The 55,395-nt window shown below is 54.1% G+C and carries 59 protein-coding genes and 1 other RNA gene (1 of these 60 only partly in view); 27 read left to right on the top strand and 33 right to left on the bottom strand.

The window, feature by feature from the left end:
- Positions 1-479, top strand: the end of a protein-coding gene (gene puuE / locus CYR52_RS17840) for an allantoinase PuuE (protein ID WP_072930101.1). The gene continues 499 nt to the left of window position 1, outside the view; only the last 479 of its 978 coding nucleotides appear in the window; its start codon lies beyond the left edge, outside the window; its stop codon occupies positions 477-479.
- Between the two features lie 44 nt (positions 480-523).
- On the opposite strand, the gene nrdF is transcribed toward puuE, so the two are convergent.
- The 5 genes from nrdF to CYR52_RS17815 form a co-directional block, all read right to left on the bottom strand.
- Positions 524-1,486, bottom strand: a complete 963-nt coding sequence (gene nrdF / locus CYR52_RS17835; protein ID WP_394854004.1) for a class 1b ribonucleoside-diphosphate reductase subunit beta — start codon at positions 1,484-1,486, stop codon at positions 524-526.
- Positions 1,487-1,522: 36 nt separating this feature from the next.
- On the bottom strand, positions 1,523-3,673 hold the full coding sequence (gene nrdE, locus CYR52_RS17830) for a class 1b ribonucleoside-diphosphate reductase subunit alpha (protein WP_101829085.1): 2,151 nt from the start codon (positions 3,671-3,673) through the stop codon (positions 1,523-1,525).
- The gene (nrdI, locus tag CYR52_RS17825) at positions 3,649-4,053 is read right to left on the bottom strand and encodes a class Ib ribonucleoside-diphosphate reductase assembly flavoprotein NrdI (protein WP_101829088.1); all 405 of its coding nucleotides are present in this window, start codon (positions 4,051-4,053) and stop codon (positions 3,649-3,651) included. Before nrdI ends, nrdE begins: the two co-directional genes overlap by 25 nt.
- A 10-nt stretch (positions 4,054-4,063) precedes the next feature.
- Positions 4,064-4,294 (bottom strand): glutaredoxin-like protein NrdH, encoded by a 231-nt coding sequence (gene nrdH, locus CYR52_RS17820; RefSeq protein WP_072930107.1) that lies wholly within the window; start codon positions 4,292-4,294, stop codon positions 4,064-4,066.
- Positions 4,295-4,704: 410 nt separating this feature from the next.
- On the bottom strand, positions 4,705-5,001 hold the full coding sequence (locus tag CYR52_RS17815) for an ElaB/YgaM/YqjD family protein (RefSeq protein WP_072930110.1): 297 nt from the start codon (positions 4,999-5,001) through the stop codon (positions 4,705-4,707).
- A 463-nt stretch (positions 5,002-5,464) separates the two neighbouring features.
- Between CYR52_RS17815 and asr the strand changes: the two genes are divergently transcribed.
- The 4 genes from asr to CYR52_RS17800 all read left to right on the top strand — a co-directional run bounded on the left by asr (position 5,465) and on the right by CYR52_RS17800 (position 7,910).
- A complete protein-coding gene (gene asr, locus CYR52_RS17810; RefSeq protein ID WP_101829084.1) occupies positions 5,465-5,899 on the top strand; it encodes an acid resistance repetitive basic protein Asr in 435 nt (144 codons plus the stop codon).
- A gap of 98 nt (positions 5,900-5,997) precedes the next feature.
- Positions 5,998-6,096, top strand: coding sequence for a small membrane protein YdgU (gene ydgU, locus CYR52_RS23165; RefSeq protein ID WP_455423857.1), 99 nt, complete (start codon positions 5,998-6,000; stop codon positions 6,094-6,096).
- Positions 6,097-6,220: 124 nt separating this feature from the next.
- The gene (locus CYR52_RS17805; RefSeq protein ID WP_072930131.1) at positions 6,221-7,423 is read left to right on the top strand and encodes an MFS transporter; all 1,203 of its coding nucleotides are present in this window, start codon (positions 6,221-6,223) and stop codon (positions 7,421-7,423) included.
- Positions 7,424-7,574: 151 nt separating this feature from the next.
- Entirely contained in the window at positions 7,575-7,910 is a 336-nt protein-coding gene (locus tag CYR52_RS17800) for a DUF2002 family protein (RefSeq protein ID WP_072930133.1), read from the top strand.
- On the opposite strand, the gene CYR52_RS17795 is transcribed toward CYR52_RS17800, so the two are convergent.
- Complete coding sequence (locus tag CYR52_RS17795) at positions 7,911-8,351, bottom strand: DUF1198 family protein (protein ID WP_072930135.1); 441 nt, start codon at positions 8,349-8,351, stop codon at positions 7,911-7,913. It lies immediately after the preceding gene.
- 290 nt (positions 8,352-8,641) lie between these two features.
- Here CYR52_RS17795 and CYR52_RS17790 point away from each other — a divergent pair, with 290 nt between their 5' ends.
- Positions 8,642-9,439 carry an AraC family transcriptional regulator gene (locus tag CYR52_RS17790; RefSeq protein WP_072930137.1) on the top strand — a complete coding sequence of 266 codons (798 nt, stop codon included), beginning with the start codon at positions 8,642-8,644 and terminating at the stop codon, positions 9,437-9,439.
- A gap of 4 nt (positions 9,440-9,443) precedes the next feature.
- On the opposite strand, the gene CYR52_RS22715 is transcribed toward CYR52_RS17790, so the two are convergent.
- Complete coding sequence (locus tag CYR52_RS22715) at positions 9,444-9,617, bottom strand: hypothetical protein (protein WP_165698459.1); 174 nt, start codon at positions 9,615-9,617, stop codon at positions 9,444-9,446.
- 488 nt (positions 9,618-10,105) lie between these two features.
- Here CYR52_RS22715 and amyA point away from each other — a divergent pair, with 488 nt between their 5' ends.
- Positions 10,106-11,599, top strand: coding sequence for an alpha-amylase (gene amyA, locus CYR52_RS17785; protein WP_072930140.1), 1,494 nt, complete (start codon positions 10,106-10,108; stop codon positions 11,597-11,599).
- A 40-nt stretch (positions 11,600-11,639) separates the two neighbouring features.
- Here the strand turns inward: amyA and CYR52_RS17780 are convergent, their stop codons facing one another.
- Positions 11,640-12,281, bottom strand: a complete 642-nt coding sequence (locus CYR52_RS17780; protein ID WP_101829083.1) for a glutathione S-transferase family protein — start codon at positions 12,279-12,281, stop codon at positions 11,640-11,642.
- Positions 12,282-12,422: 141 nt separating this feature from the next.
- Positions 12,423-12,716 (bottom strand): hypothetical protein, encoded by a 294-nt coding sequence (locus CYR52_RS17775; RefSeq protein WP_072930144.1) that lies wholly within the window; start codon positions 12,714-12,716, stop codon positions 12,423-12,425.
- 398 nt (positions 12,717-13,114) lie between these two features.
- Between CYR52_RS17775 and CYR52_RS17770 the strand changes: the two genes are divergently transcribed.
- Complete coding sequence (locus CYR52_RS17770; RefSeq protein WP_101829082.1) at positions 13,115-15,529, top strand: DUF3772 domain-containing protein; 2,415 nt, start codon at positions 13,115-13,117, stop codon at positions 15,527-15,529.
- Between the two features lie 89 nt (positions 15,530-15,618).
- Here the strand turns inward: CYR52_RS17770 and phnV are convergent, their stop codons facing one another.
- The 5 genes from phnV to phnR form a co-directional block, all read right to left on the bottom strand.
- Positions 15,619-16,404 (bottom strand): 2-aminoethylphosphonate ABC transport system, membrane component PhnV, encoded by a 786-nt coding sequence (phnV, locus tag CYR52_RS17765; RefSeq protein ID WP_072930147.1) that lies wholly within the window; start codon positions 16,402-16,404, stop codon positions 15,619-15,621.
- Positions 16,405-16,406: 2 nt separating this feature from the next.
- Positions 16,407-17,276, bottom strand: a complete 870-nt coding sequence (phnU, locus tag CYR52_RS17760) for a 2-aminoethylphosphonate ABC transporter permease subunit (protein ID WP_101829081.1) — start codon at positions 17,274-17,276, stop codon at positions 16,407-16,409.
- Positions 17,269-18,387 (bottom strand): 2-aminoethylphosphonate ABC transport system ATP-binding subunit PhnT, encoded by a 1,119-nt coding sequence (phnT, locus tag CYR52_RS17755; RefSeq protein ID WP_072930149.1) that lies wholly within the window; start codon positions 18,385-18,387, stop codon positions 17,269-17,271. The genes phnU and phnT overlap by 8 nt, the downstream gene beginning before the upstream one ends.
- Positions 18,388-18,392: 5 nt before the next feature.
- Positions 18,393-19,406, bottom strand: a complete 1,014-nt coding sequence (gene phnS / locus CYR52_RS17750; protein WP_072930150.1) for a 2-aminoethylphosphonate ABC transporter substrate-binding protein — start codon at positions 19,404-19,406, stop codon at positions 18,393-18,395.
- A gap of 139 nt (positions 19,407-19,545) precedes the next feature.
- Entirely contained in the window at positions 19,546-20,265 is a 720-nt protein-coding gene (phnR, locus tag CYR52_RS17745) for a phosphonate utilization transcriptional regulator PhnR (protein ID WP_072930151.1), read from the bottom strand.
- A gap of 134 nt (positions 20,266-20,399) precedes the next feature.
- Between phnR and phnW the strand changes: the two genes are divergently transcribed.
- Together phnW and phnX are read left to right on the top strand one after the other, a co-directional pair.
- Entirely contained in the window at positions 20,400-21,503 is a 1,104-nt protein-coding gene (phnW, locus tag CYR52_RS17740) for a 2-aminoethylphosphonate--pyruvate transaminase (RefSeq protein ID WP_101829080.1), read from the top strand.
- A 9-nt stretch (positions 21,504-21,512) separates the two neighbouring features.
- On the top strand, positions 21,513-22,322 hold the full coding sequence (gene phnX / locus CYR52_RS17735; protein ID WP_101829079.1) for a phosphonoacetaldehyde hydrolase: 810 nt from the start codon (positions 21,513-21,515) through the stop codon (positions 22,320-22,322).
- Positions 22,323-22,956: 634 nt separating this feature from the next.
- On the opposite strand, the gene CYR52_RS17730 is transcribed toward phnX, so the two are convergent.
- From CYR52_RS17730 to CYR52_RS17705, 6 genes are all read right to left on the bottom strand, one after another.
- Positions 22,957-24,096: an SEC-C domain-containing protein gene (locus tag CYR52_RS17730; protein ID WP_420912796.1), complete on the bottom strand. Its 1,140-nt coding sequence runs from the start codon at positions 24,094-24,096 to the stop codon at positions 22,957-22,959.
- Positions 24,097-24,710: 614 nt separating this feature from the next.
- The gene (locus tag CYR52_RS17725; RefSeq protein WP_101829077.1) at positions 24,711-27,032 is read right to left on the bottom strand and encodes a primase-helicase zinc-binding domain-containing protein; all 2,322 of its coding nucleotides are present in this window, start codon (positions 27,030-27,032) and stop codon (positions 24,711-24,713) included.
- 11 nt (positions 27,033-27,043) lie between these two features.
- Positions 27,044-27,385, bottom strand: coding sequence for a DUF5375 family protein (locus CYR52_RS17720; RefSeq protein WP_101829076.1), 342 nt, complete (start codon positions 27,383-27,385; stop codon positions 27,044-27,046).
- Positions 27,372-27,641: a hypothetical protein gene (locus CYR52_RS17715; RefSeq protein WP_101829075.1), complete on the bottom strand. Its 270-nt coding sequence runs from the start codon at positions 27,639-27,641 to the stop codon at positions 27,372-27,374. Before CYR52_RS17715 ends, CYR52_RS17720 begins: the two co-directional genes overlap by 14 nt.
- Positions 27,638-28,165, bottom strand: a complete 528-nt coding sequence (locus tag CYR52_RS17710; RefSeq protein WP_101829074.1) for a host cell division inhibitor Icd-like protein — start codon at positions 28,163-28,165, stop codon at positions 27,638-27,640. Before CYR52_RS17710 ends, CYR52_RS17715 begins: the two co-directional genes overlap by 4 nt.
- Positions 28,166-28,255: 90 nt before the next feature.
- On the bottom strand, positions 28,256-28,516 hold the full coding sequence (locus tag CYR52_RS17705; protein ID WP_101829073.1) for a helix-turn-helix transcriptional regulator: 261 nt from the start codon (positions 28,514-28,516) through the stop codon (positions 28,256-28,258).
- 535 nt (positions 28,517-29,051) lie between these two features.
- Between CYR52_RS17705 and CYR52_RS17700 the strand changes: the two genes are divergently transcribed.
- The 3 genes from CYR52_RS17700 to CYR52_RS17690 all read left to right on the top strand — a co-directional run bounded on the left by CYR52_RS17700 (position 29,052) and on the right by CYR52_RS17690 (position 30,566).
- Positions 29,052-29,768, top strand: coding sequence for a hypothetical protein (locus tag CYR52_RS17700; protein ID WP_101829072.1), 717 nt, complete (start codon positions 29,052-29,054; stop codon positions 29,766-29,768).
- Complete coding sequence (locus tag CYR52_RS17695) at positions 29,765-29,935, top strand: ogr/Delta-like zinc finger family protein (protein ID WP_101829071.1); 171 nt, start codon at positions 29,765-29,767, stop codon at positions 29,933-29,935. Before CYR52_RS17700 ends, CYR52_RS17695 begins: the two co-directional genes overlap by 4 nt.
- Before the next feature lie 406 nt (positions 29,936-30,341).
- Positions 30,342-30,566, top strand: a complete 225-nt coding sequence (locus CYR52_RS17690) for a DUF2188 domain-containing protein (protein WP_101829070.1) — start codon at positions 30,342-30,344, stop codon at positions 30,564-30,566.
- A gap of 96 nt (positions 30,567-30,662) precedes the next feature.
- Here CYR52_RS17690 and CYR52_RS22470 read toward each other — a convergent pair whose 3' ends face one another.
- From CYR52_RS22470 to smpB, 6 genes are all read right to left on the bottom strand, one after another.
- Complete coding sequence (locus CYR52_RS22470) at positions 30,663-31,943, bottom strand: DUF6575 domain-containing protein (protein ID WP_146001349.1); 1,281 nt, start codon at positions 31,941-31,943, stop codon at positions 30,663-30,665.
- Positions 31,944-31,947: 4 nt separating this feature from the next.
- Positions 31,948-32,334 carry a hypothetical protein gene (locus CYR52_RS22465; RefSeq protein ID WP_146001348.1) on the bottom strand — a complete coding sequence of 129 codons (387 nt, stop codon included), beginning with the start codon at positions 32,332-32,334 and terminating at the stop codon, positions 31,948-31,950.
- Positions 32,335-32,345: 11 nt separating this feature from the next.
- On the bottom strand, positions 32,346-33,035 hold the full coding sequence (locus CYR52_RS17685; RefSeq protein ID WP_101829069.1) for a DNA-methyltransferase: 690 nt from the start codon (positions 33,033-33,035) through the stop codon (positions 32,346-32,348).
- A gap of 134 nt (positions 33,036-33,169) precedes the next feature.
- Entirely contained in the window at positions 33,170-34,357 is a 1,188-nt protein-coding gene (locus CYR52_RS17680) for an integrase domain-containing protein (protein WP_101829068.1), read from the bottom strand.
- 185 nt (positions 34,358-34,542) lie between these two features.
- Positions 34,543-34,907, bottom strand: a transfer-messenger RNA (tmRNA) gene (gene ssrA, locus CYR52_RS17675).
- 49 nt (positions 34,908-34,956) lie between these two features.
- Positions 34,957-35,439, bottom strand: a complete 483-nt coding sequence (gene smpB / locus CYR52_RS17670) for an SsrA-binding protein SmpB (RefSeq protein WP_072930154.1) — start codon at positions 35,437-35,439, stop codon at positions 34,957-34,959.
- A gap of 159 nt (positions 35,440-35,598) precedes the next feature.
- On the opposite strand from smpB, the gene CYR52_RS17665 reads away from it, so the two are divergent.
- Complete coding sequence (locus CYR52_RS17665) at positions 35,599-36,033, top strand: type II toxin-antitoxin system RatA family toxin (protein ID WP_072930155.1); 435 nt, start codon at positions 35,599-35,601, stop codon at positions 36,031-36,033.
- Positions 36,026-36,310 carry an RnfH family protein gene (locus CYR52_RS17660; protein WP_101829066.1) on the top strand — a complete coding sequence of 95 codons (285 nt, stop codon included), beginning with the start codon at positions 36,026-36,028 and terminating at the stop codon, positions 36,308-36,310. Before CYR52_RS17665 ends, CYR52_RS17660 begins: the two co-directional genes overlap by 8 nt.
- Positions 36,311-36,377: 67 nt before the next feature.
- Here the strand turns inward: CYR52_RS17660 and bamE are convergent, their stop codons facing one another.
- The 3 genes from bamE to nadK all read right to left on the bottom strand — a co-directional run bounded on the left by bamE (position 36,378) and on the right by nadK (position 39,464).
- Complete coding sequence (gene bamE, locus CYR52_RS17655; protein WP_072930158.1) at positions 36,378-36,725, bottom strand: outer membrane protein assembly factor BamE; 348 nt, start codon at positions 36,723-36,725, stop codon at positions 36,378-36,380.
- A gap of 112 nt (positions 36,726-36,837) precedes the next feature.
- Positions 36,838-38,499: a DNA repair protein RecN gene (recN, locus tag CYR52_RS17650; protein ID WP_072930160.1), complete on the bottom strand. Its 1,662-nt coding sequence runs from the start codon at positions 38,497-38,499 to the stop codon at positions 36,838-36,840.
- A gap of 86 nt (positions 38,500-38,585) precedes the next feature.
- On the bottom strand, positions 38,586-39,464 hold the full coding sequence (gene nadK, locus CYR52_RS17645; RefSeq protein ID WP_072930162.1) for an NAD(+) kinase: 879 nt from the start codon (positions 39,462-39,464) through the stop codon (positions 38,586-38,588).
- Positions 39,465-39,587: 123 nt separating this feature from the next.
- Between nadK and grpE the strand changes: the two genes are divergently transcribed.
- The gene (gene grpE, locus CYR52_RS17640; protein ID WP_072930164.1) at positions 39,588-40,175 is read left to right on the top strand and encodes a nucleotide exchange factor GrpE; all 588 of its coding nucleotides are present in this window, start codon (positions 39,588-39,590) and stop codon (positions 40,173-40,175) included.
- A 52-nt stretch (positions 40,176-40,227) separates the two neighbouring features.
- Here the strand turns inward: grpE and ung are convergent, their stop codons facing one another.
- Positions 40,228-40,917, bottom strand: a complete 690-nt coding sequence (gene ung, locus CYR52_RS17635) for a uracil-DNA glycosylase (RefSeq protein ID WP_101829064.1) — start codon at positions 40,915-40,917, stop codon at positions 40,228-40,230.
- Between the two features lie 340 nt (positions 40,918-41,257).
- On the opposite strand from ung, the gene grcA reads away from it, so the two are divergent.
- Positions 41,258-41,641, top strand: coding sequence for an autonomous glycyl radical cofactor GrcA (gene grcA, locus CYR52_RS17630; protein WP_072930169.1), 384 nt, complete (start codon positions 41,258-41,260; stop codon positions 41,639-41,641).
- Between the two features lie 63 nt (positions 41,642-41,704).
- Here grcA and srmB read toward each other — a convergent pair whose 3' ends face one another.
- Complete coding sequence (gene srmB, locus CYR52_RS17625; RefSeq protein ID WP_072930170.1) at positions 41,705-43,027, bottom strand: ATP-dependent RNA helicase SrmB; 1,323 nt, start codon at positions 43,025-43,027, stop codon at positions 41,705-41,707.
- A gap of 165 nt (positions 43,028-43,192) precedes the next feature.
- On the opposite strand from srmB, the gene trmN reads away from it, so the two are divergent.
- Positions 43,193-43,939: a tRNA(1)(Val) (adenine(37)-N(6))-methyltransferase TrmN gene (trmN, locus tag CYR52_RS17620; protein ID WP_241522428.1), complete on the top strand. Its 747-nt coding sequence runs from the start codon at positions 43,193-43,195 to the stop codon at positions 43,937-43,939.
- Here the strand turns inward: trmN and nadB are convergent.
- Positions 43,914-45,569, bottom strand: coding sequence for an L-aspartate oxidase (gene nadB / locus CYR52_RS17615; RefSeq protein WP_101829063.1), 1,656 nt, complete (start codon positions 45,567-45,569; stop codon positions 43,914-43,916). The two genes, trmN and nadB, sit on opposite strands and share 26 nt — an antisense overlap.
- 214 nt (positions 45,570-45,783) lie before the next feature.
- Here nadB and rpoE point away from each other — a divergent pair, with 214 nt between their 5' ends.
- The 4 genes from rpoE to rseC are packed head-to-tail and all read left to right on the top strand — an operon-like array spanning position 45,784 to position 48,471.
- The gene (gene rpoE / locus CYR52_RS17610; protein ID WP_072930403.1) at positions 45,784-46,359 is read left to right on the top strand and encodes an RNA polymerase sigma factor RpoE; all 576 of its coding nucleotides are present in this window, start codon (positions 45,784-45,786) and stop codon (positions 46,357-46,359) included.
- A gap of 29 nt (positions 46,360-46,388) precedes the next feature.
- Entirely contained in the window at positions 46,389-47,039 is a 651-nt protein-coding gene (gene rseA / locus CYR52_RS17605; RefSeq protein WP_072930176.1) for an anti-sigma-E factor RseA, read from the top strand.
- Positions 47,039-47,992, top strand: coding sequence for a sigma-E factor regulatory protein RseB (gene rseB, locus CYR52_RS17600; protein ID WP_072930177.1), 954 nt, complete (start codon positions 47,039-47,041; stop codon positions 47,990-47,992). Before rseA ends, rseB begins: the two co-directional genes overlap by 1 nt.
- A gap of 11 nt (positions 47,993-48,003) precedes the next feature.
- Complete coding sequence (rseC, locus tag CYR52_RS17595) at positions 48,004-48,471, top strand: SoxR-reducing system protein RseC (RefSeq protein WP_072930178.1); 468 nt, start codon at positions 48,004-48,006, stop codon at positions 48,469-48,471.
- Between the two features lie 122 nt (positions 48,472-48,593).
- Here the strand turns inward: rseC and CYR52_RS17590 are convergent, their stop codons facing one another.
- Positions 48,594-49,412 carry a hypothetical protein gene (locus CYR52_RS17590; RefSeq protein WP_072930179.1) on the bottom strand — a complete coding sequence of 273 codons (819 nt, stop codon included), beginning with the start codon at positions 49,410-49,412 and terminating at the stop codon, positions 48,594-48,596.
- 566 nt (positions 49,413-49,978) lie between these two features.
- Here CYR52_RS17590 and lepA point away from each other — a divergent pair.
- The 5 genes from lepA (at position 49,979) to recO (ending at position 55,285) form a co-directional block, all read left to right on the top strand.
- Positions 49,979-51,778 carry a translation elongation factor 4 gene (lepA, locus tag CYR52_RS17585; RefSeq protein ID WP_072930180.1) on the top strand — a complete coding sequence of 600 codons (1,800 nt, stop codon included), beginning with the start codon at positions 49,979-49,981 and terminating at the stop codon, positions 51,776-51,778.
- Positions 51,779-51,792: 14 nt separating this feature from the next.
- Positions 51,793-52,770 carry a signal peptidase I gene (lepB, locus tag CYR52_RS17580; protein ID WP_072930181.1) on the top strand — a complete coding sequence of 326 codons (978 nt, stop codon included), beginning with the start codon at positions 51,793-51,795 and terminating at the stop codon, positions 52,768-52,770.
- Between the two features lie 182 nt (positions 52,771-52,952).
- Positions 52,953-53,633, top strand: coding sequence for a ribonuclease III (rnc, locus tag CYR52_RS17575; RefSeq protein WP_072930182.1), 681 nt, complete (start codon positions 52,953-52,955; stop codon positions 53,631-53,633).
- On the top strand, positions 53,630-54,535 hold the full coding sequence (gene era, locus CYR52_RS17570; RefSeq protein ID WP_101829062.1) for a GTPase Era: 906 nt from the start codon (positions 53,630-53,632) through the stop codon (positions 54,533-54,535). The genes rnc and era overlap by 4 nt, the downstream gene beginning before the upstream one ends.
- Before the next feature lie 12 nt (positions 54,536-54,547).
- On the top strand, positions 54,548-55,285 hold the full coding sequence (recO, locus tag CYR52_RS17565; protein WP_072930195.1) for a DNA repair protein RecO: 738 nt from the start codon (positions 54,548-54,550) through the stop codon (positions 55,283-55,285).
- The last annotated feature ends 110 nt before the right edge of the window (positions 55,286-55,395 follow it).

The raw sequence follows: 55,395 nt of genomic DNA, 5'->3' as shown, positions 1-55,395 counted from the left end.
TTCTGCGCGATCTGTTCGGGCAGGCACCGCTGGGCTGGTACACCGGGCGCGACAGCCCGAACACCCGGCGGCTGGTGGCAGAGCACGGGGGCTTCCAGTATGACAGCGACTATTACGGTGATGATCTGCCGTTCTGGACGGAGGTCACGCTGGGCAACGGCACGCGCAAGCCGCACCTGATCATTCCCTATACGCTGGAAGCCAACGACATGCGCTTCGCCTCCCCGCAGGGTTATAACACCGCAGAGCAGTTCTTTACGTATCTCAAAGACAGCTTTGATGTGCTGTATGCGGAAGGGGAAACGGCACCGAAAATGTTGTCGGTTGGTATGCACTGCCGCCTGCTGGGGCGGCCGGGGAAATTCCGTGCGCTGCAACGCTTCCTGGATTACATCCAGCAGCATGAGCGGGTCTGGATCTGCCGCCGGCAGGAGATTGCCGATCACTGGCAGGCAATGCATCCTTATCCCTCCGCCTGAAAACCGTCAGCCTGAAAATAAGCGGCCGTGATGGCCGCTCTCTGTCAGAAATCCCAGTCTTCATCTTCAGTATTGACGGCTTTGCCAATCACATACGAGGAGCCGGAGCCGGAGAAGAAATCGTGGTTCTCATCGGCATTCGGTGAGAGCGCGGACAAAATCGCCGGGTTCACCTCGGCCATGGAGGCCGGGAACAGCGCCTCATAACCGAGGTTCATCAGCGCTTTGTTGGCGTTGTAGTGCAGGAATTTTTTCACATCTTCCGTCCAGCCCACGCCGTCATACAGGTCTTCGGTGTAACGCAGTTCATTCTCATAGAGATCCTGTAACAGATCGTAGGCCTGCGCCTTCACCTGGCGGCGGCGGGCTTCATCCACCTGCTGCAAATTCTTCTGGAACTTATAGCCGATGTAATAGCCGTGTACCGCCTCATCACGGATGATCAGCCGGATCAAGTCTGCGGTATTGGTCAGCCTGGCACGGCTTGACCAGTACATCGGCAGGTAAAAGCCGGAGTAGAACAAAAACGACTCCAGGAACACGCTGGCGACTTTCTTCATCAGCGGGTCATCGCCCCGGTAATGCGAAAGCACGATCTCCGCCTTGTTCTGCAACAACGGGTTCTGCTCACTCCAGCGGAAGGCGTCGTCCACGTCTACCGTGGCGCAGAGCGTGGAGAAAATCGAGCTGTAGGAGCGCGCATGGACGGCCTCCATAAAGCCGATATTGGCGTACACCGCCTCCTCATGGGGGGTGATGGCGTCCGCCATCAACGCAGGCGCGCCGACCACATTCTGCACCGTGTCCAGCAGCGTCAGGCCGGTAAATACCCGGATGGTCAGCTGTTGCTCCTGGGGCGTCAGCGTGGCCCAGGAAGGAATATCGTTGGACAGCGGCACTTTCTCCGGCAGCCAGAAGTTGGCCGTCAGCCGGTTCCAGACTTCCAGATCCTTATCATCTTCGATCTGGTTCCAGTTGATCGCCTTCTGCACGCGGCGGGCGGCCATTTCAGGTAATGCACTCATGGGTATCCCTTTTTCTCGTCACAACGTACAGGAGACGCAGCCCTGCACTTCAGTGCCTTCCAGCGCCATCTGCCGCAGGCGGATGTAATAGATGGTTTTGATGCCTTTTTTCCAGGCGTAAATCTGCGCTTTGTTGATGTCGCGGGTGGTGGCGGTGTCGCGGAAAAACAGCGTCAGTGACAGCCCCTGGTCGACATGCTGCGTCGCTTCGGCGTAGGTATCGATGATCTTTTCCGGGCCGATTTCATAGGCATCCCGGTAGTATTCCAGGTTGTCATTGGTCATAAACGGCGCGGGGTAATAGACGCGGCCGATTTTGCCCTCTTTGCGGATCTCAATACGCGACGCAATCGGGTGGATGCTGGAGGTCGAATTATTGATATAGGAGATGGAGCCGGTAGGCGGCACCGCCTGCAAATTCTGGTTATACAGCCCGTGCGCCATCACCGAGGCTTTCAGCGCCGCCCAGTCATTCACATCAGGAATGCGGATACCCGCCTGCTCAAACAGCGCCTTCACCCTGACGGTTTTCGGCTGCCAGCGCGGCTCCAGGTATTTATCGAAATAACGGCCGCTGGCATACGCAGACAACTCAAAGCCGTCGAAGCGGGTCTGGCGCTCTATCGCCAGCTGGTTAGAGGCGCGCACCGCGTGGTAAGCCACGGTATAGAAATAGATATTGGTGAAATCCAGCGCCTCGTCTGATCCATAATGGATGCGTTCACGCGCCAGATAGCCATGCAGGTTCATCTGGCCGAGGCCAATGGCGTGCGAGCGCTGGTTCCCTTGATCCACCGACGGCACCGAGCGGATGTGGCTCATGTCGGAGACGGCCGTCAATGCGCGGACAGCGGTTTCCACTGTGGCACCGAAATCCGGTGCATCCATTGCCAGGGCGATATTCAGCGAGCCGAGGTTACAGGAGATGTCTTTGCCGATCTGCGCATACGAGAGATCCTCGTGATACGTGGTCGGGGCGTTGACCTGCAAAATCTCCGAGCAGAGGTTGCTCATGTTGATGCGGCCGTGGATCGGGTTGGCGCGGTTAACTGTGTCCTCGAACATCATGTACGGGTAACCGGATTCGAACTGGATCTCCGCCAGGATCTTGAAGAACGCGCGCGCGTCGATTTTCTGCTTACGGATGCGTTTGTCCGCCACCATCTCACGGTATTTCTCCGTGACCGACAGCTCTGACAGCGGCACGCCATACACCTGCTGCACATCGTAAGGTGAGAACAGGTACATTGGCTCGTGATTCTTCGCCAGCTCAAAAGTGATATCCGGGATCACCACCCCCAATGACAGGGTTTTGATGCGGATCTTCTCATCAGCATTTTCGCGCTTGGTATCGAGGAAGCGCAGGATGTCCGGATGGTGGGCATGGAGGTAAACCGCTCCCGCGCCCTGGCGCGCACCCAGCTGGTTGGCATAGGAGAAGGCATCTTCCAGCATCTTCATGATGGGGATCACGCCGGAGGACTGGTTCTCAATGCGCTTGATCGGCGCGCCGGCCTCACGGATGTTGGTCAGCATAAAGGCCACGCCGCCGCCGCGTTTGGAGAGTTGCAGCGCCGAGTTCACCGCCCGGCCAATCGACTCCATATTGTCTTCGATGCGCAGCAGGAAACAGGAGACCAGCTCACCGCGCTGCTTTTTGCCGCTGTTGAGGAAGGTCGGGGTCGCGGGCTGGAAGCGGCCGCTGATCATCTCCTCTACCAGCCGCTGCGCCAGCGCGGTGTCACCGGCTGCCAGCGTCAGCGCCACCATACAGACGCGATCTTCATAGCGTTCCAGGTAGCGTTTGCCGTCGAAGGTTTTCAGCGTATAGCTGGTGTAGTACTTAAACGCGCCGAGGAACGTCTTGAAGCGGAACTTATGCGCATAAGCCTGGCGGAACAGCTGCTTGATAAACGCCGGGCTGTACTGCGCCAGCACTTCCGCCTCGTAATAATTCTCTTCCACCAGATAGCGCAGCTTCTCTTCCAGATTGTGGAAAAACACCGTGTTCTGGTTAACGTGCTGAAGAAAATAGTGGCGCGCCGCCAGCCGGTCTTGTTCAAACTGAATCTGCCCCTGTTCATCAAACAGGTTCAGCATCGCGTTCAGCGCATGGTAGTCCGGGCGTGCAAGCGCCGGCTCAGTTAGTGCGAGGTCTGTCGCTGCCAAAATTCGGTCACTCCCTTCATGACGTTATCGACATCGCCCGGCGTGCCGAGCAATTCAAAGCGGTAGAGCATGGGCACCTGGCACTTTTGTGCCACGATCTGCCCGGCGATGCCGTAAGCGGCACCGAAATTAGTGTTCCCGGCCGCAATCACCCCGCGGATCAGCGCGCGGTTGTCCGGCTGGTTAAGAAAACGGATCACCTGGGGCGGCACCGCCCCGTTGACACTGCCGCCGCCGTAGCTCGGCACCACCAGGATATAGGGCTGCGTGACGCGCAACGGCGTGCGGTCCAGCGGAATGCGGATCGCCGGCAGCCCGAGCTTCACAATAAAGCGGTGGGTATTTTCCGAGCTGCTGGAGAAATAGACCAGCGGAGGCAGCAGGCTCACCTTAGTGTGCCGCCGCCAGCGTGCTGAGCAGGTCAGGGCGGAAGCCGGACCAGTGCTGGTCGCCTGCCACAATCACCGGTACCTGCTGATAACCCAGGGATCTCACATGGTTCAGGGCCGCGTCATCGGCAGTGAGGTCAATAACCTGATAGGCGATACCCTGGCGATCCAGGGCGCGGTAGGTGGCGTTGCATTGGACACAGTCCGGTTTACTGTAAATAATAATGCTCATGATTCGCATTTCCCTTTGTAAGGCTGAGACGTGGGCGTTATTCTGTCGGCCGCGTGGTGAACGGGCAGGCAGAGGGCGATGTCAGGGTTAGCGGCGCGCATCAGTTTCGGGTAGGGCCCTGCGCGCGTTGCTCTGAGGAAAATACTAGATATTGATCTAAATTATTTCAACCACACAATATCTAGTGTTTGGCGAAAATGCGACGCCGATAACGCGCCAGCCCGCGGCACACGCCGGGGTCAAGATGTGAGAAAAATATTTTTGCAGGCAGAACGGGCATGGAAGCGCGCATAACGTTGCCGGGCAAAGCCCGGCGTAAAAGACGCGTCAGGTGTTATCAGATTCTGTGTGGGGCGATAGGGGGATAGAAGGTCAGGTCAGGCCGCCGGGGCGGCGGCCGGGTGTGCAGATTAACGGCGGGCCAGCAGGAAGCCGACAACCACCCCGACAGCGGCACCAATGCCGACGCCTTGCCACGGGTTCGTTTTCACATAGCCTTTCGCTTTGCCGGCAATTTCACGGGCGCTCGGGGCCTCATTGAGGCGGGCGCGGCTATTGCGCAGCACATTTTCCGCTTTACTGCGGATGGCCTCCGCGGCGTCCTGGCTGCGGGAACGTGACGATTGCAGCACCTCATCAAGGGTATCAGCCAGCAGGGTAACGTCCTGGTCGATTTCACGCTCAACTTTCTCAGATTTTTTAAACATTTGCCTCTCCCTTTTGCATGATGTCCTTTAAGCATAGACCAAAATAACGCAGGCACGATAAATCCGCGCCTGCTGAACGCAGGGATGGGGTTTTTTTGCCTTTTTTGAGATAAATCAGCATGAATAGAGGCCAGAAGGCAGACATTGGCGTTACTCCCACACGATGAAGTGCCTGCAATGAAGAAAGCCTATTTCCACTACTGGGGCAAAGCCCGCACCCCGCGCACCGACGGGGCAGATGCGCATAAACACGTGTTCCCCGCGAGAGCGGGGCTAAACCGGGTTGAGGCGTAGTGTCCACGTCTAACAGAGAATGTTCCCCCGCCTGCCAAACTACACCTGTCCCCGCTTTGTACATTTCGTTACGCAGCGACACCAATCACTCACGGAGCGCTGACCCTAAACTGCGTAGACTCTCCTCACCGGCCTACTTCAGGCTGACTCCAACACGCTGAGGAATATTATGAAAAAGATCGTCGCTATGATTGTTGCCGCTACCCTGGGTATGTCCTCTGTAGCCTTTGCTGCGGAAACCGCTAACCCTGCACCGGCGGCTGCCGCTGCAACCACCACCACGGCACCGGCGGCCAGCGCACCGGCTGCGAAAACCGTGCACCATAAAAAACATAAGAAAGCCGTGGCCCAGAAAGCCCAGGCCGCGAAAAAAGCGCACAAGAAAGTGACCCATAAAGCGCCGGTTGCCCAGAAAGCCCAGGCAGCGAAAAAAGCACACAAGAAAGTGACCCATAAAGCGCCGGTTGCCCAGAAAGCCCAGGCCGCGAAAAAAGCACACAAGAAAGTGACGCATAAAGCGCCGGTTGCCCAGAAAGCCCAGGCAGCGAAAAAGACCCACAAAAAAGTGACCCATAAAAAAGCAGCGGCCCATACCGCAGCGTAAGGGTTAACGACGGAAGGCGGCGCAGCCCGCCTGCCGGAAAACATATGCTGACGCCCGTCTTGTACGGGCGTTTTTTTAGCCTCAGGGCGGTGGCTGTCATGTTGAAACGCTATCGGTTTGAAGTGATTTTTGCCGTGGTCACCCTGTGTGGCCTGGTGGTGGCCTGGGCGCTGTTTCTGGCTGATGGGCTGATCTGAACCGGTGCAGCCTTAGCGGCCCGCCGGTTAACGCGATAAATTTTCTCACGTTTTTAACGTACCCTGTTCTCCCTTCAGGCGCTATGCTGTTAACTTCCCTCATCTTTTCAGCCCAGGCCCGACCATGCCCGTTAGCCCCGCACGCCAAAACCTGCAACTCAATACACGCATCCTGTCGATCGTGGTGTTCACCTTTGTCTGTTACCTCACTATCGGATTGCCGCTGGCAGTGCTGCCGGGGTTCGTCCACCACACGCTGGGGTATAACTCGGTACTGGCTGGGCTGGTGATCAGCGCCCAATATTTTGCCACGCTGGTCAGCCGCCCCCACGCCGGGCGCTACGCCGATATGCTGGGGCCGAAAAGGGTTGTGCTGTTCGGGCTGGCCTGCTGCGGCATGAGCGGCGTCTTCTATGCCCTGGCCTGGTGGAATACCGCCCAGCCGCTGTTGAGCCTGAGCCTGCTGTGCATCGGCCGGGTGCTGCTCGGCGTCGGGGAGAGTTTTGCCAGCACCGGCTCGACGTTGTGGGGCATTGGCGCGGTGGGGTCAATGCATACTGCCCGCGTGATCTCCTGGAATGGCGTCGCCACCTATGGGGCGATGGCGGTGGGGGCGCCGCTGGGTGTCTGGCTCAATCAGCAGTGGGGGCTGGCAGGCGTTGCCTCGGTCATTGTGCTGGCGGTGGCGGCCGCGATGCTGCTCGCCGGCCGCAAAGCGCCTGTCTCCGTGGTGGCCGGTAACCGCATCGCATTCGGCGCGGTGGTCGGGCGGATCTGGCTCTACGGCCTTGGGCTGGGGTTCGGCACCATTGGCTTTGGCGTTATCGCCACCTTTATCACCCTGTATTACGGCGACCGGGGCTGGGAAGGGGCAGCCTTCTCCCTGACCCTGTTCAGCCTCGGTTTCGTCGGCATCCGGCTTATCTTCAGCAATAACATTAACCGTTACGGCGGCCTTAAGGTGTCGCTGGTCTCTTTCCTGTTTGAAATCGGCGGGTTGCTGCTGATTTGGGGGGCGTCGACCCCGCTGATGGTGGAGTGCGGCGCGTTCCTGACCGGTGCCGGGTTCTCGCTGGTGTTCCCGGCGCTGGGCGTCGAGGCGGTGAAACAGGTGCCGGTGCAGAACCAGGGCACCGCGCTCGGCCTCTACTCCGCGTTTCTCGATCTCGGGTTAGGGCTGACCGGGCCGGTGGCCGGGCTGATTATCAACCACGCCGGGATTACCTCCATCTATCTGGTGGCGGCGCTGACCGTCGGCATCGCGTGGCTGATTACGCTGAAATTGCAGCTTAGCCGCCGTCTTCCGCCGGAAACCGGGATAAACTGAGAAAAAGGGCGCAAAAAGCTGCGCCGGCGCGGGTTATTTCATCAAGCGGGTGGAGAATATTCCGAAATCATCCAGAATGCAGGATAAAGACATTGTCTGATCGGGCTAATACGGTAAGGTCGCTGGGCAGTTCAAGATGCGAGGAGAAACAATGTATTTACGGCCGGATGAAGTGGCACGGGTATTAGAAGGTTCAGGATTTGAGCGTGATTACGTCGATGACAAAACCTACGGTTATCGCCGCGGTGTGCACTATGTGTACGTTAACCGCGAGGCCCGTCTGGGCCGCACGGCGCTGGTGATTCACCCGGCGTTGAAAGATTACAGCCTGCGTTTTGCGCAGCCGACCTCAGAGATACGCACCAGCCAGCATTACACGGAGTTCCCGCGTGACCCGTCAGGCGGCGGCGATCTGTATTACGGCATTCCCCACGGGTTCAGTTCGCGCCAGTTGCTGGCCAGCTACCTGGAGAATGTGTTCAAGTAATCACACCAGGTGGATCTGGTTATAGGTTTCGTTGTAATGGCGGCGGAACTGCGCCAGCTCAAACGGCTCCAGATCCAGCTCGGAAAAGTAAAACAGAGCCTGTTCGGCGTGCTCATTGGTCAGCATCGGGGACAGGTGCGCGCGCACCAGCACCTCGCGCCAGTGGGCAATGTTCTCCGGTGAGTCATCCCGCACAAACGTCTGATAGATAAAGACGACATAGGCTGCCTTGCGCAACTCCTCGGCATAGCCGCGGCTGATGGCGCGCGTGAACATCTGGCTCTGCCGCTTTCCCATTTCCAGCAACATTGACTCAATCACCAGCGGTTTTACTTTCAGCAACGCGGCCAGTGAATCGTTGGCTTTGCGGGTATCGGCGGTCATCACCAGGTATCCGGCAACAAAGACCGCCACCAGCGCGGCAATGATAATCCATGTCATGGGAACATCTGCTCTCCAGCTTGCCGGATGCCGGGTGGCACCCGCTGCACTGCCTGAGTGTATCTGCTTCTTTGGTGAATAGGCGTGCGGCCGCTGAAATGTCTGACTGACTGCCGAAAAAAACAGCACGCTGCCGGGCAGGTTTTGCCGATAATCCCTTGAAAAAGCGATCTCTCCAGCAAATTTTGCAGCCTGAGGTGGGGCAAAAGCGGGCGGTACGCTACAACCGAATCAGAGCGGAGCGTGAATGAGAAACGTTCCCGGTTCACCTGACTGAGGTTGGCGACATCATGCCGGACATTCTGCGCATTACTCCACGTGAAGGTTACTTTGGTGTCAGCCGTTCTGCACCCGGCAGCAGCCACGGCCCGCACATGAAACAGGGGATTCAGTTTCTCGCCATGCTCAGCGGCAGCCTGGAAATGGAGGTCGCCGGGGAGACGCGCCACCTGCTGCCGGGCAACATGGCGCTGCTGTTGCCGCAGCGGGCGGTGAATTTCCGCTTTGATGCGCAGCAGGAGAGCCGCCACAGCTGGTGCCAGCTCGATTTTGATGAGATCCCGCCGGGGTTGCACCGTTACCTGAACAGCCTGGCCCCGCAATTGCCGGTCGACCCACAGATGGAACAGATGATGGAGTTGGGCGTCAGCATTACCGGCTCACGCCACATCAATAACCACCGGGTGCTGATTGAGCTGGCGCAAACACTGCTGCATTACTATTCAGCGCTGGGCGCGCTGGAGGAAGACGCGCGGCCGCGGGCCATGCCGCGCGGGCTGCGCCAGGCGTGCCGCTATATCAGCACCCATTACCAGCAACCCCTGGCGCTGGAGGATATTGCGCAGCACGCGCATTGTTCCGTGAATCACCTGATTAATCTGTTCAAGCATTACCTGAACACCACCCCGGCGCGCTATTTGCGGCAGGTGAGGATTAATCAATCCGAGGTATTACTGAAACATACCCAGCAGTCGGTCAATAAGATCGCAGAACAGTGCGGCTTTATTTCGCCTTTCCATTTTTCACGCGTATTCAAGGCGGCTCACGCCCTGTCGCCGCGCCAGTTCCGCGACCGGTTCCGGGGGTAGGGGATCAGTGGCGGTGGCCGTTATGGCGGCCGTTGTCATGGTGCCCTTTGCCGTGATGGCCGTAATGGCCATTATGGCGGCCATTGTCATGGTGGCCGTGGTAGCCGTGATAAATACAGCCGCTCAACAGGCTGCTCAGCAGCAGTGCACTGCAAATAAGTGATAATCGTTTGATCATAATAGTGAACTCCAGAAGTCTGCCAACGGCAGGAAAAAATAATAAAACGGTGACATCCCTGTTGTTCAGCACCTTAATTCGCCGCCGGGAATTAATCCAGAAAAAATAAGCCGGAACAGGCCGGTAAATAATGATTCAGACTATTCTGCCTGCAAAGAGAGAGACAATTATTCGTGCGCTTATCATGAGGCGGAATATTATACGGAAAGCCCCCAGCAGGTTATTTTGCTTATTTAACTTTAGTCAGCGCAAGCCGGGCAGGCCCGGCACAGCAGGCGGCTGCCGGCGTGCGGGGGGCCGCGAGCCGGAAAACACCGGCAATAGTGAGGATAAGGAAACACCTTATCCGCCTTTCTGTTCCTGTGCACATCCCGTCAGAAAAATCCGGCAATGAATTTACCGGGGGAAAAAATAGTCTTTGGCTGAATCTTATTTGCGCACTTTTAGACCATACTTCTTTTACCTTCAGAGAAGTGGAGTCTCACCCGATGAAAAACCCCGTTATTTTGCAGTTCTTTCACTGGTATTACCCAGAGGGCGGCAAACTCTGGGCAGAAGTTGAGCAGCAAGCAGCCTATGTCGGCGAATTGGGCATCAGCCATGCGTGGCTGCCCCCGGCGTATAAAGGCTCGGAAGGCGGGCAATCTGTAGGATATGACATTTATGATCTGTTCGACCTGGGGGAATTTGACCAAAAAGGCAGCGTCGCCACCAAGTATGGGGACAAAGCCGGATTGGTCCGGGCAGCTCAGGCCCTCAACCGCGCGGGAGTTGGGGTGATGATGGATGTGGTGGTGAACCACAAAATGGGCGCGGATGAAAAAGAAGCGGTAAAGGTAAACCGGGTTGATGAAAGCAACCGCACCGACATTGCTGACGAGGTGGTGGAGTGCGAGGCCTGGACCCGTTTCACTTTCCCAGGCCGGGCCGGGAAATATTCCCAGTTTATCTGGGACTATACCTGCTTCAGCGGGGTCGACTGCATCGACAACCCTCAGGAGCAGGGCATCTTCAAAATTATCAACGACTATACGGCGGAAGGCTGGAACGTTGAGGTGGACGCCGAACTGGGCAACTTCGACTACCTGATGGGGGCCAACATTGATTTTCGTAACCACGCGGTGCGCGGCGAGCTGGAATACTGGATCCGCTGGTTGCTGGAGCAGGTGCCCTGTGCCGGTTTCCGGCTGGATGCCGTCAAACATATCCCGGCCTGGTTCTACCGCGACTGGCTGGCGTATGTGCAGTCACTGCGGGACGAGCCGTTCCTGGTGGTGGCGGAATACTGGTCGGCGGATCTTGAGGTGCTGAAGCAGTACCTTGACCAGGTGGAAGGACGCACCATGCTGTTTGATGTGCCGTTGTATATGAATTTCCACCACGCCTCACAGCATGGCGAGGATTTCGATCTCCGTACCTTGTATGACAACACGCTGGTGGCAGACGATCCGTTCCATGCGGTGACGCTGGTGGGCAACCACGATACCCAGCCGCTCCAGGCACTGGAGGCGCCGGTGGAAACCTGGTTCAAGCCGCTGGCTTATGCGCTGGTACTGTTGCGTGAGCAGGGCGTCCCGACGGTGTTCTACCCGGATCTGTTCGGGGTGACGTATGAGGACCAGGGGCAGGACGGCAATGAGCACCGCATTGACCTGCCGGCCGTGGCGGAATTACCGGCCTTGCTCAAGGCACGCCAGCGCTTTGCCCACGGCATACAGACTGACTACCTCGACCATGCCAGTTGCATCGCCTTTACCCGCAGCGGAACGGATGACTTACCGGGCTGTGTGGTGGTGCTGTCCAACGGGGCGGAAGGCGAGAAGAGCGTTGCGCTGGGCGCGGGCCTGGCCAATAAACAGTGGCGTGACTATCTCGGCAAGCGCGAAGAGCGCATCACCACAGACGAAGAGGGCAACGGCGTGTTTACCTGCAACGGCGGCAGCGTCAGCGTCTGGGTGCTGGAGGAGTGCATGGAAAACTGAGAGGTGCGGGCCACAGGCGGCCCGCACCTGATGCCGAAGGTTACTGCACGCGCAGGGCCTCGTAAGAGACCATCACATGCTTCTGGTAGGCCGGGCGGGTAGTCAGGCGCTGGTAGTAGGCAGCCAGCGCCGGCAGTACCGGCCGGTCAAGCTCAATATCGTAGTAGCGGTAGAGCAGGTGGCCGAACTGGATATCCGCCAGTGTGAAGTCATCCCCCACCAGCCAGGGATGGCGTTCCAGCCGGTTATCTGCCCGTTGCAGGAAAGGCGTCAGTTTTTCCAGCCCTTTTGCGATCACCGCTTCATCCCGATCTTTGGCGGCGGTGCGTACCCGTTGCCAGAAAATAGGGCCGGTAAAATTCTGTGAGATATTTATTTTGGCCCACTCGGCCCACATGTCGACCGTGGTTCTGCCTGCCAGATCCTGTGGCCAGAAAGGCGCCGTGCCGTAGCGGGTTGCCAGGTAACGCAGGATGGCACCGCTTTCCCATAAGGGCGGCATGTCCTCATCCCGGATCACCGGCACCATGCCGTTCGGGTTCATCGCCAGAAATTCCGGCGTATGGTTACCGCCATAAACGTGGCCGATATCATAACGCTGATAATCGAGTTTCAGTTCGCCGACACACCACATGACGGCCTGCACGTTGGATGACGTTTTCCTGCCCCAGATTTGCAGCATTGCATTTTCCCCTGAAGTGAACAGAGATAACAGCCTATCAGGCGTGAGAGGAGGGAAAGGAAATTTCAGATTTTGCCGCGTTCACGGCAACGGCCTTCAGAACCATAACCTTCACAACGACCGCCTTCACAACCACAGCCTTCAGAACCACAGCGCATCCGTATCACTGAGGCGCATGTCCCGGCCGGGCCGGTTTTGCAGCAGGATTTGCCACAGCCGGGGGCGGAAAGGCGTGGCGTTGACCACATTGATCACCTGATCAGGGTTCCGGTTGAGCTGGTAACCCGTCCGGGTGGGCAGCAGGCGATCACCGGATTTAAGCTTCAGCGTGGTGGTTGTCCAGACGATCAATTTCAGGTTCTTTGAGGAGATGACACATACAAAGGTCATATTACTGCGCGGGCACACAACACTATCGATGACTCTCCACTCCATCGGGATCTCCTTATGCGTCAAACCGTGAGGGCAGCGGTAGGGTAAAATTCAAGATAAATTAAGCATAATTTAATTTTAAATAACATTATGTGTTAACACTTTGCATTAATAGAAGTAAAAAATAGCGAGATGTTACCTTTTAATGATCCTGATCAAATAACCATCAGTTATCGGGCTGCCCCATTATTTATCATTCTTTACAAACACTTACGTAATTCTACATGCGAGGGTAACCGCGTTCCGGCAGCCTGACTGTTTCAGGTATTTCCCGATTTTTCTGGCATCCCGCCACAGGATTTGCCTATATGCTTCACTATGGAAAAAAGTCTGCAATGCGTTTTTAACGTACGAAAAAGCCAGACCCCCTCACCTGTTGATGACTAACGGAAAATGTTTGTATGCCGACCACACCCTCGCGCGTGATGCGCCTGCTCTTTGCGTTATTGCTGTTTACCCCCTTACTCGTTAACCCCGCTTATGCCGCGCCGGAGGAGAATGCCACGGGTGAAACGGCCGTGAAGCCCGCCAACATCAATGCACCGGCTACGCTTGCCCAATTGCAGAAACGGCTGGATAACATTAAGCAGCAGGTTTCCAATACCACCAGTGATAACAAGCTCAGCGCCCTGAATGACAGTACGCTGGAACTGGCGGGCGATGCCGATGCGCTCAATACCGCGCTGCAACCGCTGCTGGCCCAGGTGCAGGCGCAACTTGCCGTGCTCGGCCCGGCGCCTACTGATGAGGCGCTGGCAGAAACGGCGGATGTGGCGAAACAGCGCACCTCGCTGAATAACCGGCAGGAACAATTGCAGGATCAGATCGGCCAGGCGACCGCCATCAACAGCGCGGCCACCAACCTCGCCGCACAGATCACGTCGCTGCGCCGCAACGCGCTGAAAACCCAGCTGGCGCTCAATACCGGCAGTATCCTCGGCCACCGTTTCTGGTCTCCGCTGCTGGATGGGCAAGCCAATGATGCGCGCCGCCTGACGACGTTCGGCAATCAGCTCTCTGCCAGCCTGGCCGTGGCCTGGTCGCCGGAGTGGCGCTATGGGTCGCTGATGCTGCTGGCGGCGGCGCTGGCGATTGGCCTGTTTGGCCGCCGCCTGCTGGATAAACCCCTGACCCTGCTGGTGCTGAAAGTGTTGCCGGAAGGGCGGCTGCGGCGCAGCGGGCTGGCGGCCGGTACCGCGCTCTCTGTGCTGCTGTCAGCCGGGATCGCAGCACAGCTGCTTTGCCAGATCGTCACCCGTGAGGAGAATGTGGCGCCGATGGTGCAGGATTATGCCGACGCGCTGATTAACCTGACGCTGTTCTCCGCGCTGATTGCCGGGTTAGGGCAGGCGTTGCTGGCTAACCAGCACCCGTCCTGGCGGCTGCCGGCGATTGCCGATGAGATTGCCCGCACGCTGAACCCGTTCCCGCTGCTGCTGGCGAGTTTTATCCTGATTTTTGGTGCCGTTGAGCAACTCAACAACCTGATTGGGGCCAGCGTGCCGACCAGCCTGCTCGGTAATGGCCTGGCCTCGCTGCTGGTGGCCCTGACGGCCATTGTCGGCCCGATGCGGGTAAACCGGCTGCGCCGCCGCTATATCGCCGAAGGCCAGACGCCGGAAGTGCGCTCGACGCTGGCGGGGCTGCTGCACCTGGCGACCAGCGTCACGGCGTTCGTGATCCTGCTGGCGCTGCTGGTGGGCTACATTCCGCTGGCGCGTTTCCTGACGTATGAACTGGTCTGGATTGGGCTGGTGCTCGGCTGCCTCTACTTGCTGGTGCACCTGATCACTGACCTGTGTGACAGCCTGTTTTCACCGACCAGTACCAGCGGCAAGATCATCAAAAACTCGCTGAATATTGATGATCGCCACCTGACGCTGGCGGCCACGCTGTTCTCGGCGATTGGCAAGACCATCTTTATCCTGTTGGCGGCGGTCGCCATTCTGAACGGCACGTTCGGCACCACCACGCCGCTGGAGCTGATCAGCAAAGTCGTTGATATCTGGGGCGGCAAGGGGCTGGAAAAACTTAATATCGTGCCGTCCCAGCTGATCAACGCCGTGATTTGCCTGGTGGTCGGGCTGGTGGTGCTGCGCACGGCACGCCGCTGGCTGGATAACGATTTCCTGCCAAAAACCATGATGGACAAGGGCATCCGCGCCTCGCTGGTCACGCTGTTCAGCAATGTGGGCTATGTGCTGGTGATCCTGATCACCCTGTCAGCGATGGGGATTCAATGGAACAAACTGGCCTGGATTGTGAGCGCCCTGTCGGTGGGTATCGGTTTCGGCTTACAGGAGATTGTGAAGAACTTTATCTCCGGCCTGATCCTGCTGACCGAGCGCCCGGTAAAAGTGGGTGACCTGATTACCATCAGCGGGGTGGAGGGAGATATCCGCCGGATTAACGTGCGTGCCACCGAAATTCAGCTGGCGGACCGTTCCACGGTGATTGTGCCGAACTCCCAATTGATCTCCCAGAACGTGCGCAACGCCACGATGGGCAATGCACAAGGGGTGGCGACCATCGCGCTGACCTTCCCGCTGGATATCGACCCGGAGCAGGTGCGCGGCATTCTGCTGGAAGCGTATCAGGCCCATGAAGCGATTCTGGACACCCCGGCGCCGTCTGTGACGTTCAGCCAGCTGGCACCTACCGGCATTGTGCTCAGCGTAACCGGTTATGTGAACAGCCCGCGCATCGTCGGCGGCACCAAAAGCGAGCTGCTGTATGACATCCTCAAACGCCTGCGTGACGCAGACGTCTCGTTGTCGATGCCGCAGAAGATGATCCTGGAAACGCCTGCCGCGTAAGCCGCCTCCGCACTGCCTTTCACAGCACACCTTCGGGTGTGCTTTTTTTATGGCATTTCCCCGCTGCGCCCGGCACCCTGGGGTAAGGCTCAGCGTTTTGCCAGCCGCTCCAGCTTCACCGTCAGCCATAAAATCACGGCCACCAGCACGATAGTCAGGGCAGAGCTTTCTGCAATGCTGCCGCGGTCAGTCAGGCTGAAAATGGTGACCGGCAGCGTCGTCCATCCCGGCGGATAGATCATCACCGTGGCACCGAGTTCACCCATCGACAGCGACAGGCTGAGCGCCAGCGCGGAGAGCATCCACGGCATCAGCAGCGGCAAGGTCACACGGCGCAGGCGATACCACGGCGAAGCACCGAGGCTGGAAGCCACGTTTTCGATATCCGCCGGGATGCGCGCCAGCCCCGTTGACACATTGCTGAAGCTAAAGGCCGAGATCAGGACAAAGTGCGCCGCCAGCACAATCCACAAGGTGCCGTTCATCTGCATCGGCCCCTGGCTGAACGCCACCAGAATGCCCAGCCCGACGGACACCGACGGCACCGCACTCGGCAGGAAGAAGATAAACGCCAGGCGTTTTTGCAACCGGGCGCTGTACTGGCGCAGCGCCAGTGCCGCCCAGCTTCCGCAGACCAGGGCAAACAGACTGGCAGCAAACCCCACCACCAGGCTGGCAAAGAGCGAATCCCAGGCGGCACCCCGGAAAGCGCTGAGGAAGTGGTCAAGGGTGACGCCTGACGGCAGAAAACCATTCCACTGTTGGCTCAGGCTGGAGAGTAAAATCACCAGCAACGGCAGCAGAAAGAACACCGCAAACAGCATGACCGCCACGGTGCTCATTACTTTGCGGGCAATCGGTGACCAGACCAGCATCCTCAGCTCCTTTTTTCAGTACGGGAAAGCGCCAGGCGGTACAGCATAAACAGGCCCAGCGACAGCAAGACATTAATGACCGCAATCGCGCATGCGGCCGTGTAATCCGACTCGAGGATCGCTTTGCTGTAGACCATCATCGGCAGGGTATTGACCCCTTTCGCGCCGATAAACAGCACAATGCCGAACTCATTCGTCGCCAGCAGCAGGCATAAACTGCCGCCTGCCAACAGGGCGGGGCGCGCAGCCGGGAAAATCACCTGGGTGACCACCCGTAACGGCGGGGCGCCCAACACACTGGCCGCTTCCAGCAACCCGCGGTCAAGCTGGCGCAGTGATGCCATCAGCGGACGCATTACCAACGGTGTGAACACGGTGATTTCGGCCAGAATCACGCCCGGCATCGAATAGAGGAAATCCACCGGCGGTAAGTCGAAATCAAAAAAGGTCATCAGCCCGCCGTTAACCAGGCCGGCCGATCCGTAGATGAACGTGAAGGCCAGCGTGATCAGAAATGTCGGCAGCGCAATAAAAGTATCAATGATCAGGCTGATAAAACGGCTGCCGGTGAACGGGATAAACACCAGAATCAGTGACATCACACTGCCGAGGATCACGCAGCCCAGCGTGGTGAACAGCGCAATCTGCAACGTATTGCATAGCGCACTCACAAAGCGCCGCGATTCAAACACCTGCAGGAAGGTGCCCACGCCCGCCCGGCCACTCTCATCCTGCAGCGCCTGTTGCACAATCAGCAGCAGCGGATAGAAAAACAGCGTCGCCAATACCAGCAGCGGCAACAGCAGCCAGGCATGGCGTTTCAGCGACGCCCGCGCCATGGCCGGGCGCGCAAGCGTGATGTTCTCAGACATGGCCCACCTCAAGCACCATCGCATCTTCCGGCTCAAACCACAGCGATAAACGGTCGCCCGCTTTCGGCAGCGGCGAGAGCTGGGTGAGCACCACACGCACCGTTTCACCTGCCACATCACACAACAGGTGGGTTAAATCCCCCTGCCAGTGCAGGGCGGTTAAAGTGGCATGGAAGCGGTTGCTGCGTGCGGTCCGCTGATGCAGCGTGATGTGTTGCGGGCGTACGCACAGCAATTTATGGCGGCTGCGCATGTCGCCCAGCAGGGTGGCGTTGACCAGGGTGCCGCCACAGCTGACGGACACATCCCCCTCGTCAGGATCCTGTGAAAGCAGCGTCGCCCCCAGGATATTGGCGCGCCCCAGGAATTCGGCCGCAAAGCGGTTGGGCGGGTATTGATAAAGTGAATGCGTTTTGCCATACGCCACCATCACGCCGTCTTTCATGATGCCGATCTTATCGGCCAGCGTCAGCGCCTCGGTTTGGTCGTGCGTGACGTAGAGAATGGTCATCTCCGGCAATTCACGGTGCAGGCGCGCAATCTCTTCAACCATCGCATGGCGGATTTGCGCATCCAGGGCTGACAGCGGCTCATCGAGCAGCAGCACCTGCGGTTTGGTGGCGATCGCGCGGGCAATCGCCACGCGCTGTTGCTGGCCGCCGGAAAGCTGGTGCGGGTAACGCGTTGCAAAATCGGCCATCCCGACGCTTTTCAACGCCTGCTGAACCCCGGCATTAATCAAGGGCTTCGGCTGTTTCTGCGCGCGCAGGCCAAACGCGACATTCTCTTCTACGGTCAGGTGGGGGAACAGCGCATAGTTTTGCACCACCATCCCAAGGCCGCGCTTATAGGGCGGCAGCGAGGTGATGTCATGCCCGCCCATCAAAATACGGCCGCCTGCCGGTGGGATAAACCCGGCAATGGCGCGAAGCACCGTGGTCTTGCCCGAGCCGGACGGGCCAATTAATGCCAGCACTTCGCCGGGTTCAATGGTCAGGGACAACGGTTTCAGCACCACCTGATGCTGATACTGCACCCGCAGATTATCCAGCACGATGCCCGACGTGTTCGTGACTGCCCCAGGGGCGGGTAAGGCGGTTTTCATCAACATATCTCTTACTCGCTGTCGGTGACCTGATGCCAGCGGGCAATGTCCGCCGGGAGGGTTTTCGCCACGGTGTCCCATTCCGGCTGCCAGATGTTTACCCCCTCCAGCGCCGCTTTCGCCTGTTGGTAATGGCTGTCGGACGGGGTGATGTCATTACGTACCGGCATGCCCCAGGCCAATGAACTCACCTGCGTTTGCGCCGCCTTATCCAGCAGGAAGTTGATCAGCTTTTTACCGTTTTCCTGTTGCGGCGCATTCTGCACCAGGCCAATCACATAAGGCAGCGCCAGTGCGCTGCGCTCACCTTTGGCATTGGCGGGCCAGAAAACATTGATGTTCGGGTTCTGGGCTTTCTGTGCCAGGTTCATTTGCAGATCACCATTGGCGACATACAGCTCGCCTTTATTGACCAGGGCTGTCAGCTTGCCGGTAGAGGCAGAAGGGCCGACATTGTTGGCCTGCAGTTTGCCCAGGTAGTCAAAACCGGCCTCTTTGCCGCCGAAACTGTGGAATGCCTGCAGCATAACGGCGGTGCCGTCGCCTGCCTGGCCCGGTGTGGAGTACTGCAATTTGTTTTTGTAGCGGCTGTCGAGCAGGTCATTCCAGCTGGCCGGCGGGGTTTTCAACAGTTTGGCGTTGTAGATGAAGCTGAGGTAGTTGTTCACCAGTGGGGCATAGTGCGCCGTGGTGCCGGGGATATGGGCGGCGGCATCAGGCGTAAACGAAGCCAGCAGGTTCCCGCCTGCGGCACGCTGAATAAACGGCGGCACTGTGACCAGCACATCAGCCTGCGGATTGCTGCGCTCTTTTGCCAGGCGTTCCACAATGGCGCCGGAACCGCCCTCGACATAGCGCACGGCAATGCCGGTTGCCTGCGTGAATGCCTCAAATTCGGCCTTATACCAGCTGTTCTCCCCACTGTGCAGCCCATCAGCAGAGTAAACAGTCACTACGGAGTCTGCCCAGGCCGGGCTTGATGCAACAGCAATAACAGTAAGCAGGACAAGTCGTGAACGTTTCATTTATCAGCCTCATCAGAGCAAAAAGGGTATCTGGACTGTACCAGAAGAGCTTTTTACGCTAATGGCTTTATGTGACAAAACAATGAAACAGGCAAAAAAACCCTGGTCATGGCTGAACAGGGTAGGGGGCCGGGCAAAATTAATGGGTGGTGACTTCAATACGCAGGCTGTCGTGACGCCAGTATTCGATGTCGTAATCCAATACGCGGCCATGCTGATCGTAATTAAGGCGGCTTAATTGCAGTGCCGGTAAACCTTCCATAATGCCCAAGGCCGCCGCCGCGTGTGCCGGTACGGAAGTAGGGAAAAACGTCAGGTGCATACTGGTGTAGGTCAGGCCGTAATGGGTCTGGTAAACCTCCGTCAGGCTGCCGTTAAGATCGTGGCGCAGCAGTTCGGGCACTCTGGCCGGCAAACAGTGGTTTTCACAATAGCAAATCGCCCGGCCATCAGCATAGCGCAGGCGCGCCAGCAGGTAGACCTGATCAAACGGCTGTAATTCAAGGGGTTTCATAACGTCCAGCGGTACGGTGGTCAGGCGCCCGTTCAGCAACACGGTCTTCGGCTCACGCCCCTGTTCCAGACAGAGTTTATGGAAGTTCGTGTTCTGCGTGGGATCAAGCCATAGCCGGGCAGGGGTAACAAACCAGCCTCGCCGATCGGAACGGTAGATCACCCCGCTGGCTTCCAGCTGCGCCAGGCTCTCGCGGATAGTGGTTCGCGTGGTGGTAAAAATGGCGCAAAGCTCACGCTCTGACGGCAATTTATCCCCTGTTTTCAGTGCGCCGCTCTGAATCCGGGCCTGAAGTTCAGCCTTAATAAGCAGGTATTGCGGAATATCCGTGGTTAACGATTTCATGCTGGCTCGCTGCAATTTTTGACATGCCATTATACATGCCCAGATGAATTTTTTGTTGCAAGGCCGATTTCCCCTTGTTACGTCAAAACCAGATCACTAATAATGAAAATCTGGTATAGACCAATGGTGAAAACATGAATCCCCGACACTCTCTTTTATTGACGCCCGGCCCGCTGACGACTTCCCGTACGGTCAAGGAAGCTATGTTGTTTGACAGCTGCACCTGGGATGATGACTACAATCTCGACGTGGTACAGACCATCCGGCAGCAACTGGTGTCGCTCGCGACCCAGGCACCCGGCTACACCTCCGTTTTGCTTCAGGGCAGCGGCAGTTATGCCGTGGAGGCGGTGCTGGGCAGCGCGGTTGCCGCTACCGATAAGGTGCTGATTGTCAGCAACGGTGCCTATGGGGCGCGCATGGCGGAAATGGCATCGCTGATGGGTATTGCTTACCACGTTTACGACTGTGGGGAGGTTCATCGCCCGGATGTGGCTGATATGGAAAATATCCTGCGTGACGATGCCGGCATTACGCACATTGCCATGGTGCATTGCGAAACCACTACCGGAATGCTGAACCCGGTGGCGGAAGTGGCGGGGCTGGCACAACGCTACGGTAAGGTGTTCATTGTTGATGCCATGAGCAGCTTTGGTGGTATTCCTTTTGATATGGCTGAGCTCAATATCGATTTTCTGATCAGCTCCGCCAATAAATGCATTCAGGGCGTGCCGGGGTTTGGTTTTGTGATTGCCCGCCGGCCGGCGCTGGAGGCGTGCAGAGGCCGCTCGCGATCGCTCTCACTGGATCTGTACGCACAGTGGCGCTGTATGGAGGATCACCAGGGTAAATGGCGTTTTACCTCGCCGACGCACACCGTACTGGCCTTCGCCCAGGCCTTGAAAGAACTGGCAGCAGAAGGCGGCATTACGGCCCGTTATGCGCGTTACTGCACCAATCAGCGCACGCTGGTCGCCGGGATGCGTAAGCTGGGCTTTAAGACACTGCTTGAAGACACGCTGCATTCGCCTGTCATCACTGCTTTCTATTCCCCGCATCATCCCGCGTATCGCTTCAGTGAATTTTATCAGCGCCTAAAAGCGCAGGGCTTCGTGATCTACCCCGGCAAAGTGTCGCAGAGTGATTGTTTCCGGATCGGTAATATCGGCGAAGTGTATGAGGCGGACATCATCCGGCTGCTTGCGGCTATCGAAAACGCCATGTACTGGCAAAAATAAGGACATCCTATGCAACGTATCAGTGCTGTAGTGCTCGATTGGGCCGGAACCACCGTCGATTTTGGCTCCTTCGCGCCAACGCAGATTTTTGTCGAAGCTTTTCGCCAGGCTTTTGGGGTAGAGATCACCCTTGAAGAGGCCCGCATTCCGATGGGGTTGGGCAAATGGCAGCACATTGAGGCGCTGGGCAAACTGCCTTCAGTAGACGCGCGCTGGCAGGACAAAGTAGGGCGTGCAATGAGCAGGGAGGATGTCGATGCGCTGTATGACACCTTTATGCCGTTGCAGATCGCCAAAGTGGTTGATTTTGCAGAACCGATTGCCGGTGTTGTGGAGGTCATCAGCCACCTGCGTTCACAGGGCATCAAGATTGGTTCGTGCTCCGGCTACCCGCGCCCGGTGATGGAGCGGCTCGTTCCGGCTGCCGCAGCGGCAGGGTATGCGCCGGATTATTGGGTGGCCGCTGATGACCTCGCCGCAGGCGCACGCCCAGGGCCCTGGATGGCCTTGCAGAATGTCATCGCCTTGGGGATTGAGTCAGTGTCTCACTGCATAAAAGTCGACGATGCCGTTCCCGGCATTGAAGAGGGGTTGCGTGCGGGCATGTGGAGTGTCGGCGTGTCGGTGTCCGGCAATGAATTTGGTGCGACCTGGGAGGCGTTTCAGCAGATGGACGCGGCAGAGGTTGAGCGTCGCCGTAACCGGGCAGCAGACAAGTTACGGGCCGCCGGGGCGCACTACATCATTGATACACTGGCAGAATTGCCGGCAGTCATTGAGCAGATCAATGCACGGTTACAACAGGGCGAACGCCCGTAAAACAGGACAGGGCCGGTTGACTTGGGGAGCGCAATAGCTCACTGGGAGACGCAAATCACAGGCAATAAAAAAGCCGCGAACCCTTGCGGGCTGCGGCTTTCTCACTGTTTCCGGCCTTATCTGGTGATAACCGGAAGCTTATTTGGTGGAGCTGGGGGAGTCTGTTTGTTTTTCTTAAATATATGTATTTAATGTGTTTTATTGTTCTTAGGATCTTAGTGTAGGCCTAAGTGTAGGCCTACGTTAGTTGGTCAGTCCGTATTCGTTTTCAACTAATCACCCATTTACGAAGCACTTGCGTGTTGCCAACAAAAATCTGAAGTAACACAAACTAGTTCCTATAGGCAGCTTTGAGCGAAGAGCGGAAGTTCGCAACTTTCACAACTACATGATTAGCATTGAAGTGTCTTAATCAACGGGGATCAGGTCAAACACAATTGGGAGAGTACCCAGTTACTAGAACTCATCTGCAGATAGCATCCCTAACCTGATAACCTCCGCTTAAGTGGAAATCAGCTGCTTACATAAGTTTTTCGGCAAAGATGCCGAACTGGCAGCAAGCAGGCTGTGCTATCTTATCGTTATAATCTCGGAACGACTGATTAGCCCGATTTTTCTAATGGCTTGAAAACATTCAACTGGAAATCTCGCTATTGCTGCATCTTATCTCTACAAGCGCAGCAGCGTTATAATCAATGGAATGATCGACCCGTGATGTAGGGCTACCAAAAAATTCAACACCCGACATAATCATATTGCCGATATTTTCTCGCTGTTTATTACTGAGGCTGTCCCACCACTCAGGAGATGAGTATGTATTTTCAGCTTTTGCGAAGAAAAAATACAGGAGAGTGTTGAAAATCCTGTCAGTTGGAGTCTTAATCAGTGACCGCACAAAACGTCTGATAATTGTTGAAGTTCCCAGCCAGCTGAACACTACATATCCGTTACCTTCGCTGGAAAAAGCATTGAAGCAGACCTGCTCCGTCGACACGGTAAGATTGTTCAAATCCTGAATTTTAGCCCCATCGAAATCCCTTTCCGGTGAAAGAATTGATGATACCGCAATGGGCAATGGTTCTGAAAAAGTGAAGATAACACTTTCAATTTCTGAAAACTGTCTGCTAAGCAGAATGCGGTCGAGGTTAGTTTTAAGATTATTTAGTTCAGTCATTGCTGCATTCAAACCGCTTTGATGCAGTCTGACAAATTCCTGAATATAGACCTGTTCGGCCTGTAACTTTCCTTTATCGGCTTTTTTAGCAAAATCGGAAGACCGCCACCCCCCCTCCTTGGCGTAAATTTCTTTAGACAACGAACGAAACATTAGGGCAAAACACTGCTCGTCTGTGCCTGTAAATTTTTCGTTCTCTAGACATGAAAATAAGATTCTGTCGTGAACTGCACAAAATCCGGTAAAAGTGGATGCCTGATTGATACCGATCTTCTCGGGAACCCATCTTCCGTTGTTTCTCATCAGGCTCGGAAGGTTCATTACCACCCCCATGACATGATTACTAGGGTCGGCGATCGCCTTAAGGCTACTGCTTTTAGACAGCGTGTGCGCCTGAACGATGCGTTTATCACAATCTTCGTGCATGGATGCTGGCGCATAACACGCCTTTCTCTGTGAATTAGACTTTGAAAATTTCAGGGCTTCGGCTTTGGATACCGGTATTTCACGATCTCGATCGAGATGGCACTTTTTATACTTAAGTCCTGAGTTGCACCAGCACTTATCATTTCTTCCTAACTTCACCTTATCGTTTTCCATGAAATTAATGCTCTCTGACAAAAAATGTTCACTAAAAATAGGTATAATTTACCACTCCTGCAGCTAAAAGATCACCTGCAACATGCTCAGCATTAAATCTTTCTAGCATCATTATCCCTCTCTATTCTCAAATCAGGAGTTGCCTATGTGCGGAGGATTCATAGATACATAATCTTACCCATCAATAGTGGACACGCGAATATAAGTGAGTCCCGCCCTCAGCCTGAGGTTGATCACTCATGACAATACAACATCAACCCGCATTAATGACCAATATCCGTAGGCTAAATGTAACATGAGCAATATCCGCTCTTGGCATATAGCCGCCAGGCAAAATAGGAGTTGCGACATTCAACAATAGCCTGAATCAAAGTAATTATTCTTTTTCCGAACATAAAGCCTGCAAGACGTGTTCTGCAACGCCGTTAACTACAAAGATTTCCTTAGAAACTCATCACACTAGTCACTTTTTTAAATTTATGCATAAAATTCAATAAATTAAATAGTGATTACTATTCTCTGATGTATCCACAACTCATCACATCATAGTGATTACTCATCATCTTCAGCCCATAAAAAAACCGGCCTAAGCCGGTTTCTGGTTTGTGTGGTTATCATACCTCGCATTTGGGCAGCCAGTCAGACTCGCTGTCATCGTGCAGCGTTAGGTTGGTTTGAATGCCGTTATTGGTTTTGCGCTTGAGTAACTCTTTCTCAAACTCTTTAAGCGTCTGTGGCACTGCCAATCCGAATGCCGTCAGGCTCATAGGGTGCTGATGACCGCGTGACTCCATAAATGACAAGTACGCGTGATAGAGATAGCGGCGCGGGTTTATCGGTCTGATGTTGGCATTGCCGATATACAGCCCGTTCGGCGTGCTCAACGGCATCAGGTAACCACAGAAATCAACCAATGGATCAGCGCTGCGCTTAATGTCGAGCGCTTCGCCGGAGGTCTGCTGTGCCTGCAACAGCGTGCGCGCCTCGTTCGGTTCGGCAAAACGCTGCATCAGGTGACGCACTATTACCGGCAACTCCTGGCTAATTTTGTCCAACAATTGCGGGTCACGCTCATTGGTCGGGATGGCATCCGGGAACGGTAGGATAACCCGGCGGCGGGAGACGCCACCGCTGCGGTCACTAAAGCGCATCGGGTTATTGTTTACAGCCAGAATGACCGCCGGAATATGTGCGGAATACGCATCGCGGTATTTCGGGTCGATAGCTACGGCATCACCGCCGGTAATGGCTTTGATGCCCGCACCGTCACCGCTCCACTTCTCCTGGTCAGGCAGAATAATCAGCGAGAAGCCCACCACGGATGCGCGATCGCGTGACGACTCCAGCGTGTCGATAGTCGCCGAGGTGGTGTTGTCCTTACCGGCCAGCAGGGTGGCGATAGCCGCCATCACACTTTTACCGCTGCCGCCGGGGCCGGTTACCTCCAGGAACATCTGCCAGTCATAGCGGTTTGCCAGCACCATAAATAACGCCGCGAGGATACGCTCTTGTTTGTCGTGATTGCGCCCGGCGGCTCGCGTTAACCACTGCCAGAAGTGCGGCGCATGGTCGGTGAGGTTTTCACCCGGTTTTGGGGCAGAGTAGTCAACGCTATTTACGGTACGCAGCCAGTGCTCTTTGCGGTGCGGATTAAAGCTGCCGGTCACCGTATCAAAGACGCCATTACGAAAACCTATCAGGCGGCGGGCAGGCTCGCCCATCTGCGGCACCATCAGTTTAAGTGTATCGAGAATACTGTTAATGCCTGACGCCGAGAATGGGGCGCGTACCTTTTGGAAGAGTGCGGCAATCTCGCGACTAAGTTGACGGTGCGGTAATACTTGCCATGCGCCTTGCTCATAGCGGCACAGTTCTTCTCCTACCGGCGGCACGGCCAGCGTATTGCCGTAGTGCTGTGCCAACAATTCAGCCTTTTCACTGGCGCTCATGGCTTTCAGGTCGGCATCACTGACGGAATCAAATGGGCTTTTATTCTCAGGCTGGGTAAAGGCGGCCAGCATGGTTTGTGTAGCAAGGCTGCCCTGTGCCTGGAATACATCATTCCAGTCACCCATTACCGGCGGCAACGCTGGTTTGCCGTCGCACAGTTGCGCCGCTTCTTCGGCTTTGCTTTGGCCGGTATCGTTCACATCGTTATCCGCTGCTATCAACATCAGCGCATCAGGATGCTGTTCACGCAGCAGCAGCGCCAGGCTGGGTAGATTGTTAGCGCTGAGCGCAACATATACCGTATCACCGGTAAGGTGATGTACGGTCAGACCTGTCGCGTAACCTTCGGTCAGCCATAACACCCTGCCGTCAGAGTGGCCGAGTCGGTGAAACGCGCCCTTTACCTGACCGCCCGACAATGTGCGCTTTTCACCATCGGCATTAATCAGTTGTATGTTTACGGTCTCATCATACCTATCGTTGAGCGGTAACAGCACATCACCGGGATGATAAGTGATACCGCCAACGCGCACGGTTTTGCCTCGCAGAGTAAGGGTCTGAGTATGTGACAGCCCCTTACCGACTAAATAGGCGTTATCTTTCTGGTAAGCACCGGCATCGACTAATTGCCTGGCTTGCTGAGCGGCCTCAAGCTGTCGGGCTGCTTTATCCTGTTCGGCTTGTAGCGGCATACTGACCGATATGATCGGCAGTGTACCGAGAAGCGTCGCCACCTTTCCGGCAGCTTCTTTGGTGCTGACTTCAAGGGCTTTCTCTACCAGGTTTAGACCGTCCCCGGCCCCGCACTGATTACACATCCAGGTACCGCGCCCGGCCTGGTTATCAAAACGAAAACGGTCTTTGCCGCCGCAAAGTGGGCAAGGCGTATGCTTACCGGCGGCGTTGATATGAATGCCCAGCGCGGGCAGAAGTTGCGGCCACTGGCCGACTGCCGCTCGAACGGTGTCGGTTACGATTTGCTTCATGGTATGCATCCTTAATGCAGCGGGGTAGTGCGTGCCGCTGCAAGGCGGCTGCAAAACAGTTCATCCATCAGCTTCTCGCCAAGATGGGTCAGGCGTGGCGGTGCGGTCAGCACATCGGGCTGCACCATTTCACTTAACATAGTGCAGGCCATTTCCATGCCGGTTTGCAGACCATATTTAGTCACGTAATAGCTTTCCAGCTCTAAAGCGATGCGCATCTGCAACTCATCGAGTGAGGCGGCCACGCACAGGCCGTAATGCGTACAGGCATTGAGATAACCCTGCGCGATAGCATGTCGATAAATAGCGGTGCGTACTTCAATAGGCAGATAGACAGAATTAGATGTTGCCATGCGCAGCGCTCCCCGTGTCAGCAAACATCAACGACTCACAGGTATTAACTACCTTGCCAAGTTGATCAGTGAGCAAAGCCACCACAGACGCCAGCCCTTGTTCGTCAGGCGTTTTACGTACATCAAGAGTGTTCAGCCTTTCCATCATGTCCAGGACAGTTACGCCTACGCAGTGTGCATGCTGTAAGCGCAGAAAATCCGCGTGTGGAATGGGATAGTGGCTGGTTTGGTTATATCGTGCGGCCAGAGTATTCATGCAACCCCCGCCTGATGTGACAAGCGGCCTGCAAATGCCAGGATGTAGTCACGGGAAAACACACGGCGTGCCGCATGCTCATCATCAGCCACCGTGCGCAGCATGCAGGGACGTGAAGCACTGTCGGCGCGGCGAATCGCGGCAAAAATAAAGGTAAATTCAGGGCGAGAAGATATAAGGATCGTAGCCATTAGGGCAGCCTCCAATAAGTAGCAATAACAGCTACCACCAGAGTTCCTACGCTCAGGGGTGGTAGCCCAGACGGGGGTAGGAATACCGGCCTTATTGGAAACCGGCCAGCCCGAAGGCTGCCCCGCCTGAGCCACCATTATCTGACAGCACCAGCGGCATGAATTCCGCTGTGCAAAAAATGGATGCACTGAGGCAACGACGAAAAAAAACACGCTCGACGCGTGTTGTGTCGCCAATAAGTAACTCGGGTTCCTACGCCCGGCTGCCGATTTTGCGGCAGCGGAAAAACTATAGCGTTCAGGCTTGCCAGAGAAAAGGCTTTTTTCACGCATGGCCGCTTCTCCCTACATGATCGATCAGGATGTGATCGGACTGCGGAGGATTTGATCGGAAATGATCTGCTTGCCTGTTTGTCATTTTGCTCATGCCTGCCCTACCTGAACGCGTGCGGCGATACGTGTCTGCATCCAGTTATCAATTTCTGAGGCCAGCCAGGCAACATTTTTGCCGCCAAGAGAAATTTGGGAAGGGAACCTCTCACGGCTGATTAAATCGTAAATCGTAGAGCGAGACAGGCCACAAATATTGATGACCTCCGGCAGACGCATGAAGCGATCACGCGGGTATGAGACTTCTTGAGCATGAAGGTTTGCTGGAGTTGAAGAGGGAAGAATTGCATACATGGCGTTATCTCATTTGTATCCGGTCGGCATCGCCTGCTACCGGTTGTGTCTTGGAATAACCCCCTATTTTGAGAATATTTTCGGGCTTGTAAACAACCCTTAATCACTCACTGATTACGATTTTAAGTTGAAAAAACAAGCTGTTGTTGAATATTGTTGAATATGGTGCAACGTAGTGTAGCTGAGTACATTCTGAGTAAATCCAATTACTTTTTAGAATATAAATTGCTTTTTTAATAGAAAAATATTTCAAAGAAAGGCTCGCCAGAAAAAGCCGTATTAAAGCCCTGTGAAGACTTATGAAGAGTAGGTGAAGAGTTAGAAACCAACTGTTCATATTGTTACTTATTGTATTTTCTATATTTTTATCTTGGATGAACAGTAGTGAATAGTCTTATAAAAGATAGAAATTCAAATTCAGGGATGGCGCGCCTACATCCTCTGTTTGCTGAGCGATAGGCAAGAATTAATGAAATGATTTGTCCTGTGGTACGCAGCAGAATGGCCTCATCCTTTACAGACGATGAGTAAGACCATGAACACCCAAGAACAGGCACCGACTTTACTGATGGATTTTGAGCAAGCCCGCGCCACTCATACCGAGAAGATGAGGCAGTACAACAGTATCTGCGCCGATATTGACCGCTGTGAAAAAGAGCGTCAGGCGGCAATTGAGGCGGGGAAAGAAGCGGAAAGCAACTGGCGCACGCGTTTTCGAACTCTACGCGGTAACCTTACCGACGAATTGCGTGCTGAACACGCCCAGCGTATCGCCAGCCGCGAATTAGCAGATGAGTTTAATGGTCTCCTGGAAGAGCTGGAGATTGATAAAGAAGCCGCCATGCTGAGCTGCTGCACGAGCGGAGAAAAGTATGTTGCCTCTCATCGTTCAGTGTTCACTGAGTTTGCTGATGTCCATTGGCAATCGGCAGTGCGCAATGTCAGCCCGTCTTTACTCTGGGCAATTAAGTTGCGTCTACAGCGTGAGTATATTTCCCGCTCGTTTGTCGGTGAAGATCGTAACCCCGTAAAAGACGTTGCAGAACTGGTAGGTAAAGTATTGATTGATGCAGCGATTGCATTGCCTGATAACGCACTGGAAGAAGCCCCAGTGCTTGAAAACATTGGTATCCGGCGTCCGGCCCTGACTGGAGTGGATATGATGCTCTATAACAGCCCTATAAAACGCAGTCAGCGATTTACTGCTCTGGAAGAAAAGCGTAAGGCAATTGAGAAAGGTGCTCAGCAATGATGCATTGCCCGTATTGCAAAAGCTCAGCGCATACCAAATCGAGTCGCTATATGTCTGCGCAGGTGAAAGAGCGTTATCACCAGTGCACAAACTTGGAGTGCTCCTGCACATTCAAAACCAACGAGAGCATTGCAAAGATCATCACTGCGCCATCTCAACCGAGCTAAGCCAGGGGCCATGCAGAAATTAAGCATTTCTTAAGTGGGCAGGCCCCTTTATGCAGCCTATCAACCTCAACAGCCGCTGGAAGCACAGCGGCTTTTGTATGGCCGCTACTTGTTTGTGAAAGACCTTTTTCTGGCTAGCCTATAGTTGAAAGAGCCATGCATGCCTAGAGTGCATGGATTTGCATGCAGTAAAGATGTGGATTAGAGAACAACAAAGCCATACCGGGCGTGGCTCCGGCATGGCTATGCAGTTGCATGAAAAACGCTGCATAAAGCGGGCAGGCGAGGAGGGGATAGCATTGCGCGCATGATATTAAAAATTCTTTTGTCGACCGTTAATACAGGGCCTTGAATTTCTAAGCTATAATTACTATATAAAATATGAAAACATAGAGAGGTAATTACAATGGATAGGTATCATATAACAAAAGATGGTGGGGAATGGAAGTTGAGAAAAGAAGGAAATAAAATTGCAAGTAAAACAGCTTCTACTAAAAAGGAAATAATACAGGAGATGCAGAGTTTTATGAAAGGTAAGACCGGAACTGTCAAAATACATAATGAAAATGGCACTATTCAGGAAGAAAGGACATACCAAAGGAAAGATGACCCTAAAGAGTCGAAAGGATAATATTTTAATACAGTAAATTTTTTAATTTTTATTCAAAGGTACATAAAAATGTTGGTTGATTTTTGCTCTAGGCCAGCAGGTTTCGCTGGCCTACATTCAAAGGTAAGTTTTGAAATCTTCAATCCACCTTCTTAAGGTTGAAGCTCTTCTTTTAGCGGTAGCTTCACTAAGACCCATGGATTTCTCCAAAAGAAAATTAGTGGCAGTTTCTGGATTTACTTCAATTATTTTTTTCTTATTATCATATTTCAACCATGCCCAGCCACACTCAGAATTCTCAAAACTCTCAGCTAATAAATCATAAGCCTGATGAGTACTATCTGTATTAGCAAGCTTCCAACCCAGGGGGGTTAGAATAAGACTATGAGATTTAATCAAGCCTAAGAGGCCTGCTGCCGTTTTATAATAATTAATTTGTCTTGGAGTAATGTTTTCTGTTTCTGCTGTAAATGGCTGATTTTCGGAAATTTTCTTCACAAATGTAATAAGTCTAGATAATTCATCAGCTTGAGGAACTTTGCTGCTAGGAATAACAGTTTGATTATACTCTGTTATTTTTTCTTCAATATTATCTATTTCTTCAAAATCAATTACAGATAATGTGGCTCCAGTATTTGATCGGATTTCAAACTTTAAGCCATATTCTTTTAAAGCTGACAAAAGGTCTTCAATAGCTTCTAGATTGAAATTCGTGTTAATCAATTTCTGAATTTCATTCTTTTTTATATAATTAAATAAATTTATAGAGTTTACTAAAAGCTCACTATTATGATTTGCTGAAAATAGCACTTTATAAGATCCTGTTTCTGCAGCTTGCGGTACTAAAGAAGTATCCTTTAATTTAAGAGATGCAGTGATTGAATCATAAAGGTTAGACCATGAATTAATTATTCTTTGAACGGGTTGCCACTCGATTTTCTTAGAGGGCTTTTTATGAAAAATCCTTATTTCATGTTGATTATCATTGAAATAAAAATCTTCAATTTTCTTCTCAATTAAATTAAAATTACCCAGGCTGTCCTTTGTAATAGAAAAACCAAAGGGCGGAAGCGCTTCAATATCAATATCACGGTTATTCAATACTGAAAATTTCGCCTCTTTATCTTCATCAAAAGGTGTTACAATTTTAATAACTGATTTATACAGGAATACATCTCTAATTTGGATTTTGCTTTGTTCTACTCTTTCTATTTCTTCATTATTGATTGCAACATAATACCAAATGTCGGCAGTATCCTCCTCATCAGCCCAATGAACTAAATAGTTTTTATTTAGTTTTTTAGAAAAAACAATAAATAGTCGAGGGACATCATAAAAACTATAAGTTTTTATTAACTCCAGATTTCCAAGTTTTTCCGTTTTAGGTAAGTAATACATATAATTATTCCAAAACTTTGAAATTATTTTCTATGCCAGTATTAAGCCTTAACCAGGTCTCAAAATGAGAATTTTCGTCTGGCTCAGGTTGCATTTGACCGTGTAGAGGCTCTAATGATCCATAAGCTATGAACTTCCTGCGCAATGCTTTAAACATCCTTTGTAAGTCTTTGATTTTTTGATGTTCTCTATACATTGAGGTTCCGAAATCAGCAGGGTCGCAAGCCTTTTTTTTACAAAAAGGCTCTTTATTATGACCAACAAAATCATCTGCACATGGAGCTTTGGCTTTAACTAATCTATATGCATCACCAGCTGCATCTATAGCATCGCTAGGGGGAACATAATCTAGGTTAAAGTCATCAGGCCAAGGATATGCTGAGTAGTCCATTAATTCTCCTTTTAGATGATGTTAAGCCTTTCCCTACTAATTTCTAATGCATAATCGCTAAGGTCATTACCAAAAAACCTACGATTCAAATTTAGGGAGGCTACACCGGTAGAGCATGCGCCCATAAATGGATCGCATATTAATTCCCCTTCAATAGTACTTTGTTTTACTAAAATTTCTAGTAAAAGAACTGGTTTTTCCGTAGGGTAACCTTTGTTTACGCGAGGTACAGCAAGCACATCAGGTATGGATAGATCGTTCAATTTACGCTTCCCTTTTTCGAAGAAAAGTATAAATTCATACCTAGCTCTATAATGATAACCCATTCCCAAACGCACTTTATCCCAAACGATTGGCTTCCAAAACCTGAATCCTGCTCTTTCAGCTATGGGCTTAACAAAAAAAGCTGTTTCTTGATCACAAAAAAGATAAAAATGTGTATTTTTTTTTAAAACTCTATAAATTTCCGTGAATAATTCTTCAAATCTTTCGTTCGGGAAAATTTTAAACCATTGATTACTAGAGCTTTTGCTTATAGCTAATCTGGTTGTCGTTCCTATCTTTCTATGTTTCTCAAGTGATTCATAGGGAGGATCAGTAATCAAAAGATCTATAGATTCATTTGGTATTGATCTGAGCCATTCTACAGCGTCTTGGTTATATAAACATAAGGTAGATTGGCTGCTAGGTATTTGTAACATGTAAAGTCCTATTAGGTTTTTTATTGTATATTTATACAGTTAAACCTATAGAGAATCAATGAACTATAAATTCCATAAATATCAGGATATTAAAAAATAAGTCTATGATATTAGGGGTGGAAATTACTAAAATATCATAGATATACAAAGTTTCCCCACCAAGTCATCAGCTCTTTTCGTTGTTGAAGATATGTTGAACGATTATAGGCCCGACGCACCTCGTTTTTATGAATATGAGCTAAAGCGGCCTCTATAAGATCTGAGTTAAAATCCGCTTCATTTAGAGCGGTACTTGCGATAGCGCGAAGGCCATGAGCAACTAATCTACCCCCATAACCTATTCTTTTTATTGCAGCATTGGCAGTCTGGCTATTCATAGCTTCTTTAGGATTATTACGGCTAGGAAATACATGCTCCCGATTTCCACTGATTGGTAGCATAAAATCAAGAATTGCAATAGCCTGTTTTGGTAAAGGCACTATATGCTCCCGCTTAGCCTTCATGCGTTCCGCAGGGATAGTCCATAGCCTTTTCTCCAAATCAATCTCATCCCAACGCGTGCCAGCGGCTTCAGCAGGGCGCACCAGGGTAAGCAGTTGCCATTCTATTAAACAGCGCGTTTGAAGAGAGAGGTTAGACATCGAAAGCGAGCGCATCAGCTTAGGCAATTCTTCAGGCCGTATGGTAGGCATATTAAGCTTCTGAGGCTTCTCAAATGCTTTACCAATACCTGATGCGGGGTTCGCATCAATCAGCCCCGTATTGACCGCATAGGTCATGATCTCATTGATACGCTGAACTAAGCGCCGTACTGTTTCCAATGCACCACGTGCACGGATTGGCTCTAGCGTCTGGATCAGTATGCGTGCTTTCAATTCCTGGATAGGGACGCTCTCTAAAGATGGCAGTACATCCTTTTCTAAGGATCGCCAGATGTCTTTAGCGTGCTCTTCCGAAACACTCTTACGCTTCAACTCAAACCAACTTTTAGCGACGTTGATGAACAGACTTTCAACAGCTATCTGAGCTTGCTCGGCCTCTTGGGCAACTTTTTGCTGGGGGTCAATGTCCTTTACTAACATCGCCAGATGATCGGCTCTAAGTTGTCGGGCATCAGCTAGTGATAGGGCAGGGTAGTTGCCTAAAGAGATGGTCGTTCGTTTTTTAATGCCTGGGCGGAGATAACGAAAGCGCCATGATTTTTTACCACTAGGTTTGACGATCAGGAACAGGCCGTCTCCATCATGCAGACTAAGTTCTTTGTCAGTAGTACGCGCTTTCTGTACTTCAGTATTGGTGAGGGGTCGGGCAACTCTTGGCATCCAGAGGGTTCGTCCATGTTTTAGGCCTACGTTTTAGGCCCATATCATAACGTAGGCCTAAACGTAGGCCAATAAACTCTGGATTTGGCTAGATCACCTCGGATGATTACAGACACAAAAAAGCCCGCAAACCTAGGTGGGATGCGGGCTTTCAGGACTTTCCCGGACAGTGCCGGAACATAATGTGGTGGAGCTGGGGGGATTTGAACCCCCGTCCGAAATTACTACGCCGTCGGTACTACATGCTTAGTCCAATCTTTACATTCGCCTGTCAGCTGCGGATGGACACGCCACTAACAAACTAGCTTGATTCGTTTTAACGCTTCAACCCCAAGCTAGGTCTCCACGCGATCTCTTTTGGGTTTGACCTCTCTTGATCCCCGTCCTAAGAGCGGAGGCTAGGGAGAGAGGGCTCTCAGCAGGTTATTAAGCTGCTAAAGCGTAGTTTTCGTCGTTTGCGACTATTTTTTTGCGGTTTTTTAGCGAGGCCTACCGCACCTCGGCATGCACCTTGGGTTTCGCAAATCCCGTCGAATCCAGAATCAGCCCCAAGTACTATCGGTAAGTATACCAGAACTTTACCATGCAACGCCAGTCACTTAACGGTTTGCATTTTTCATGATACGGGCTTTGTCTACCTGCCACTCACGCGCGCGCGTGTCTTCGCGCTTATCGTGCTCTTTTTTACCTTTAGCCAGGCCGATTTTGACTTTCGTCCAGGCGTTTTTCCAGTAAAGAGACAGCGCCACAATGGTGTACCCATCGCGGTTTACCGCACCGAACAGAGAACTCAGCTCTTTGCGGTTAAGCAGCAATTTACGGGTGCGCATAGGTTCACACACCACATGTGAGGAGGCAACGTTGAGCGGCGTAATGGTGGCACCAAACAGAAACGCTTCGCCATCGCGGAAAACGACGTAGCTGTCACTGAGGTTGGCTTTACCAGCACGCAGCGATTTAACTTCCCATCCTTGCAAAGCAAGACCGGCCTCGATCTCTTCTTCGATGAAGTATTCGTGGCGGGCGCGCTTGTTCATCGCAATGGTCGCGGAACCGGGTTTATGTGCTTTTTTCTTAGTCATAGTGGTCGTTATTATACCGCATGGTGTGGCGAATGAAATGCCTTAGGCCAGAAGCGCTTAGCCTTTTTATGCTCATCTGAGCTTTTCAGGGTAAGCAGTTTTTTGTCACAGGGCAGATAAATGTTATTATCTGTACGTTTTAGACACACAGGAAATGATATGCCTCAGATCAGCCGTTCTGCGTTGGTGCCCTTCAGCGCTGAGCAAATGTACCAGTTGGTAAACGATGTTAATTCCTATCCGGAATTTTTGCCAGGCTGCACCGGTAGCCGGGTATTGGCCGAGGGACCGACCGAGATGATGGCGGCCGTCGACGTTGCGAAAGCGGGCATCAGCAAAACCTTTACCACACGCAATCTGCTCTCCAGTAACCAAAGCATTAAGATGCACCTGGTTGATGGGCCTTTCCGCAAGCTGATGGGGGGATGGCATTTTATCCCACTCAGCCCGGAAGCCTGCAAGATCGAGTTTAACCTGGATTTTGAGTTCACTAACAAACTGATTGAACTGGCGTTTGGCCGGGTCTTTAAAGAGTTGGCGGGCAGCATGGTTCAGGCATTTACGCAACGCGCCAAAGAGGTCTACAGTGCCTGAGATCCGTGTCGAGGTGGTGTATGCCCTGCCGGAACGCCAGTACCTTCGCAGCGTGACGCTGGAAGAGGGCAGCAGTGTAGAGCAGGCTATTATGGCGTCCGGCATTCTGGAACAACGCACGGAGATAGATTTGGCCGTCAATAAAGTCGGCATCTATAGCCGGCCGGTCAAACTGGCGGACAGCGTCAGCGACGGGGATCGGGTTGAAATTTACCGGCCACTGATAGCTGACCCCAAAGAGCTTCGCCGCCAGCGCGCAGAGCGGGCAAAAAAATAAGGTGCCAAATGGCACCTTTTTTATCATCTTCAGCATGGGACAACCATGATAGCCTGATTGGCCACTGTCAGTCTTTCTGGCCTGTCAGTGTGGCTTTGTTATCCATGTTGGTCAGAACGCCATTGCTGTCAAAGGTCAGTGTCAGTGTCTGTTGTGAGACATCTTCATGCCCTGGTTGCTGACGGAAAACATAGAACCAGGTGTTATTCCCGAATGGGTCTTGCAACATCGGCGTACCCAAAACATAAGCCACTTGCTGCTTAGTCATGCCGGTATGAACCTTGGCGACGTCAGCGGGAGACAAGTAGTTCCCCTGATTGATGTCAGGCCGGTAAACCACCTTTTCCAGTGTTGAACAGCCTGCGGTTAGCATCACAAGAACCACAGCGGCGGCAGTCAGCAATTTACAGCGCATAGTAATCACATTCCTTTAGGGCATAAGATGCCGATAATAATAAACCTTACGGCAGTTGGGAACCTTTACGGGGCCCCTGTATGACCACAGGAAAGTAAAAAAGTTAACTTTTCTATGCAGCCAGCAACTCTTTGGCGTTGGCCAGCGTGTTCCGCGTGACTTCACTGCCGCCCAGCAGGCGGGCCAATTCTTGCAGACGGGCGCGTTTATCCAGCCGCACCATGGTGGTTTCCGTCGCTTCACCATCGGTTTGTTTACTGACGAAGTAGTGCTGGTGCCCACAGCCCGCGACCTGCGGCAGGTGGGTCACACACATCACCTGGGCAGATTCGCCCAACTGGCGCAGCAGCTTGCCGACAATGGCAGCCGTCGGGCCACTGATACCCACATCTACTTCATCGAAGATCAGGGCCGGGGTATCCATCTTACGGGCGGTAATCACCTGGATAGCCAGCGCAATACGCGAGAGCTCACCCCCGGATGCCACTTTAGCCAACGCCTGCAACGGTTGGCCAGGGTTGGTCGTGACCTGGAATTCAATCTGGTCCGCTCCCTCTGCGCTCAGGTGTTCCGGATTAAAGTGAATGTTGATCTGGAATTTACCGTGCGGCATAGAGAGCGCCTGCATACTCTGGGTAATCAGGGTAGTGAGTTCATCCGCATAGGCACGGCGTTTTTCACTCAACTGGGCGGCAATCCCGGCCGCTTTGCGGTGATGGCGGGTTACCGCCTCGCTCAGCTCTGCCTGACTGTTTTCCTGATCGTCCAGCGCCTGTTGTTCATCCAGCAATTGCTGGTAGAGCAGCGGCAACTCTTCCGGCGAAACACGGTGCTTGCGTGCCAGCGACAGCTGGCGTGACAGGCGTTGTTCCAGCTCATAGAGGCGGTTTGGGTCAAGGTCCAGACGCTGGCTGTAATGGCGCAATTCATCACTGGCTTCACTGATCTGGATAGAGGCTTCTTCCAGCATGGAAAGCAGCTCTCCCATTTTCTCATCGAGTTCTGCCAGTTCGCCCAGCTGGTTTTTCGCGGTGTAGAGCTGGCTGAGAATGTTCTGGTCATCGCCGTCTGCCAGAAGATAGAGCGTCTGCTGGCTCAGCGAGAGCAGTTGTCCGCTGTTGGCCAGGCGTTTGTACTCACTGTCAATTTGCTCATACTCGCCCATAACCGGGGAGAATTCGTTCAGCTCTTTCAGTTGGTAGTGCAGCAGCTGGCGGCGGGATTCACGCTCGCTCATCAGTTGTTGATGTTGCGCCAGGGCGCGGCAGCTCTGGTGCCATTCCTGGTAGGCACTGCGCATGGAGGCCAGCAGCAGCGGCTCGTCCGCGTAGGCATCCAGCAACGATTTCTGGTGCTCCGGGCGCAGCAGCAGCTGATGCGCGTGCTGGCCGTGGATCTGGATGAGATGCTGGCCCAGCTCACGCAGCTGGGAGAGGGGCACCGGCGTACCGTTGATAAAACCGCGTGAGCGGCCATCGGCACCGATAGTACGGCGTAACAGGCATTCACTGCCTTCATCCAGTTGGTTTTCGGCCAGCCAGTCACGGGCGGAAGGGGTATCGGCCAGGGTAAAGCGGGCACACAGATCGGCACGGGCCGCGCCGTTACGCACCATGCTGCCATCCGCGCGGCTACCCAGGCACAGGCCCAGCGCATCAATTGCAATCGACTTACCTGCACCGGTTTCACCGGTGATTGCGGTCATTCCTGTCTGAAAATCAATGTCCAGCTCACGGACAATTGCAAAGTTACTGATAGTGAGTTGAGCCAGCATAGCCACCTTCCTGTACATAACTACAGAGCTGTAATTGCGTACAGTATAATCTGGAATTATATCCAGTAAAGTAGGGAATGCGCTTTTCAGAACAATTTTTTTGACCAGCCGAGTTTGGTGCTCAATGTGTTGAAATAGCTGTAGTCTTTAGGGTGGATTAAATTCAGGTGGAAGGCGCTGCGGCGGATCATCACCTCTTCTCCCTCCTGGATGGGCAGGGCAATCTGGCTGTCGCAGCTGATCTCCAGATCGCTGCTGATTTGCGAAAATTTCAGGTGGATCGTGCTGCTGCTGTTGATCACCAGCGGGCGCGCTGACAGGGTATGCGGGAACATCGGCACCAGCGCAATGGCGTCAAGCGTCGGGGTCAGGATCGGGCCGCCGCCGGAGAGGGAATAGGCGGTGGAGCCGGTTGGCGTGGAGATGATCAGGCCGTCCGAACGTTGGGAAAATGCGAAGCGGTCATCAATGTAGACCTCAAATTCGATCATGTGCGCCACTTTGCCGGGGTGCAACACCACTTCATTGATCGCGGTGCCGATCCGGCTATGGCCATTGCGGCCCCTGACCTGGGCTTCCAGCAGGAAGCGCTGCTCATCCAGGTAATGGCCCTCCAGCACATCGGCGAGCTGCTGCTGGGCATTGTCCGGATCGAGGTCGGTCAGAAAGCCGAGATTGCCGCGGTTTACGCCAATTACTTTGATGTCATAACGCGCCAGCACGCGCGCTGCGCCGAGCATATTGCCGTCGCCGCCCACCACCACCGCCAGATCGGCCTGTTGCCCGATCTCCGCCAGCGTGCCGGTAGCAGCCTCTTCCAGTTTCAGCTCACGCGCGACCTGACGCTCAAGAATGACGTCATAGCCCTTGCTGCGCAGCCAGTGGTACAGCATTTCGTGCGTGGCCAGCGCAGAGGGATGGCGCGGATGGCCGACGATGCCGATACGCTCAAATTTATTACTCATTGTCTCACTTGTCCTCAGTATGGGGTTTTGTCCCACACATTGTGAACGGTTCCCTTGAAACCCGGGTTTTGATCCCCATAATAAGCGAACTAGCAAGTGTAATGCTAAAACGCGGAGAATTTCATGAGTAGTAAAGAACAGAACACAGCAAACGAGCAAGTCTCGGATGAAATGGAAAAAGATCAGGAACTGCACGCGGAAGCTGGAGCCGAGACGGCAGACGACGTCGATCCGCGTGACGCCCGTATTGCTGAACTTGAAGCGCAGTTAAAAGATGTACAGCAACGCGAGCGTGAAAGCCTGCTGCGCGCGAAGGCAGAGGCGGAGAACATTCGTCGCCGTTCTGAACTGGACGTTGAAAAAGCCCATAAATTTGCCCTGGAAAAATTTGCCGGCGAACTGCTGCCGGTTATCGATAACCTGGAGCGCGCGCTGGATCTGGCGGATAAATCCAACAGTGAGCTGGCATCAATGATTGAAGGCGTGGAACTGACGCTGAAATCTCTGCTGGATTCCGTACGCAAGTTTGGTATCGAAGTAGTGGGTGACACCAATGTGCCGTTTAACCCGGAAGTGCATCAGGCAATGACCCTGATGGAGTCCGGGGAGCATGAGCCGAACCATGTCATGATGGTGATGCAGAAGGGCTATACGCTGAATGGCCGCCTGCTGCGCCCGGCGATGGTTGCCGTTTCAAAAGCCAAAGCGTAATTGAGACGAAAAAGGCACCTGCGGGTGCCTTTTTTATTGCCGGGATGGCCGGTCAGTCGAGGTTTTGCGGCAGCACCGGCGTCCAGTCAATCGGCGGCAGCCCCTGCTTTTCCAGCAACGCGTTGGCCTGGGAAAAATGGCGGCACCCCAGAAAACCGCGGTGCGCGGAGAGCGGGGACGGGTGCGGCGCTTTCAGCACATGATGGCGCTGGGTGTCGATGAAACTCCCTTTCTTCTGGGCATGTGAACCCCAGAGCAAAAATACCACGCCTTCACGATGCTCATTAATGGCGGCAATCACACTGTCGGTGAACCTTTCCCAACCCAGACGGGCGTGAGAATGGGCCTGGCCGCGTTCTACCGTTAACACGGTATTGAGCAGCATCACCCCCTGCTCAGCCCAACTTTGCAGGCAGCCATGCGGCGGCCGTTGAAAGCCTGGGATATCACTCTCCAGCTCTTTATAGATGTTCACCAGCGAAGGGGGAACGGCAACGCCCGGCCGCACAGAAAACGCCAGGCCATGCGCCTGATTTGGCCCGTGGTAAGGGTCTTGCCCCAGAATCACGACCCGCACATCGTTCAGCTCAGTGAAGCGGAACGCGTTGAACACCTCTTTTTGCGGCGGGTACACGGTCTTGCCGGCGGCGCGTTCAGCCGCCACAAATGCCAGGGTTTCCTGAAAATAGGGCTGCTCTTTTTCCTGGCCAATCACGTCATGCCAGGTGAGTGAAGTGGGCATTAACGCTCTCCTTTGTTTTTACAGATAATCTGATGACTATAGAGTACCTGCATCCGCTTACCAGTAAAACGGGGGAAATGGCTGCGCGGTCCGCTGTCTCCCGTATCATTTCAAAATTAATTGATAATTTACAAAATTCTTGTAAATCATTGAGACGTCTATTTTGATTAAAAACAAAAACTTGCTTTAACAGCTCATGATGCAGAGGTGATGTTTTTGATTTTAATCAAAGAAGAGCGGTTTTTGCGCTGGTATACAGGGATGAGAAGGTGCGGTTTTACCTGGGTAACACCGCCGGTCACTTATCAGGGCGGCGTACCGCTGCCTTATGGAGGAAAGTATGATTACAGGTATTCAAATTACTCAGGCCAATAATGAGGCGCTGGTGAACTCTTTCTGGCTGCTGGACAGCGAAAAAGAGGAGGCACGCTGCCTCTGTGCCAAAGCGGCGTATCAGGAAGACCAGATCGTTCCCCTGCGGGAACTGGGCCAGATTGAGTATCGTGAAGTGCCGGTAGATGTGCAGCCGACAGTGCGTGTTGAGGGCGGCCAGCATCTGAACGTCAACGTGCTGCGCCGTGAAACGCTGCTGGACGCGGTGGAGCATCCGGAAAAATATCCGCAACTGACCATCCGTGTCTCCGGTTACGCCGTGCGCTTTAACTCGTTGACGCCGGAACAACAGCGCGACGTGATCGCCCGTACCTTTACCGAAAGCCTGTAAAACCTTTTCCTGCACACAGCATAAAAAAGGGGAGCCGCAGCTCCCCTTTCTCTATCCCACGTATTATTCGCCCGGTGTGCCGGTTTCAGCCTTTGGCTGGCGGCGTTTGCCGACATTTTTGGCGTCGCGATGGCGCACTTTAACTTTTGGCTTGGCTTTCGCCTGCTTTTTATCCGCTTCGCGTTTCGCCAGCACTTTCTTCGACGGCTTGCCGTTACTCTTCTCGCTCGGCGCTTTGCTGGTCGGGCGCAGTTCATCAATCACGCGCGGTTTCAGCGGCTCGTTGAGATAACGGCCGATTTTACCCAGCAGCAGGTGATCGTGCGCTTCCACCAGGGAGATGGCGCAGCCTTTGCGGCCCGCGCGGCCGGTGCGGCCGATACGGTGCAGGTAGGTATCCGCCGTGCGCGGCAGGTCAAAGTTAAACACGTGGCTGACATCATTGATGTCCAGCCCGCGCGCCGCCACATCGGTGGCAACCAGCACATTGACGCGCCCGTCCGTCATGCGTTTTACCGCCTCATTGCGTTTGGCCTGCACCATTTCGCCTTCGAGGTAACAGGAGTTGATGCCGGCTTCACGCAGCCAGGTCACCATTTCATGTACCCGGTCGCGGGTGCGGACAAACACAATCGACTTCTGCACATCCGGCTGTTTCAGCAGGTGGCAGAGCAGGGCGGTTTTGTGCGCCAAGTTATCGGCCCGGTAGTACCATTGCAGAATTTTTTTGCGTTCGCGGCGTGACGGGTCCGCCTCGATTTCGACCGGGTCCTGCAACAGGCGCTCGGCAAAGTCGCGGATCGCGTCGCCTTCCAGCGTGGCGGAGAACAACATGGTCTGTTTTCTCCAGCGCGTTTCGCCGGCGATTTTTTCGATGTCTTCGGCGAAGCCCATGTCCAGCATACGGTCTGCTTCATCCAGGATCAGCGTTTCTACTGCGCGGCAGTCGAAATTCTCTTCCTTAATATATTGCAGCAGACGGCCGGTGGTCGCGACCACGATGTCCTGATTCTCGCTGAACACTTCGGCGTGGTTCATGTACGCGACACCGCCGGTAATGGTGGCGATATCCAGTGACGCGTGGGCCGCCAGCTCACGTGCCTGATCGGCGACCTGCATGGCCAGTTCGCGGGTTGGCGTCACAATTAAAATGCGCGGCGGGCCGGATTTCCGGCGCGGGAAATCGAGCAGATGCTGCATGACCGGCAGCAGAAATGCGGCCGTCTTGCCGGTGCCGGTGGGTGCCGAACCCAGAACGTCACGGCCTTCCATAGCAGGCGGGATCGCCGCAGCCTGAATTGCGGTGGGGCGGTCATAGCCTTTGTCGCGCAAGGCGTCGAGCAGGCGTTCGTCTAGATCGAGTTCGGAAAAAGTGGTTGCTGTCATGGTCTACCTCTACGTGGGGCGCCGATTATAGACGGGTTAGACGCGTTCTTCACCTATTTAAGCCGCGGGTGGCGCTTTTACTCTGTTAACGATTATCCTATGCTACGCAGGTTTTGTCGTGCTGCGCCTGAATAAGGCGCCCCTGGATCTGACCTGGAAGAACCTGTGACTACCGAATCAACCCCCGCTCCCGCCTTGCGCCGCAACGGTTTCACCTTCAAACAATTTTTTGTGGCCCACGATCGCTGTGCAATGAAAGTCGGCACTGACGGCGTGCTGCTCGGTGCCTGGGCACCCGTGGACAATGCCGGACGTATTCTGGACATCGGCACGGGCAGTGGGCTGATTGCGTTAATGCTGGCACAACGTGCCTCACCAGCCTGCCGGATTGATGCCGTGGAGCTGGATGCAGAGGCCGCCGCGCAGGCACGGGAAAATGCCGGCGCGTCGCCGTGGGCTGACAGGATCAGCGTGCTGGCGAGCGATGTTCATCAGGTGGCGCGTGACGCAGCCGCCCGCTACGCCTTGATCGTCAGCAACCCGCCCTATTTTGAACCGGCAGTAGCCTGCCGGGATGCGGCAAGGACCCAGGCGCGTTATACCGGCACGCTGAGCCACGACGCCCTGCTGGCCTGCGCTGCCGCCTTGCTGGACGAGGGGGGCCGGTTTTGTGTGGTGCTGCCGTATGAGATTGGCGAACGCTTTATCGCCACTGCGCAGGCGGGAGGCTGGTACCCGGCGCAGCAGGTGGTAATCCGTGACCGGCCGGGCAAACCGCTGCACCGTATGTTGCTGTCGTTGGCTCGCTCACCCGTGGCCCTGCAACAGGACGAGCTGGCACTGCGCGATGAAGACGGCAGCTACAGTGCCGCCTTCCGCCAGATGATTACCGATTTCTATCTGTTTTATTGATATGTTCACCGGCCGCTTTCCCCGCAGACGCCGGGCAGAGCACGGTCGGCACCGGTTCAGCCTGCTGCTCCGGATAGTCGAGGGTATAATGCAGCCCCCGGCTCTCTTTGCGCAGCAGGGCGCTGCGGACAATCAGCTCCGCGACCAGCACCAGGTTGCGCAGCTCCAGCAGGTTATTCGAGATGCGGAAACGCGCATAGTATTCATCAATCTCCTGCTGAAGCAGCATGATGCGCCGCAGGGCGCGTTCCAGCCGTTTGGTAGTGCGCACAATGCCCACGTAATCCCACATAAACAGCCGCAGCTCATGCCAGTTATGCTGGATAACCACCTGCTCATCGGCATTGTCCACCAGGCTCTCATCCCAGGCGGGCAGGGCATCAGGCAAAGGGATCTGCGGCAGGCGCGCCAGGATATCTTCGGCCGCTGACCAGCCATACACCAGGCACTCCAGTAAAGAGTTGGAGGCCATCCGGTTGGCACCGTGCAACCCGGTGTAACTCACTTCGCCAATCGCATACAACCCGTCGAGATCGGTCCGCCCCTGGTGGTTAACCATTACCCCGCCACAGGTGTAATGTGCCGCCGGAACAACCGGAATCGGCTCACGCGTGAGGTCTATCCCCAGCGACAGCAACTTCTCATGGATAGTGGGGAAGTGCTGGAGAATGAATTCAGCCGGTTTATGGCTGATGTCGAGATACATACAGTCGGCACCGAGCCGTTTCATCTCATGGTCAATCGCGCGGGCCACAATATCGCGTGGGGCAAGCTCAGCACGCGGATCAATTTCCGGCATGAAACGGCTGCCGTCGGGCCGTATCAGGTGGGCCCCTTCACCGCGCAAGGCTTCTGTCAGCAGGTAGTTACGCGCTTGCGGGTGGAACAGGCAGGTAGGGTGGAACTGGTTGAACTCCAGGTTGGCCACCCGGCAGCCCGCCCGCCAGGCCATCGCGATACCGTCGCCGGAGGAGATATCCGGGTTCGTGGTATACTGATAAACCTTGGCGGCTCCGCCGGTTGCCAGCACCACTGCCCCGGCGCGGAATGTCATGACTGATTCGCTGTCACGGTTCCAGACGTAAGCCCCCACGACGCGTTCCGGCCCGGCCAGCCCGGCTTTGGCGGCGGTAATCAGGTCAATGGCGTTATGCCGTTCCAGTACGCAAATATTGGGGTGTGAACTTGCTTTCGCCACCAGCGTGGTTTCTACTGCCTTGCCGGTGGCATCGGCCGCATGCAGGATGCGCCGGTGGCTGTGGCCGCCCTCACGGGTAAGGTGATAACGGGCATCGCCGGCGGCATCCGCCTCGGTATCAAAACAGACACCCTGATCAATCAGCCATTGCACACAGTGGCGGGCATTGCCGGCAATAAATTCCACCGCCTGCCGGTCACACAACCCGGCCCCGGCCACCAGGGTGTCTTCAACGTGCGACGCGATGCTGTCGGCCTCATCAAATACGGCAGCGATGCCGCCTTGCGCATAGAGTGTTGCCCCTTCGCGGAGCGGGCCTTTACTGAGTAAGGTAACGCGGCAATGCTCTGCCAGACGCAGCGCCAGGGAGAGCCCCGCCGCACCACTGCCGATAATCAGGACGTCGCTGACATGTTCAGAAGGAGATGACATAGCGTATGATGTTGTGCAGAAGAAGAGTGGAAATCATGTTAGCCTACTTGCTCGGGCAAAAGCCACGTGCTTGAGGTGCCAACAGAAAAAACAGAGACAATGCGGAACTCTGCGTACCGTGTAAACTCCAAGCAGGTGCTTGCTCAGGAAAAAAGATGATGGCTGGCAGTACAATTTTATGCGTGGAAACAGGTTTGGGGAGAATTTACCTCGGATGAGCGAGCAGTTTACGGATCAGGTTCTGGTTGAGCGGGTCCAGAAGGGAGATCAAAAATCGTTCAATTTACTGGTGATCCGTTACCAGCATAAAGTGGCGAGTCTCGTTTCCCGCTATGTACCCCAGGGCGATGTGCCGGATGTGGTACAAGAATCTTTTATTAAAGCATACCGTGCGCTGGAGTCCTTCCGGGGAGACAGTGCGTTTTACACCTGGTTATACCGTATTGCCGTAAACACGGCTAAAAATTATCTGGTCGCACAAGGGCGCCGGCCACCGGCCAGCGACGTTGATGCCAACGATGCAGAAAACTTTGAAAGTGCAGGCGCATTGAAAGAAATTTCGAACCCTGAGAATTTAATGTTGTCTGAGGAGTTACGACAGATAGTTTTCCGCACTATTGAATCACTCCCTGAAGATCTCCGCATGGCGATAACCTTGCGGGAACTGGATGGCCTGAGCTATGAAGAGATAGCGGCTATTATGGAGTGCCCGGTAGGCACGGTGCGATCCCGCATCTTCCGCGCTCGGGAAGCTATTGATAATAAAGTCCAACCGCTGATTCAGCGTTAGTACAGCGGGCACAGGAAGGGTACTAAGGCATGCAGAAAGAACAGCTTTCCGCTCTGATGGATGGTGAAGCGCTTGATTCCGAGTTGTTGAACGCGTTATCAAACGACAAAGCGCTTCAGGACCGCTGGCAGAGCTATCATCTGATCCGTGACACGATGCGGGGCGATGTCGGTGAGGTGATGCATCTGGACATCGCTGCCCAGGTGGCCGCCGCGATTGAGAAAGAACCGGCCCGCCTGGTTCCGAACGCGATTCCGGACGCCCAGCCGCAGCCGCACACCTGGCAGAAGATGCCGTTCTGGCACAAAGTCCGCCCGTGGGCCAGTCAGCTTACTCAGGTAGGTGTTGCTGCGTGTGTCTCGCTGGCCGTGATCGTGGGTGTTCAGCACTACAACCAGCCTGAAGGCAGCAGCTCACCTGAAACGCCGGTGTTCAACACCTTGCCGATGATGGGCGGAAAAGCCTCTCAGGTCAGCTTCGGTGTGCCGAGTGATAACACCACGGCGAACGGGGGTCAGCAGCAACTTCAGGAGCAGCGCAAACGTATTAACGCGATTTTGCAGGATTATGAGTTGCAGCGCCGTTTGCATTCTGATCAGCTTCAGCTGGACTCCACGAGTCCGCAGCAGGCCGCTGTTCAGGTACCCGGTAATCAGTCATTAGGAATGCAATCGCAGTAATGAAGCAATTTTGGTTTGCCGTGAGTGTGCTGACAGGCAGCCTGATTTATCCTACCATCGCCCCGGCGCAGACTGCGTCCGGGGCGTTGTTGCAACAGATGAACAGCGCCAGCCAGACCCTCGATTATGAAATCGCCTTTATCAGCATCAGCAAGCAGGGAATAGATTCCTCACGCTATCGCCATGTGAAGCTGGGCAAAGAGTCGTTTGCCCAGTTGTTGCAGATGGACGGCCCACGCCGCGAGATTTTGCAGCGAGGCAATGAGATCAGCTATTTTGAGGCGGGGCTGGAGCCTTTTACCCTGACCGGCGATCACATTGTTGATGCATTACCGGCCCTGGCGTTTTCTGATTACGGGCAGCTTGCAAAATACTATGACTTTATCCCGGTAGGCCGCGCCCGCATCTCCGATCGGCCCAGTGAGGTTATCCGCATTGTGGCGCGTGACGGCACACGTTACAGCTATATCGTCTGGATTGATGAAGAAACCAAACTGCCGCTGCGGGCCGATCTGCTGGATCGGGATGGGGAGACTTTGGAGCAGTTCCGGGTGATCTCCTTTGTTGCCAGCGATCAGGTAGAGGAAGCGCTGGCCGGCCTGCAAAAAGCGCAGTTGCCCCCGTTGCTCTCTATTCCGGCCACCGACAAAGTGAATTTCAGTTGGGCGCCGAAATGGCTGCCGGTCGGGGTCACGGAAGTCTCACGCAGCCGCCGCACATTGCCAAATCTGCCGCTTCCGATAGAATCCCGGCTTTACTCTGATGGGTTGTTCAGTTTCTCTGTCAACATCAGCACGTCCGGCAGCCCGACGTCTGAGCAGTTTGTCCGGCAGGGGCGGCGCACAGTACACACTGAAATCCGTGACGGCCGGGAGATTACCGTGGTCGGCGAACTGCCGCCCTCTACAGCAAAGCGCATTGCTGACAGCATTGTTCTGACCGGGTCGCAATAAGGTAATTCATTATGATGAAAGAATGGGCCACCGTCATTTCGTGGGAAAAGGGCGTTGCACTGCTGCAGTGTGACCCTCAGGCCGGGTGCGGCAGTTGCAATGCACGTACCGGTTGCGGCACCCGAACGTTGAATAAGCTGGGGCCGCAGCCTACCCATCACTTGCAGGTAAATATTGACCAGCCGCTGGAACCCGGCCAGAAAGTGGAATTAGGCATTACTGAAGGCAGTTTGCTGCGTTCGGCGTTGCTGGTGTATATGACACCGCTGGCGGGGCTGTTGCTGGGCGGCGGGGCAATGCAGATGTGGCTTAACAGCGATCTCTTTGCCCTGTTGGGCGCGGTGGCAGGCGGGGCCGCCGGTTTTATCACTGCACGTTTCCTGGCTAAACAGAGTGCAGAAGAGCATGACTACCAGCCGGTGGTCTTGCAGATTGGCCTGCCGCCTACGGCGTTCCGTATGCAAAGCGACCTTTCCTGATAGCCTTTTCCCTGCCTGAAAAAGCGTGACGCGCTGCAACACGGTAGCGCGTAATGACCTTTCCTGTAGTTCACGCCTGTTGCCGCCGGCAGCTCGTCCTGTGAGCCGCCTCACTCCACCTGTTATGTGCGAATCGGGATCCGGCTTTGAATCATATGCTCGATTAACGCAATAAACAGATCGGCACTGAACAGCGACATATAGGGAATCGAGAACAGTACCCGATCCTGGGCATCCAGTAATTCAATCGGCTCGCCGGGGCCGCCGGAAACAATATGATGAACTTCATCGATCGGGATCATCTGATCCTCTGTGCTCAGCGACAGGGCGCTCAGCCGTAATTGCTTCTCTTTCATCATCCAAAAATTGCGTGACAAGACCCGTTTCAGCAGGCTGCGGCTGGGGCAGAGATAGAAAAAGCTCACATGCCCATCATTGGCCAACATGGTCAGGGCTGCCGGGCCGCGATGGATCAACTGCTGGTTGATAATCACTTCAATCAGGCGCGCTGAACCGGCCACATTCGGGGAAATCTTATTCCAGGCACTGTATATATCTGTGCGGAATGCCAGGGCATTGATTAATTTCCCGGTATAGTTACCACTGCGGTAACGGTAAATATCACAGATTTTCTCAAAAGGAATAAAGTGATCCTTTTGGTCATGCTGATTAATAACCAGAATACCATTCTCATGCAGCTGGTAGATTTGTTTGGGTTTAATTAAATGACGCAGGAACATTAATGTAATGCCCAGCACGATACAGGCCATACCGGCCAACAGCGTGAATTGTACCCGATCATCTTCTGCGCGTTCAGCCGTGAGTAAAAACAGAAACAGCACCGCCCCCGCCAACATCAGCAGCGCAGAAATGACAATGGTTATCCACGAGTTGGTTTTGGTGAAACCATGGCGGCTGAGTAACCGTCCTTCCTCGATCATAACGGGTATCCTTGTAACCTGAATAATATGAAAAGACTAAAATATCTCTAAAGCCACTTTTAGAATCATTATTGTTTACGCTCTACTGGCGAATACACTATCTAGTCTACTGAGAGGAAAGGTGTAAATGAGCATTATCCTAAAGGCAGGCGGGCGCACGAAAAGGCGTGACTCAAGGTGAAATAAAAAGGAGGGGGGAAAGCCGGGCGCAGCATACCCAATAATATGAAACATTATATTTTCGTTATTTCCCTTAGTTATTTTAGGGAAAAATAGCGGGGTAAGGCGGCAAAGGGCGCACGCCGGGCAGTGCGCAAAACAATTTTACTTACCTGTCGCGGTTTGTCGCACCTCCTCACATCTTATTTCCCTCTTTGCCGCCACTTTTGCGCGATGATATCCATAATTAAGCGATAGCATGGCGGATGACTAGGCTTTCACAGGCCCGGCATGTAGAATGCTGCGACTCAGGCGTAAGAGAGCCAATCAACTCACCGTCGCTTCTTGTCCATGCGTGTCCCCATAGGCGAGCGATTCAGAAATACCAAGGCAGAAAAACTTTTATAATGAAGCATATACGAAATTTCTCCATTATTGCCCATATTGACCACGGTAAGTCGACGCTGTCCGACCGTATTATCCAGATTTGCGGCGGGCTCTCCGATCGTGAAATGGCGGCGCAGGTCCTGGATTCCATGGATCTGGAACGTGAGCGCGGCATTACCATCAAAGCGCAGAGCGTGACGCTGGACTATAAAGCGCAGGACGGCCAGACCTACCAGCTCAACTTCATCGATACGCCGGGGCACGTTGACTTCTCGTATGAGGTTTCCCGCTCGCTGGCAGCCTGTGAAGGGGCACTGCTGGTGGTAGATGCCGGGCAGGGCGTTGAGGCACAGACCCTCGCCAACTGCTACACCGCGATCGAAATGGATCTGGAAGTGGTGCCGGTTCTGAACAAGATTGACCTGCCGGCCGCCGATCCCGATCGCGCTGCGCAGGAGATCGAAGATATCGTCGGCATCGACGCCACGGATGCCGTACGCTGCTCTGCCAAAACCGGCGTAGGCGTACCGGACGTGCTGGAGCGCCTGGTGCGCGACATTCCCCAGCCACAAGGCGACCCGGATGCACCGTTGCAGGCGCTGATCATCGACTCCTGGTTCGACAACTACCTCGGCGTTGTGTCACTGATCCGTATCAAAAACGGCACCCTGCGCAAAGGCGACAAGGTGAAAGTAATGAGCACCGGCCAGTCTTATAACGCTGACCGTCTGGGCATCTTTACCCCGAAACAGGTGGATCGTGATTCCCTGAGCTGCGGGGAAGTAGGCTGGCTGGTCTGCGCCATCAAAGACATTCTGGGCGCACCGGTAGGCGATACCCTGACGCTGACCCGCCAACCGGCAGAGAAAGCGCTGCCGGGCTTCAAAAAGGTGAAACCACAGGTTTACGCCGGCCTGTTCCCGATCAGTTCTGATGACTACGAAGCGTTCCGTGATGCGCTCGGCAAACTGAGCCTGAACGACGCCTCGCTGTTCTATGAGCCGGAAAGCTCTACCGCGCTGGGCTTCGGCTTCCGCTGTGGCTTCCTGGGCTTGCTGCACATGGAGATCATTCAGGAGCGTCTGGAGCGTGAATACGACCTGGACCTGATCACCACGGCCCCGACCGTGGTTTACGAGGTGGAAACCACCTCCGGTGAAATCGTGTATGTTGACAGCCCTTCCAAACTGCCGGCGCTGAACAACATTGCCGAACTGCGTGAGCCGATCGCTGAGTGCCACATGCTGATGCCGCAGGAGTACCTGGGCAACGTGATTACGCTCTGTGTTGAAAAACGCGGTGTGCAAACCAACATGGTTTACCACGGTAACCAGGTTGCATTGACGTATGAAATCCCGATGGCGGAAGTGGTGCTCGATTTCTTCGACCGCCTGAAATCCACCTCACGGGGTTATGCATCACTGGATTACAACTTCAAACACTTCCAGGCGTCCGACATGGTGCGGGTTGACGTGCTGATCAACAGTGAGCGCGTGGACGCGCTGGCGTTGATTACCCACCGCGATAACGCCCAGTACCGCGGCCGTGAGCTGGTTGAGAAGATGCGCGAACTGATCCCGCGTCAGCAGTTTGACATCGCGATTCAGGCTGCCATCGGTAACCACATCATTGCCCGTTCCACCGTGAAACAATTGCGCAAAAACGTTCTGGCAAAATGTTACGGCGGTGACGTCAGCCGTAAGAAAAAACTGCTGCAGAAGCAGAAAGAAGGTAAAAAGCGCATGAAGCAGGTGGGTAACGTTGAGTTGCCGCAGGAAGCGTTCCTGGCCATTCTGCATGTTGGTAAAGACAGCAAATAAATTAAGGAGTCAGCATGGCTAACATGTTTGCGCTGGGGTTGTTTGTTGCAACCCTGCTCACAGGGATTATCTGGTGTCTTGACCGCGTTGTCTGGGCGCCGGCCCGCCGGAAAAAAGCGGCCGCCATTAACGCTCAGACAGCGGGTAATCTCGACAGCGCAACCCTGAACAGTGTCGCGAAGCAACCGGGTTGGGTGGAAACCTGCGCCTCGGTGTTTCCGGTATTATTCATCGTGTTTGTGGTGCGCTCCTTTATTTTTGAGCCGTTCCAGATCCCGTCAGGGTCGATGATGCCAACGCTGCTGATTGGGGATTTCATCGTGGTGGAGAAATTCGCTTACGGCCTGAAAGACCCGATCACCCAGACGACGCTTATCCCGACCGGCCACCCAAAACGTGGTGACATTGTGGTGTTTAAATACCCGCGCGACACGCGGGTTGACTACATCAAACGGGTGGTTGGCCTGCCGGGCGACCGCGTCAGTTATGACCCGGTCAGCAAGCGCGTAACGGTGCAACCGGCCTGCAACAGTGACAGCAATTGCGATAAAGCCCTGGCTGTGACCTACACTCAGGCCGTGCCGAGCAACCTGGTGCAGACCTTTGGTCACAGCGCCGGCAGCGAGGCCTCCAGCGGGTTCTATGATGTGCCGCAGAGCGATACCGTGCCGGATGGCGGCATCCGCCTGCGCGACCGTCAGGAGAACCTGGGGGGCGTCACGCACAATATTCTGGATGTACCGGGCGCACAGGATCAGCTGGGGATGTACTACCAGCAACCTGGGCAGCCGCTGGGCGTCTGGGTGGTACCGGCCGGGCACTATTTCATGATGGGCGACAACCGGGATAACAGTGCCGACAGCCGCTACTGGGGCTTTGTGCCTGAGAAGAACCTGGTAGGCAAAGCCACCGCTATCTGGATGAGTTTTGAGAAGCAGGAAGGCGAATGGCCGACCGGTGTACGCTTCAGCCGTATTGGTGGAATCCATTAATCCGGCCCATAAACGCAGCATTATGTCGCGACTCGTTGTAGAATAACCCCTTGAGCGATAAAAGTTGGCTCCTCATCCCAGAGGAGCCACTGCAAACGAAACAGCTTTGGATTGGCTTTGGGCGAAGCAGGCCTGTTCCGTATGCTGAAGTTTTTGACGCATTCTTGATCTATTGGTAACTCATGAACCCCATCGTAATAAACAGGCTACAGCGAAAGCTGGGCTACACTTTTCAACAGCAGGAGCTCTTGCTGCAAGCACTGACTCATCGCAGCGCCAGCAGCAAACATAACGAACGGTTAGAGTTTTTGGGTGACTCTATTCTCAGTTTTGTCATTGCCAATGCGCTTTATCACCGTTTTCCCAAAGTGGATGAAGGCGATATGAGCCGTATGCGTGCCACGCTGGTACGCGGCAATACGCTGGCAGAAATGGCGCGTGAATTTGATCTTGGCGAATGTTTGCGCCTGGGCCCTGGTGAATTGAAAAGTGGTGGTTTCCGCCGCGAATCTATTCTCGCGGACACGGTAGAAGCCCTGATTGGTGGCGTGTTTTTAGATAGCGATATCCAGAACGTCGAACGTTTGATTCTTAACTGGTATCAGAGCCGGTTGGATGAAATCAGTCCCGGTGACAAGCAGAAAGACCCAAAAACCCGCTTACAGGAGTTTTTGCAAGGTCGCCATCTGCCGTTGCCTTCTTATCTGGTCGTACAGGTTCGCGGTGAGGCGCACGATCAAGAATTTACTATCCACTGCCAGGTCAGCGGGTTGAGTGAACCGGTGGTTGGCACCGGCTCAAGCCGCCGTAAAGCCGAACAGGCGGCAGCGGAACAAGCGCTGAAAAAGCTGGAGCTTGAATGAGCGAAGAGAAAACATATTGCGGATTTGCCGCCATCGTCGGGCGACCGAACGTAGGCAAATCGACGCTGCTGAATCAGTTGTTGGGGCAAAAAATCTCCATCACCTCACGTAAGCCGCAGACAACCCGCCACCGTATTATGGGCATTCACACTGAAGGCCCTTATCAGGCGATCTATGTCGATACCCCAGGGCTGCACATCGAAGAGAAGCGTGCCATCAACCGTTTGATGAACCGCGCAGCCAGCAGTTCCATCGGTGACGTGGAGCTGGTGATCTTTGTGGTGGAAGGCACGCACTGGACGCCGGACGATGAGATGGTGGTCAACAAATTGCGTGACCTGAAAGCCCCGGTTGTGCTGGCGATCAACAAAGTGGATAACGTGGCAGACAAAAGCAAACTGCTGCCGCATATCCAGTTCCTGAGCGAGCAGATGAACTTCCTCGATGTGGTGCCAATCTCCGCAGAGAAAGGCACCAATGTGGACACCATCGCCAGCATCGTGCGCAAGCGCCTGCCGGAAGCGGTTCACCACTTCCCGGAAGATTACATCACTGACCGTTCACAGCGCTTTATGGCCTCTGAAATCATCCGTGAAAAACTGATGCGTTTCCTGGGCGAAGAGCTGCCTTACTCGGTCACCGTGGAGATTGAGCGCTTTGCGTCCAATGAACGCGGCGGGTATGACGTCAACGGGCTGATTCTGGTGGAGCGTGAAGGCCAGAAGAAGATGGTGATCGGGAACAAAGGGGCCAAGATCAAAACCATCGGCATTGAAGCACGTCAGGACATGGAAGAGATGTTCGAGGCCAAAGTGCACCTTGAACTCTGGGTAAAAGTGAAATCCGGTTGGGCAGACGACGAACGTGCGCTGCGCAGCCTGGGTTACGTAGACGACCTCTAAGGCGCAATGCCGATGGAAGGCTGGCAGCGGGCATTTGTATTACATGGGCGGCCCTACAGTGAAACCAGCCTGATGCTGGATTTGTTCACGGAAGGGCATGGGCGGGTGCGGGTGCTGGCAAAAGGCGCACGCAGCCGCCGTTCCACCCTGAAAGGGGCGCTGCAGCCTTTTACCCCGTTGTTAGTGCGTTGGGGCGGGCGCGGGGAAGTAAAAACCCTGCGCAATGCCGAACCGGTGTCACTCTCTCTGCCGCTCAGCGGAATGATGCTCTACAGCGGTCTATACGTTAACGAGTTGCTGGCACGCGTGCTGGAGCCGGAAACAGACTGCGCCTCCCTGTTCTTTGATTACCTCTCCTGCATTCAGTTACTGGCGGCCGGGCAGGGCTCACCGGAACAGGCGCTGCGCCGTTTTGAACTGGCTCTGCTGGCGCACCTGGGCTATGGCGTGGATTTTCTGCACTGCGCCGGCAGCGGCGAGCAGGTCACCGATGAGATGACTTACCGCTACCGCGAAGAGAAAGGTTTTATCGCCAGCCTGGTCATTGATAACCACAGCTTCACCGGCCGCCAGCTCAAAGCGCTGGCAGAGCGCGAGTTTCCGGACAGCGATGCCCTGCGCGCGGCCAAACGGTTTACCCGGATGGCGCTGAAGCCTTATCTTGGCGGTAAACCGCTGAAAAGCCGGGAACTGTTCCGCCAGTTCAGTGTAAAAGCGCCGTCCGAAAAACCCCTCGATTCCGCTGACTGACCTCTCCTCCGATTACCCCTCACCGCATCGGCAGTGTAAACTGCCTGCACCCCCACCTTTTTCCGAGGACTGTCATGGCTGACTTATTGCTTGGTGTCAATATTGACCAC

The organism is Chimaeribacter arupi (assembly GCF_002858805.1).
GTDB classification, from domain to species: domain Bacteria; phylum Pseudomonadota; class Gammaproteobacteria; order Enterobacterales; family Enterobacteriaceae; genus Chimaeribacter; species Chimaeribacter arupi.
The sequence above is the reverse complement of the archived record's forward strand: the minus strand, read 5'-3'. Positions and strand labels throughout refer to the sequence as shown.

Excerpts from the sequence above, each read along its gene's own strand:
- nrdF (WP_394854004.1), bottom strand. The coding sequence starts at position 1,486 with ATGGCCGCCCGCCGCGTGCAGAAGGCGATCAACTGGAACCAGATCGAA.
- nrdH (WP_072930107.1), bottom strand. The coding sequence starts at position 4,294 with ATGAGCATTATTATTTACAGTAAACCGGACTGTGTCCAATGCAACGCC.
- CYR52_RS17815 (WP_072930110.1), bottom strand. The coding sequence starts at position 5,001 with ATGTTTAAAAAATCTGAGAAAGTTGAGCGTGAAATCGACCAGGACGTT.
- asr (WP_101829084.1), top strand. The coding sequence starts at position 5,465 with ATGAAAAAGATCGTCGCTATGATTGTTGCCGCTACCCTGGGTATGTCC.
- ydgU (WP_455423857.1), top strand. The coding sequence starts at position 5,998 with ATGTTGAAACGCTATCGGTTTGAAGTGATTTTTGCCGTGGTCACCCTG.
- CYR52_RS17805 (WP_072930131.1), top strand. The coding sequence starts at position 6,221 with ATGCCCGTTAGCCCCGCACGCCAAAACCTGCAACTCAATACACGCATC.
- CYR52_RS17800 (WP_072930133.1), top strand. The coding sequence starts at position 7,575 with ATGTATTTACGGCCGGATGAAGTGGCACGGGTATTAGAAGGTTCAGGA.
- CYR52_RS17795 (WP_072930135.1), bottom strand. The coding sequence starts at position 8,351 with ATGACATGGATTATCATTGCCGCGCTGGTGGCGGTCTTTGTTGCCGGA.
- CYR52_RS17790 (WP_072930137.1), top strand. The coding sequence starts at position 8,642 with ATGCCGGACATTCTGCGCATTACTCCACGTGAAGGTTACTTTGGTGTC.
- CYR52_RS22715 (WP_165698459.1), bottom strand. The coding sequence starts at position 9,617 with ATGATCAAACGATTATCACTTATTTGCAGTGCACTGCTGCTGAGCAGC.
- amyA (WP_072930140.1), top strand. The coding sequence starts at position 10,106 with ATGAAAAACCCCGTTATTTTGCAGTTCTTTCACTGGTATTACCCAGAG.
- CYR52_RS17780 (WP_101829083.1), bottom strand. The coding sequence starts at position 12,281 with ATGCTGCAAATCTGGGGCAGGAAAACGTCATCCAACGTGCAGGCCGTC.
- CYR52_RS17775 (WP_072930144.1), bottom strand. The coding sequence starts at position 12,716 with ATGGAGTGGAGAGTCATCGATAGTGTTGTGTGCCCGCGCAGTAATATG.
- CYR52_RS17770 (WP_101829082.1), top strand. The coding sequence starts at position 13,115 with ATGCCGACCACACCCTCGCGCGTGATGCGCCTGCTCTTTGCGTTATTG.
- phnV (WP_072930147.1), bottom strand. The coding sequence starts at position 16,404 with ATGCTGGTCTGGTCACCGATTGCCCGCAAAGTAATGAGCACCGTGGCG.
- phnU (WP_101829081.1), bottom strand. The coding sequence starts at position 17,276 with ATGTCTGAGAACATCACGCTTGCGCGCCCGGCCATGGCGCGGGCGTCG.
- phnT (WP_072930149.1), bottom strand. The coding sequence starts at position 18,387 with ATGTTGATGAAAACCGCCTTACCCGCCCCTGGGGCAGTCACGAACACG.
- phnS (WP_072930150.1), bottom strand. The coding sequence starts at position 19,406 with ATGAAACGTTCACGACTTGTCCTGCTTACTGTTATTGCTGTTGCATCA.
- phnR (WP_072930151.1), bottom strand. The coding sequence starts at position 20,265 with ATGAAATCGTTAACCACGGATATTCCGCAATACCTGCTTATTAAGGCT.
- phnW (WP_101829080.1), top strand. The coding sequence starts at position 20,400 with ATGAATCCCCGACACTCTCTTTTATTGACGCCCGGCCCGCTGACGACT.
- phnX (WP_101829079.1), top strand. The coding sequence starts at position 21,513 with ATGCAACGTATCAGTGCTGTAGTGCTCGATTGGGCCGGAACCACCGTC.
- CYR52_RS17730 (WP_420912796.1), bottom strand. The coding sequence starts at position 24,096 with ATGGAAAACGATAAGGTGAAGTTAGGAAGAAATGATAAGTGCTGGTGC.
- CYR52_RS17725 (WP_101829077.1), bottom strand. The coding sequence starts at position 27,032 with ATGAAGCAAATCGTAACCGACACCGTTCGAGCGGCAGTCGGCCAGTGG.
- CYR52_RS17720 (WP_101829076.1), bottom strand. The coding sequence starts at position 27,385 with ATGGCAACATCTAATTCTGTCTATCTGCCTATTGAAGTACGCACCGCT.
- CYR52_RS17715 (WP_101829075.1), bottom strand. The coding sequence starts at position 27,641 with ATGAATACTCTGGCCGCACGATATAACCAAACCAGCCACTATCCCATT.
- CYR52_RS17710 (WP_101829074.1), bottom strand. The coding sequence starts at position 28,165 with ATGCGTGAAAAAAGCCTTTTCTCTGGCAAGCCTGAACGCTATAGTTTT.
- CYR52_RS17705 (WP_101829073.1), bottom strand. The coding sequence starts at position 28,516 with ATGTATGCAATTCTTCCCTCTTCAACTCCAGCAAACCTTCATGCTCAA.
- CYR52_RS17700 (WP_101829072.1), top strand. The coding sequence starts at position 29,052 with ATGAACACCCAAGAACAGGCACCGACTTTACTGATGGATTTTGAGCAA.
- CYR52_RS17695 (WP_101829071.1), top strand. The coding sequence starts at position 29,765 with ATGATGCATTGCCCGTATTGCAAAAGCTCAGCGCATACCAAATCGAGT.
- CYR52_RS17690 (WP_101829070.1), top strand. The coding sequence starts at position 30,342 with ATGGATAGGTATCATATAACAAAAGATGGTGGGGAATGGAAGTTGAGA.
- CYR52_RS22470 (WP_146001349.1), bottom strand. The coding sequence starts at position 31,943 with ATGTATTACTTACCTAAAACGGAAAAACTTGGAAATCTGGAGTTAATA.
- CYR52_RS22465 (WP_146001348.1), bottom strand. The coding sequence starts at position 32,334 with ATGGACTACTCAGCATATCCTTGGCCTGATGACTTTAACCTAGATTAT.
- CYR52_RS17685 (WP_101829069.1), bottom strand. The coding sequence starts at position 33,035 with ATGTTACAAATACCTAGCAGCCAATCTACCTTATGTTTATATAACCAA.
- CYR52_RS17680 (WP_101829068.1), bottom strand. The coding sequence starts at position 34,357 with ATGCCAAGAGTTGCCCGACCCCTCACCAATACTGAAGTACAGAAAGCG.
- smpB (WP_072930154.1), bottom strand. The coding sequence starts at position 35,439 with ATGACTAAGAAAAAAGCACATAAACCCGGTTCCGCGACCATTGCGATG.
- CYR52_RS17665 (WP_072930155.1), top strand. The coding sequence starts at position 35,599 with ATGCCTCAGATCAGCCGTTCTGCGTTGGTGCCCTTCAGCGCTGAGCAA.
- bamE (WP_072930158.1), bottom strand. The coding sequence starts at position 36,725 with ATGCGCTGTAAATTGCTGACTGCCGCCGCTGTGGTTCTTGTGATGCTA.
- recN (WP_072930160.1), bottom strand. The coding sequence starts at position 38,499 with ATGCTGGCTCAACTCACTATCAGTAACTTTGCAATTGTCCGTGAGCTG.
- nadK (WP_072930162.1), bottom strand. The coding sequence starts at position 39,464 with ATGAGTAATAAATTTGAGCGTATCGGCATCGTCGGCCATCCGCGCCAT.
- grpE (WP_072930164.1), top strand. The coding sequence starts at position 39,588 with ATGAGTAGTAAAGAACAGAACACAGCAAACGAGCAAGTCTCGGATGAA.
- ung (WP_101829064.1), bottom strand. The coding sequence starts at position 40,917 with ATGCCCACTTCACTCACCTGGCATGACGTGATTGGCCAGGAAAAAGAG.
- grcA (WP_072930169.1), top strand. The coding sequence starts at position 41,258 with ATGATTACAGGTATTCAAATTACTCAGGCCAATAATGAGGCGCTGGTG.
- srmB (WP_072930170.1), bottom strand. The coding sequence starts at position 43,027 with ATGACAGCAACCACTTTTTCCGAACTCGATCTAGACGAACGCCTGCTC.
- nadB (WP_101829063.1), bottom strand. The coding sequence starts at position 45,569 with ATGTCATCTCCTTCTGAACATGTCAGCGACGTCCTGATTATCGGCAGT.
- rpoE (WP_072930403.1), top strand. The coding sequence starts at position 45,784 with ATGAGCGAGCAGTTTACGGATCAGGTTCTGGTTGAGCGGGTCCAGAAG.
- rseA (WP_072930176.1), top strand. The coding sequence starts at position 46,389 with ATGCAGAAAGAACAGCTTTCCGCTCTGATGGATGGTGAAGCGCTTGAT.
- rseB (WP_072930177.1), top strand. The coding sequence starts at position 47,039 with ATGAAGCAATTTTGGTTTGCCGTGAGTGTGCTGACAGGCAGCCTGATT.
- rseC (WP_072930178.1), top strand. The coding sequence starts at position 48,004 with ATGATGAAAGAATGGGCCACCGTCATTTCGTGGGAAAAGGGCGTTGCA.
- CYR52_RS17590 (WP_072930179.1), bottom strand. The coding sequence starts at position 49,412 with ATGATCGAGGAAGGACGGTTACTCAGCCGCCATGGTTTCACCAAAACC.
- lepA (WP_072930180.1), top strand. The coding sequence starts at position 49,979 with ATGAAGCATATACGAAATTTCTCCATTATTGCCCATATTGACCACGGT.
- lepB (WP_072930181.1), top strand. The coding sequence starts at position 51,793 with ATGGCTAACATGTTTGCGCTGGGGTTGTTTGTTGCAACCCTGCTCACA.
- rnc (WP_072930182.1), top strand. The coding sequence starts at position 52,953 with ATGAACCCCATCGTAATAAACAGGCTACAGCGAAAGCTGGGCTACACT.
- era (WP_101829062.1), top strand. The coding sequence starts at position 53,630 with ATGAGCGAAGAGAAAACATATTGCGGATTTGCCGCCATCGTCGGGCGA.
- recO (WP_072930195.1), top strand. The coding sequence starts at position 54,548 with ATGGAAGGCTGGCAGCGGGCATTTGTATTACATGGGCGGCCCTACAGT.